Below are 57,671 nucleotides of genomic sequence, written 5' to 3' on the forward strand. Positions count from 1 at the left end.
GGGATGTTCGCCGCGATGCTGGAGCAGGGCAATATCGACGGCGTGTTCGTCGGTCACGACCACGTAAACGACTACTGGGGCGAGCTGCACGGGATGCGTCTATGTTACGGGAGGGCAACGGGCTATAACACCTACGGGCGCGAGGGCTGGCCGCGCGGGGCCAGAGTGATCAAGCTTACGGAGGGGAAGCGAGGCTTCGACTCATGGCTCCGGCTGGAGGATGGGGCGCGGGTAGACTCACAGCCCGCTCATCAGCCGGGGCGGAAGCGGGAGCACTAAGGCCCCATCCGCCGTCTAAAGCGAGACGTCTCCCGGCGAAAGCGAGGCCGCTGAGAAAGTCATCGCTATGAGTACGGAACATGGTTCGGATCGCTGATGTCCCTGTATTTCATTGATTACCTTCCGCTTTTAGCGGCTGAAATCCAGGGACAAAGGCGAACGCTTTCGCTTCTACAGAACGATTCCGTACTCTCCGTAAGTTTTTGAGCGGCCTTGACGAAAGCCGATGGTTATTCTTATTTTATCAGGTCATGCACGAGAGGAACTGCTGAGGCATTTCCCGGCCGCATGGCCTTTTTGTGCTTAATGACTTTAAGGAGCGGATGGAACCGCAATTTCATAACCGGCGCAAGCCATCCGGTTTATATTCAGTTTACAAGGATAAGATATCTTGTTATCGAACGATACTAACCGGAGAGGAAGAAGAACATGGAACAAGCAGGACGCAAGAAAGGCTGGGGCGATTTCGCCAGGCTGATCCGGGGAACGAAGCCGCCGATCCTGTTAATGTCTATAGCATTGGCATTGAGCGTGGGAGCGACGCTCGTCGGCATCAGTATACCGCTGCTGACCAAAGACGTGGTCAATCAATTTTCCCTTGAATCGATAGATAAAATGAAGCTCGCCTGGCTGGGAGCGGCATTTATTTTTCAGGCGGCAGCCGGAGGCATCTCCGTGTTTCTGCTCAGCTGGGCAGGCAACCGGATCGTTGCCTCGCTGCGCGACAAGCTGTGGCAAAAGCTGCTGCATTTGCCGATCCCTTTTTACGACAAGCATGAGACGGGGGATATGATCAGCCGCATGGTGAACGATACCGGCGTCGTAAAAAATCTGGTCACGGAGCATCTCAGCAGCTTCATTACCGGTATTATTTCCATTGTCGGCTCAATTATCGTGCTTCTGTATCTCGATTGGCGCATGACGCTGCTGATGCTGCTTGCCGTGCCGCTGTCGATGCTGGTGCTGATGCCGATGGGCCGTAAAATGTACCGGATCTCGAAGGGAATGCAGGAGGAAACCGCGCGGTTTACCTCCGTATTGAACCGGGTTTTATCCGATATCCGGCTTGTTAAAGCGTCCAATGCCGAAAGCGTCGAGTACGAGCAGGGGAAAGACGGCATTACGAATTTGCTCAAGCTCGGCCTGCGCGAAAGCAAGGTTCAGGCGTTTGTATCGCCTTTGATTTATTTTGTGCTGATGCTGCTGTTCGTCACCATTATAGGGTATGGCGGGATGCGGGTCGCATCCGGCGAGCTGACGTCTGGCGATTTGGTGGCATTCATTTTATACTTATTTCAAATTGTGATGCCGATTACGCAAATTACCCAATTCTTCACCCAAGCCCAAAAAGCGATCGGAGCGACGGAACGGATTATCGACACGTTTGCGGTGGCGGAGGAAAGCCTTGCGGCGGGAGAAGCGGTGCATGAAGCCGGCCAAGCAATTGCGCTGGAGCGGGTCAGCTTCGGTTATAACGAAGGCGAGCCGGTGCTGAAGGAGGTTACCATCCAGGCGAAGCCGGGAAAGGTGACTGCGATTGTAGGCCCGAGCGGAAGCGGCAAGACGACGCTCTTCTCGCTGCTTGAGCGGTTCTATGTCCCTCAGAACGGATCGATCCGTCTGGGAGAAGAAGATGTTACCGCTTATTCGCTGCATTCCTGGCGCAGCAAGATCGGCTACGTTTCGCAGGAAAGCCCGCTCGTGGCAGGCACGATCAAAGATAACATCACCTACGGGATGGACAGAGACGTCACCCAAGAGGAGCTGGAGGCTGCGGCCAGGATGGCTTACGCGGATATCTTCATCCGCGAGCTGCCGCTGCAATATGAGACGGAGGTAGGAGAGCGGGGCATCAAGCTGTCCGGCGGGCAGCGCCAGCGGATCGCCATTGCCAGAGCACTGCTGCGCAATCCGCAAATTTTGATGCTGGATGAGGCGACTTCAAGCCTGGACAGCCGCTCGGAGGCGGTCGTGCAGCAGGCGCTAACGAATCTGATGCGGGGACGGACGACTCTCGTCATCGCCCACCGGCTGTCGACGGTCGTCGATGCCGACCAGATCGTCGTGATCGAGAAAGGCCGGGTAACCGGCACCGGCACGCATGATGAGCTGTACCGGGGACACGCCGTGTACAAGGAATTTGCCGATCAGCAGCTGCGCGTGCAGACCGTTCCTGCGCCGCAGGCGCAGATCCAATTGTGAGGAAAGGGGGCTGACAACCTCATGCCAGTTATATTGATTGTTGATGACGATGCCCATATCCGCGAGCTGATTCGGGTGTTCCTGAATCAAGCCGGCTTTCAGACGCTGGAGGCCTCGGACGGCAGCAAAGCGCTGGAGGTGCTGGAGCGCGAAAAGGTGGAGATGGTCATTCTGGACATTATGATGCCGAACATGGACGGCTGGCAAATGTGCGAGGAGCTGAGGAAGGACTACGAGCTGCCTGTGCTTATGCTGACAGCCAAGGGCGAGACCGTCCACAAAGTAAGAGGCTTTGAGACGGGGGCTGACGATTATTTGGTGAAACCGTTCGAGCCGGCGGAGCTGGTGGCCCGTGTCAAGGCGCTGCTGAAGCGCTATCGGATCGAGATTTCCCAAATGATCCAGATCGCCGAATTGACGATGAACCGCCGCACCTTTGAAGTGACGATGAACGGGCAGGCGGTAACGGTGCCGCTGAAGGAATTCGAGCTGCTGTTCAAGCTGGCCTCCAACCCCGGCCGCACCCTGCCGCGGGAGCAGCTGATCGAGGATATATGGGGCTTCGATTATCAGGGGAACGAGCGTACGCTGGACGTGCATGTGAACCGGATCCGGGATAAGCTGGACGAGTACGGCTGCTCCTGTAAAATAAAGACGATCCGCGGGCTCGGCTACAGGCTGGAGGTCGGTGAAGCATGAAACCCGGCAAGCTGAAGGATATTGTTCACCGTCTCCTTGGGATTACAGTCGCCATGCTTTGTATGCTCGGCAGCAGCGCGGTCGTTTACTATATTTCGTATAGACTGCTTCAGTATTATAAAATCGAGCTTCCGATGCTGGCCGTGCAGCTGATTAATATGGCCGGCGGCCTTATTCTTCTGTTCGGTACGATCAGCATTCTCGTTCTTGTTACCCAAAGGCATCAGCCTCATTTGTTTGAGGAGGTGAGAGAGGTGTTCCGGCAGATCGGGAAGGGAAACTTCAATGTCCGCTTGAATCGGGATCCGCGCCGCAAATTGGGCCATCTGGAGGTGCTGGTCGACAGTGTGAACGAAATGACGGAGAAGCTGAAAGAGATGGAGGCGATGCGGCAGGAGTTTATTTCCAATGTCTCTCACGAAATTCAGTCTCCGTTAACCTCGATCCGGGGCTTCGCGCAGGCGCTTGGCGGCGAGAGTCTGACAGAGGAAGAACGGAGGCATTATCTGCGCATCATCGAGATGGAGAGCACCCGGCTATCCCGTCTGAGCGACAACCTGCTGAAGCTGTCTTCGCTGGAATCCGACTTTCACCGGTTCCAGCCCTCGGATTTCCGGCTGGATAAGCAGCTGCGCAATCTGGTGCTGGCCTGTGAGCCGCAGTGGCTGGAGAAAGGGATCGAAATGGAGCTGGAGCTGACGCCGGCTACCATTCGGGCCGATGAAGAGATGCTGAGCCAGGTTTGGGTGAATCTCATCCATAACAGCATCAAGTTTACGCCTTCCGGGGGCACAATCACTATCTCTTTGCAGCTCAGCCCGGCTGAGGCGTCCGTCCGGATCGCCGATACCGGCATAGGAATCAAGGTGGAGGAGCAAGAGCGCATCTTCGAACGGTTCTACAAGGCGGATAAGTCGCGGAACCGGGAGAGCGGCGGCAGCGGCCTGGGCCTGTCCATTGTGAAGAAGATCGTCGACACGCATAAGGGAACCGTGAAGGTGCAGAGCTCGCCTGGTGCGGGAACGCAGTTTATCGTCACCCTGCCTGTCGGGGAGACATCTGGCCCCGGGTAATGCTCCGCGCACGGCCGCTAGACACCGGGCGTGGCTTTTGAAAAAAATACGGTGCCGGTGAAAGCGTTTATAAAAAGTGTTGACAGAAAGCCGGCCAGCGTCTTATAATTCAAATTAATTCAATACATTTGCTTTAAGGTCAGGTTTGAGTATACCCGAGAAACCCTTACCCTTAGCAATGATTTCCTTTCCTGTGGAGAGGGAATGATTGCTGTGGAATAAGGGTTTTTTTGTTTTTTTCTAATCCTTATTACTTGAGAAGCGAGGCAGATACGATGAGGGGATATGTATTCGATTTGGATGGTACGATTTACTTGGGGGACAAAATGATCGAAGGGGCGGCCGAGGTCATCCGGGTGCTGAGGGAAAGGGGCGATCGTGTCGTATTCTTATCCAATAAGCCTATTGCTACAAGACAATCCTATGCCGAGAAGCTTACCAAGATGGGCATCCCGACCCAAGTGGAGGACGTGCTGAACTCTTCCTTGATTGTGGCAAGGTATTTAAAGAAACGCGTCCAGTCGGGAGACCGCGTCTTTGTGATCGGGGAGGCACCGATTCACGACGAGCTCAGAGAGCACGGCATCTCTTTGACGGATGACTGCGAGAAGCCGGATTACGTGGTACTGTCGTGGGACCGCCAGTTTACTTACGATAAGCTCAACATCGTATACCAAGCCGCTATGAACGGCTCCAAAATCATTGCGTCCAATCCGGACGCCACCTGCCCGCTGGACAGCGGTCAAATTCCCGACACCGGCACATTTATTGCCGCATTGGAGGCGGCGACGGGCAAATCGATCGATCTCGTGGCGGGGAAGCCGTCGCTGATCGCGGCCGAGGCGGCCGTGGAGCATCTGGGTTTAAGCTATGCGGACTGCTTCATGATCGGCGACCGGCTGGAGACGGATATCCGCATGGGCAATGAGGCCGGCATGGCTTCCGTGCTCGTGCTGACGGGCGTCACGACCAAGGAAATGGCGGAGCAGTCGCCGGACCGTCCCAAATATGTGTTAAACACGATTAAAGAAATCGTGGGGCTGTAGACAAGTCGTGCTATAATGGTTTTATTTAGAAAGGGGGGAACCGTATGATATACCCCATCGTCGATCTAGTAGAGAACCAGACTATCGCGACTGTCAAGAAGGAAGAAGATCTGGAGTTGGCGCTTCAAAGCGAAACGAATATTGTCTTTTTGCTAACCGGCTCCCTGTTTAACATTGACGAGCTGGTTCAGAAGGTGAAAGCCGCAGGCAAGCATGTGTTTGTCCATATGGAATTTATTGAAGGCCTGGCGCCCGACAAGACTGGGGTCGCTTACATGGCCAACAACATTAAGCCTACCGGCCTCATTTCAACCAAAAGCAATCTGATTCGCGCGGCCAAGGAGTCGCACTTAATGGCGATCCAGCGCATGTTCCTGATCGATAACAACGCGGTGTACCGGGGAATCAAAGGGGCCGAGCAGAGCCAGCCGGACGCCATTGAAGTGATGCCCGGCATTATGCCGCGGGTCATACGCGAGATGACCAATATGACACCGCTTCCTATCATCGCAGGCGGATTGGTAAGCAATCAAGAGGAGATTGACGAAGCGCTTAGAGCAGGGGCACTGGCCGTATCGGTAGGTACTTCGAAGCTTTGGTAACGGTTTGAACAGTTGGAACAGGCTGAGCATACAATCACATAGCGTTTTCAAAGTGGTATGAGACGAAGAGAAACCTCTTTGAAAAAGGCATGGCGGAAGTCTACCCGTCTGTCCTTTTTCAAAGAGGTTTTTTATATGACAGCATTAGAACGGCATAAGACCTCAAGAGAGGTTGTCACACGGAGGGATTGTTGGCATGAAGATCGCATTTTCAGCAGGAAGCAGACAGCAGATCTTGAACCAAATGGAGGACGAGGAGCTGGATTTGCTCGTGATCGGCGGCGGAATTACCGGGGCGGGCATTGCGCTTGACGCTGCAGCCCGCGGGCTCAAGGTAGGGGTGCTGGAGAAGAACGATTTCGGCTCCGGCACGAGCAGCCGTTCCACGAAGCTCATCCACGGAGGACTGCGGTATTTAAAGCAGGGAGAGGTCAAGCTCGTCCAGGAAGTAGGAAGGGAGCGGGCGATTCTGTATAAGAACGCCCCGCATCTGGTCATTCCGGCGCCGATGCTGATGCCGATTTACAAGGGAGGCACTTACGGGTACTGGGCGTCTTCCGTCGGACTGTACATTTATGATTGGCTTGCCGGCGTCGCCCGTAAAGAACGGCGTAAAATGCTTGGCCGAAAGGCGGTGATGGAACAGGAGCCTCTATTGAAGAAGGAGGGTCTGAGGGGCGGAGGCTTGTACTTCGAGTACCGGACCGACGACGCCCGGTTAACGCTCGATGTGTTCAAAACAGCCTTTCAACGCGGCGCCCTGATCGTCAACTATACGGAGGTAACGCAGTTCCTTTACCGCGACGGAAAGGCGGTAGGAGTCGAGGCCCACGACCGGATTCACGATACCCGGACGCAGATATTTGCCAAGCATATCGTCAATGCCGCCGGTCCTTGGGTGAGCCAGGTGAGGGCGATGGATAAATCGCTGAAAGGCAAACGTTTGTTCCTGACCAAAGGCGTGCATCTGGTAGTGGATTACCATAAACTGCCGATCCATCAGGCCGCTTATTTTGATACGCCGGACGGGCGGATGGTATTCGTCATTCCGCGGGGAGATGTGACCTATATCGGCACGACGGATACGGCCTATACCTCCTCGATTGAGCAGCCCAGAACAACGCGGGAAAGACCGCGATTATTTGATCCGGGCGGTCAACTCGATGTTTCCGGCTGTCAAGCTCAAGGTAGACGATATCCGCTCCCATTGGGCAGGGCTGCGGCCGCTGATTTACGAGGAAGGCAAAGGACCGTCGGAGCTGTCCCGCAAGGATGAAATCTTCATATCGGACAGCAAGCTGATCACGATTGCCGGAGGGAAGCTGACCGGTTTCCGCAAAATGGCCGAGAAGGTGGTGGATCTGGTCGTAAAAGAGCTGCAGCACAACGGGGGCCCCTCGTATCCTTCCTGCACGACGGATCAAATTACGATCAGCGGCGGAGAAACATTAAAGGGGGCGACGTATAGCGATTGGAAGAAGGAAATGCTGAAATCCGGCATCGCCCAAGGGGTAGATGAGCAAACGATGCGCGGCTGGATCGAGATTTACGGGACGAATACGCTTGAGGTTATGAAGCGTCTGCCCGATGCCGCACGGTTAAAGCTGCCTCGGCACGAGCAGTGCCTGTATGCGCAGTTAATGTATTCCGTTGAGGAAGAAATGACAGTAACGGCAGCGGATTTTCTTCGGCTGCGCTCGGGCTGGTTCGTATTTTAACTTGAAAAAAGCGGAGAAGGTTCAAGATACGGTACTGCAGTTGCTCTCCGATCTTCTTCAGTTGAATGCAGGACAGAAGGAGGCTCAGCGTGAGATGCTGCGGCAGCTGTTCCGCAATATTCATGAGCTCCCGGCGAACGAAGAAGGGCAGCAGCAGGCTACGTCGTAAGGAGGCAGCAGGAGATGAACAGTATTTGGCATATCACTCACCTGGAATTGACCCTGCGTATTTTCGAAGCGGCGGTTATGGGCGGGCTGATCGGCTTTGAGCGGGAGTGGAGCAATCATGCGGCGGGCTTACGTACCCATATTCTAGTCTGTATAGGTGCGGCGAGCATTATGCTGCTGTCGATTTACGGCTTCAGCGAATTTATCGTGGAACCTAATGTCCGGACGGACCCCGCGCGTCTGGCGGCACAGGTCATCAGCGGGATCGGTTTCTTAGGCGCCGGCGCCATCATGCGCAACGGGTCGACGGTATCGGGCTTGACGACAGCGGCTTCCATCTGGGTTGTGGCGGCGATTGGCCTTTGCGTGGGGGCAGGCTTCTTTTACTGCGCTTGTCTGGCCACGGTCATCGTGCTGATCAGTCTGTTCGCCCTCAACAAATGGGAGAAGCATATGCTAAGCCACCGCAGGCATCAGGAAGTGATGATCCGCATGTTCGACAGGCCCGGCGTCGTCGGGCGAATTTCCACATTATTCGGCGAACAGGGCGTTCAGATTGTGAATATGAAGATGAAGCTGGAGGAGCTTACCACGATGGAGGATGAGTCCGAGCCTGTGATGGAGCTCAAATTCAGTGTGAAAGCGAACAGCAAAGAGAAGCTGATCCGGGCGATCGAGCAGATTTCCCACAGCAGCGATGTCATTATGATGGAATCCAATTATGGAAAAACTTACAGCTATACGGGCATACAAAGCTCAAGGGCGTTATAGATTCCCAGGAAAAAACAGGCCGCATTGTTATTGACAAGGCTTTCATGTTGTGACATTCTTTTGTTAAGAAGGTTTTAGACTTCTATATCAAATATCACTTGGATGCGGAGATCATGAGATAATCCAGGGGACAACAGCTTGCTTGCAGCCTAATGCAGCAGGTGTCCCTTGACGTTCTCTCGTGATCTTTTTTTGCCTTCATTTTGAGCTTGAGGGCGGCATGCAGACCAAGTGAACGCTTTTCCCACATGTATGATAGCGCTTTAATAAATCGAGAGGGGTAAGAAATATGATGAGAAAAAAATGGTTTACGATTCCGGCGGCGTCGCTCGCCTTGATGATGTCGATAGTCGGGTGCTCGTCCGGCTCGGGTCAAGTGGAGGACGCCAAGACGGCGGCGGAGGACAATACGCCGATCACGATTCAATACTGGCATTCCCACGCCGATACGCAAATTGAAGCCTTGAACTACATGATTGCCGAATTCCATAAGAAGTATCCGAACATTACCGTAGAGCCCGTATTCCAAGGCGCCTACACGGATTTGCATAAAAAGCTGCAGGCGGCTGTAGCGGCCAAAGAAGTGCCGGCTGTCACGAATGTGGAGGTATCCGTGCTTCCGACTTTTGCCGACGGCGGCGTATTTGCCGACATGACCCCGTATATCAAGCGGGATAATGTGGATCTGAACGACTTCTCCAAAGGCATGCTGCAAGCCTACTCCTACAACAACAAGCAATACGGTTTCCCGCTGATCGTCAGCACGAGCGTGATGGTGTACAACAAGACGATGCTGGACCAGCTTGGCGTGAAGCCGCCGCAAACATGGGCTGAAATCGAAGATTTCAACAAAAAGGTGACGCTGAAGGAAAACGGTAAGACGACGCGTTATGCCTTCTCGGTTCCCGGCTGGGATACCTGGTATTACGATCCTTGGGTTTCCAACGGGGGCGGCTCGATTCTAAGCCCTGATCATAAAACGACGCAGCTCGACCAGCCGGACAGCTTAAGATGGATTCAAAACTTCCGCAAGTGGATGCAGGACGGCTCCCTGCAGATGGGCTACGGTAAGGGAGCATCCGATACGATGCGCCAAATGTTCCTTGACGGTAAAGTAGCGATGGTTCAGCACTCGTCCGCGATTATCAAAACGTATCTGGAAAATGCAAAATTCGAGGTTGGCGTTTCGTTCATCCCTGGAGATAAAGAACGCAAGTCGCACATCGGCGGCGCCGGTATCGTCATTATGGACGGTGCGCCGGAGAAGCAGAAGGAAGCGGCATGGAAGTTCGTCAAGTTTATGACCGGCGCCGAGAACAACATCAAATGGGCCGAAGGCACAGGGTATCTGCCGACGCATAAGTCCGTGTTGAACACCGACGAGGGCAAGAAATATTTTGAGAAGCTGCCGCAGTACAAAGCCGTATTCGATAACTTCGACAACGTAGTAGGCCGTCCGCAGCATCCGGCTTATCCTGAGTTCAGCAAGAAGTATATGGAAGTGGTCGGCAAAATGATTCTGGAAAATGCTGATCCCGTACCGCTGATGAAAGACGCCGTCAAAGATATGAACGCGATTATAAAGGATTACCAGTAAAACAATAGCTTGAGAGGGGGGACTCGCTTTATGAAGGTGATGGACAGCCGACCGGTCGGTACACAGCAGGAAGCAATCAGAAAAAGTAAGCGATCCCGGTTCCGGAAGCTTGAGGCTCTCAAAGATTTCTCCTTTGCGCTGCCTGCGTTGATATTATTGCTTGTTTTCATTTATTATCCGATGCTGAATTCCTTTTATTTGAGCTTTACGAACTGGAATATGACGAAGCCGATCAAAAAATTTATCGGATTTGACAACTATGTGTATTTGTTTACGAGCGATACGTTTTATAACGTGCTCAGGATCACCTTTACCTACATGATTCTGGATGTATCGATTACTTTGGTTCTGGGGCTTCTGCTGGCGCTGCTCTTCAATTCGACGTCGCGGTTCTTCAATTTCCTGAGAACGTTCATCTTTATGCCGCACTATATCTCCATGGTTATCGTCTCGATGATCTTCTTGTGGATCTTTAACGGACAATACGGCTTATTGAACGAATTGCTTAAATTGTTCGGGATGGAGCCGGTGCAGTGGCTGACCAATCCGCGTACGGCTTTATGGGTTCTCGTCGTAGTATCCGTGTGGAAAGGGGTCGGCTTTACGATGATTATCTTCATTGCCGGCCTGAGAAGCATTCCGATCGAATATTATGAAGCCTCCGGGCTTGACGGGGCGACCAAATGGACGCAGCTGTGGCATATTACGCTGCCGCTGCTGTCTCCGACGACTTTGTTTCTTGTCATTACGCACTTCATTTCTTCCATGCAGGTGTTCCAGTCCGTTGACATTATGACCAATGGCGGTCCGCTGGAATCGACGAAGGCGATGGTTTACTGGATTTATGAGATGGCCTTTACCGAATTCAAGACAGGAAGAGCCTCTGCGCTGGTCGTTATTTTCTTCATTATCATTATTTTGCTGACGATGCTTCAAATGTTCATCTCCAGGAAAACAGTTCATTATGAAGGGTAGGTTAATAGACAAATGATGCACTCTCTAACGAAAACTACCCGTATAGTTATCGCTTTACTCGTGACGGCGCTGATGTTCTTCCCTGTTTATTGGATGCTGATTACATCCTTCAAGACACCTGCCGAATTAAGGCTGGCTGTGCCGACCTTCTGGCCGGAGAAGCTGATGTGGGAAAACTTCATCGACGCCTTCGACACGGTGCCGTTCTACCGCTTTACGGTCAACACGATCATCCAGACGGTAGGCATTGTCGTCCTGCAGATCAACATCGGCATCATGGCGGCCTATGCCTTTGCCAAGGGCTCGTTCGCCGGGAGAGACAAATGGTTTCTGCTGGTGCTTGCGGCGCTGATCGTACCGGAACAGGTCATTTTCGTACCGGTGTACGTCATGATGTCGAAGCTTCATTGGATCAACACGTACTACGCGCTGATCATTCCTCATGCGGCTTCGGCTTACGGGATCTTCCTGCTGCGGCAAACGTTCCGCTCGATCAATAACGATGTGATCGAAGCGGCAAAGGTGGATGGCGCCAACCGGATGCAGGTGCTGTACCGGATCTTGACGCCGATGGCGCTGCCGACAGTGGCGACGATGGTCGTTATCAGCTTTATTCACAGCTGGAACTCGTACTTCTGGCCGTTGATTATGACGAACTCGAATCAAATGCGGGTGCTGACGGTGGGGATCGCGATGATGCGGGATTCGATAGCCGGTAACGAAGCGTTGAACATGCACCTGCTGATGGCGGCCAGCGTTGTCGTTATCCTGCCGATTGTGATTGTATTTATATTCGCTCAAAAATATATAGTGGCCGCAATGGCAAGCTCAACTTTTAAATAAAGCCGGGCCCGAAGCAGGGAAGTGTTGAAGACAGCGTTAACGTCTCCAATGCTTCTTCCTGCTGGGCCCGCCTGCCATGCGACGCGAAAAGGAGTATGAACCATGTCAACCATTCCTAACGTTTTGAACATTGCCCATCGCGGAGCGAAGGGCGAAGCTCCGGAGAACACGCTGGCGGCCTTCCGTCTCGGCGTGGATCAGGGCTGCGATGCCATTGAGCTGGACATCCATCTGTCCAAGGACGGCGAGCTGATCGTCATCCATGACGCTACGCTGGATAGGACGACAGATATGACAGGCCGCGTGCATGAGCTGACGGTGGAGGAGATCAAGCAGGCCGATGCCGGGCGATGGTTTCACGAGAGCTTTGCAGGAGAGCGCGTGCCTCTGCTGGAGGAAGTGTTCGATGCGGTGCCGCCGCATATCATGATCAATGTCGAGATCAAGGATTCATACGGCCGCAAGCTGGAGCAGGCGCTTGTCGAGCTGATGAAGCGCAAGAACCGGGTGGATCAGGTAGTAGTCTCTTCCTTCGATCATAAGAGCCTGCTGTTCCTTAAGCTGCTGGAGCCTGAAGTGAGACTGGGGCTGCTGTATGATGTGAACCTGGGCCGCCATTCGGGTCTGGTATCGACGATCGGGGCTCTGGTCTACTCGCTTCACCCGAATTTTAAGCGGATCGATAAGGAAGACGTACGCGACGCCGTAGAGCAAGGGCTGCAGGTGTATCCGTATACCATCAACCGTGAAGAGGACATGCTGCAGGCGATCGAGTACGGCGTATCCGGTATTATTACCGATTATCCCGCCCGATTAAAAGCCTTACTGTACCAGTCGGTCGGGCAGTAATCCAAGGGGGAAGCATGAAGCAGGGCATCATAGTATTCGCTTTGATCTGCTCGGCCGCTCTGGCGCTATCGGGCTGCCAGAAGCCGCCGGGAGGCGGGGTTCCCGTACAGGTTGAGAAAGCCGCAGCCGCAGCCGCAGCCGCCGATCCAGCGAAGCCGAGCCAGCAGGCCAAAGGCTTTACGCAAGAGGACACGGGGATTAAGATACGCGTGGACATGCCGGAGATCAAGACTTTCTTGCAGCAGCGAAAAGAAGGGCCCATCGTGCCAGCTCTGCTGCAGGGCGCCGTTCCGCAAGGGCTTGCCATCGTTCAGGAGAAGCAGTGGATCCTCATTTCCTATTACAGGGAAGGAGGCAAGTCCAGTCTGCTGTCTGTCACCGATGCGGCGACAGGGAAGGTAGTCAAGGTCGTAGAGCTGTATAAAAACGCGGCGACCCCGTATAACGGCCATGCCGGCGGGATTGCGGCGAGCCCCAAGCATGTATGGGTTTCTTCCGGGGAAGAAGTGAGCATCCTGAATATGGATGACATCGCGAAGGCCGAGGACGGCGGCAAGCTCGTATTTCAAGACTCGGTGAAGAGCGATACGCGCGCCTCCTTCACCGCTTATTCCGATGGGGTGCTGTGGATCGGGGAGTTTGCCCGGGGCAAAGATTATCCGACCAAAGAAACGCATTACGCAACCAATCGGGACGGCAAGCAGCATAAAGCGTGGGCGGAGGGCTACAAGCTCGATCCGGCAACGGATCTGCCGGCAGCCGTACAATCCGGAGAGCAGGGCGGGCAGCCAGTGCCCGATTATATTTTATCGCTGCCTGACAGCGTTCAAGGGATGTATGTAGGCAAGGACCGCATCCGGCTGAGCCAGTCCTTTGGGCGCAACAATGCCAGCGCGCTGCTTACGTTCAAGAACAGCTTGTCGGAGCAGTCGCATACCGAGGTGACCATAGGCTCGACGAAGGTGCCCGTATGGTTCCTGGACAGCAAGAACCAAACGGATCAGCTGGCGCTTCCTCCGATGTCGGAGGGGATCGTTGAGTCCGGAGACGCCTTGTATATTTTGTTTGAATCGGGCGCAACCCTGTATCGCAGCTCTTCCAGCTATGCGTTGGACCGCATCCAAATCCTCCCTGTAAAATAACGGTTGGTCTAAGGCGCTGCATGGGTTATGATCAGGAGGAGGCAGAACAACATACAGGCAGGAGGAAGAACGATGAAAATTCCTGGATTGGCGCACCGAGGCTATCCCAAAAAACTTCCGGAAAATACGCTGGCTTCGTTCCGGGCGGCAATGGATTTGTCATTCAGTCATTTGGAGCTGGACGTCCAGCTGAGCAAAGACGGCGTTCCCGTTATTATCCATGATACGACGGTCAACCGCACGACGAACGGCAAAGGAAAGGTAGCCGATTTTACCCTGGAGGAGCTGCGCAGGCTGGATGCAGGCGGAGGAGAGGCTATTCCGACGCTGGAAGAAGTGCTGCTTTTGGCCAAAGACCGGGTTTTGGTGGATATCGAGCTGAAGCAGAGCGGAGATCTTTATCCGGGATTAGAGGAAAAGGTGCTTGAGGTGATAGCCGAATGCGGCGTCAGCGATCAAGTCTTCGTTACCTCCTTCGACCATTATTCCATTCAAAGGATGCGGCAGCTGTCCAAGGAGATTGATTTGGGACTGGTCATTTACGGAGCGACCCCTTCGGTCTTTCCTCTTGCGGAACAGCTGGGAGCGCGCTACGTATCGGTCAAATACATTTATTTGACGGATGCTTTTGTTCAGGAGTGCGGGGAGCGGGGCATTCAGTTAATCGCTTGGACGATAGATGACGAGGAAGAGATGCGGAAGCTGCGCAAGCGGTATCCTAACGTATGGATTTGCACGAATGAGCTGGACAAATGGAAGCAGTGCGTCACCGAATCGGTGTAATCACAGGCTGGAGAACAAGAGAAGCCCGGGTTGCATGCAGTCAGGCAGGTTGCGGAAAATATTTCGCGGTCTGCCGGACATGCCTGCGCCGGGCTTTTCGTCTTCTCGGCGAAACTTGAATTGAGGAGGGAAAGCAGTGAGAAACAAACGTTATGGCAATACGGCGGTTACGGCTCTGATCCTGGCCGTCTTATGGTACTCTTTGAACGGGTTGTTCATACCATCACAATTGTATGCGCTTACAAATGATCCCGAACTGCTTATCACGGAGGTCGTTCCCGCATCGAGCGGAAGCAATCAAGCATACGAGTATGTGGAAATTTATAATGATACCTCTCACGAAATCAATCTGGACCATTACAGGCTGAGATATTACAGCGCGAGTCCTTACACGACATTCGCCAACGAGTGGACTTTGCTCAACAAAACGATCCAGCCGAGAAGCGCGATGGTTCTCTGGCTGCAAAAGCTCGATAATCTAAACAGTCCTACCGGTCCGAACGCCTTGGCCGATTTCAACGGGAATTACGGCGTGCAGCTGACGGATAGACCAGGTTTACCCTGTCAAGCTGACGACAAGCGGACAGGGCCTGCATGACAGCGCCAAACGGCGGATCGCTCTGGCCGACGTTTCGGGCAATGTCCTGGTGAGCGCTTATATTAACGATGCCGGTATTACCGACGGGATTAAGGATAAAAGCGTCACTTACAGCTATTCCGGAAGCGGCGTCGAAATGGCGAAGCTGGCTAACGGCCAGACAGCGACTCCCGGCACCTTGGCCAGCGGTCAAATTCCGGGCCAGAAGCCGCCAACCGGGGTAACGGCGCAGCCCGGCAATCAGAGCGTGAATTTGTCGTGGTCGGCAAATGAAGAACCGAACATTGCCGGCTACAAAGTGTATCGTGCGGGGGCGGAGCAGCCGGCTTCGGTAACAAGCACGACGTACAGCGTAACCGGCCTGGACAACGATACGGCATACCGGTTCCGCGTGACCGCCGTGGATAAGAACGGGGACGAATCGCCCGGCTCCGCCGTGGTGGCCTCGATTCCGCAAGCCGTAGTCGATACGACGGCCCCGGCGGCGCCGCAAGGCTTGACGGCATCGGCCGGGCTGGGGAGCGTTGCCTTGAGCTGGGCGCCCAATGCGGAAAGCGATACGGCAGGGTACCGTATTTATATGGACGGCACGATGCTCCAAACCGTCGCTTCAACGGTCTACGAAGCCCAGCTGACTTCCCTGACACCGGGCAGGGCGTATCGGTTCGAGCTGTCCGCCTACGATAGAGCCGGGAACGAATCGGGGAAATCGGATGCGGTGCGGGCCGTCCCCGGCGTCGCGCCGGCGCCGAAGCTGATGATTACCGAGCTGGTTCCCGATACGGATAATCATTATTCGGGCTACGACGCGTTCGAATATGTCGAGCTGTATAACAACAGCGAGAATGCTATCGACCTGCAAGGGTATACGCTGAAGCTGGAGAGTTCGGATCCGACCAAAAGCTGGCAGAAGACCATCGACCGGCCGGCGGTCATCGGCTCCCACGAGACGCTGCTGCTCTGGACAAGAAAGGGAGAATTGGCAGCAATCGGCAAGGATGCCTTCAACCATAATTTCTATTCCTCCTATTCGGAGAAATACGTCCCGGAGAGCTCCATTGTGCCGATTGACGACGTTAGCGGATTAATCAATACCGCGAAGCAAACGGTCGTTCTGCAGGATGCCGATGGGAACGAAACGGTCAGAGCCTCCTACAATGACACCGGAACGGACGTGAAGACGAATACGAGCATCGTGTTCGGCTACCCTGTTGACGGTACGAACCAGATGAGAAAAACGGCAGCGAAGGTAGATCCTACCCCTGGTCAATTAATCGGCGGACAGCTTGCCGCGCTGCCCGGTTCCGACATACAGCCGCCTGCAGTGCCTGCAGGCGTGAAGGCAGCGGCGGGGGACGGTCAAGTGACGTTAAGCTGGAATCCGAATGCCGAAGCCGACCTTGCGGCTTACCGCGTTTATAAGAACGGTCAGCAGGAGCTGCAGCTTCCCGTAACCAAGCATCAGGCTGTCGTGTCGCTGCTCACCGGAAATACCGGCTATGCGTTTACGGTATCGGCCGTGGACGTTTACGGCAACGAGTCCGCTCCTTCGGCAGAAGTGACGGCGGTTCCCGGCCACCAGCTGGTTACGCAGCAGGACCGAAGCGAACCGTCGGATCCTTCCTTGTTCCCTGACTTCTGGAACTTGAGCGTGCCCGGAGCGGTAGTTCCCGGCTTAATGCAGGATGTAGTACCGCAGGGGATGGCCTATTATGAAGACAAGAATTGGATGCTGATCTCGAATTACCGGGACGACGGCAGACCGAGCACCTTGTCCGTCGTTGACGCGAGTACCGGACAGATGGTCAAGTCCTTGAACCTGTACCAGGAAAATAATGCGCCGTATACCGGCCATGCAGGCGGTGTCGCCGTTAGCCGGGAGAACGCATGGATTGCGTCGGGAAGCTATTTATACCGAATTCCGCTGGAGACAATCGTCCAGGCAGCGGATCAAGGGCAGATCCAATTTGCGGATAAGCTGCTGACTCCGACGAGGGCCTCCTTGGCCGCTTACCGGAACGGCGTTTTATGGGTGGGCGAATATTATGAGGAGCCGAATTATCCTACGGACGACAACCATAAGCTGGTAAACCGGGATCAGGAAACGTACGGCGCCTGGCTCGCGGGCTACAAGCTGGATGAGGCGACGGATCTGGCAAGAGCCGATCAGCCGAGTGTCAACGATGCGCTCGTGCCGGATTACGTTTTATCGATTCCCGGCAATATTCAAGGGGTCGACGTGATGGACGATCAAATCATCCTGACCCAATCCTTTACCCGCGCAAAGGGAAGCAATTTGCTGCGCTACAAGCAGCCGATCGGCTTGGGGCTCGCGCCGGATACGACCGTCGCCATGGGGCAGTACAATGTGCCCGTATGGTTTCTCGACTCGCCGAACCGCATCGCGACGAACGGCGCTCTAGGCTTGCCGCCCATGGCTGAGGGCATCTTCGACCGGGACGGACAGCTGTATATCCTGTTCGAATCGGGAGCGAACACGTACCGGACCACGGCGCTGCAGCCGCTCGATAAGGTGCAGCAGCTGAATTTAAACGATTGGGCCGCTTATAACGGCCTTGTGATTCAAGGGGCGGAGGCTCCGTTGATTCAAGGCAGCCAGAAGCAGCTCAGCGTGCTGCAGAGCAAGGGACATGAACCGGCGGCGGATGTGACGGCCGGCACGGTGTTCACAAGCAGCAATGCTGCCGCTGCCACGGTAGACGCGCATGGTCTGCTGAGCGCGTTAGCCCCGGGGAGTACGGTCATTACAGCGGCTTACGGGGATGCGGTTGTGGATGCAGAGCTTACCGTAACGGCAAAGCATCGGTCCGATAATGGTTCTTCCAGCACCGGCGGTTCCGGCGCAGCGACGCCGGCGCCGGATGCGGAAGGAACCGCGGATACGACGGAAGCAAGCGCAGACGAGCAGCTGATCGTGGATCCCGCCAGCTTGGCGGATGATCAGGCAGCGGTCACGCTTCCTGCCGATAAACAGACGGCGGTCCTGCCTGGCGCTGTGCTGGATCGTCAGCAATTGACGATTGCCCGCGACGGCGTGACGCTGACCTTCAGCGGACAAGCGCTTCAATCGATTAAAGCCCAGCTTGGCGGGCTGGCAGCAGCGCTTCAGGACTCGAAGCTGCATATCGGGATCAAGCCGGTGGCTGCGGATTCCCGGGCGGAGCTGCTGAAGCTTGTGTCTTCATCCTCAGGAGCGCAGTTAAGCGCCGCGGGCGAATGGTTTGATTTCTCGATTTCGCTGCATTCCGCCGCAGGAGCGGTTACGCCGGTCTCCGTCTTTGATCAGCCGATTCTCGTATCCTTTCAGGTGAGCGCAGCGGCTGACCCGGCTCTGCTGGGCGTTTACCGAATCGCCGATGACGGCTCTATGGAGTATGCCGGCGGCCGCCTGAAGGACGGTGTAATGCAGGCGGAGCTGAACCATTTCAGCACCTATGCCGTGCTGGAATATAATAAAAGCTACGCGGATGTGCCCGCAGAGCATTGGGCCGCTCCGGCGGTTCAACAGCTGGCAGCCTGGCATATCGTTCAAGGCACCTCGGAGGAGCTGTTCTCGCCGGCCCGGCTTATTACCCGGGCCGAATTTACGGCCCTTCTGGCCAGAGGCCTGGGACTTCAAGCCAAGAGCGAACCGGCCGGATTTTCCGATGTATTGCCGGACGCCTGGTATGCGTCATCTGTCGCAGCGGCAGTGGAAGCAGGAGTGATTGACGGGGAAGAGGAAGGAAGGTTTGCTCCGGACCGCCCCGTGACCAGAGAACAGATGGCTGCGATGCTGGTCAGGGCACATGAGTATCTTGGAATAAAGGGAGAAGCGAATGACGCGGAAGTCTCGCCGTTTGCGGATGAATCGCAAATCAGCGAGTGGGCTAAGCCTTATACCCGTCCCGCCGTTCAGTGGAGGTTAATGGACGGGAAGGAGTCGAACCGTCTGGACCCGCTCAGCTTCGCCACCCGTGCGGAAAGCGCGCAGGTCATCTATAATTTACTGAACAAACATCATTCGTAGTTCGTTGGAACGCCATGACTAATAAGATTCGGTCATGGCGTTCTTTTTTTGTTTCGTTATGGGCCCGAGCGTACAAACACCCATAGGCCTCTTTGCGCATACATGTATATCATTCCAGAAGCGATATAAGTTTTTTTTATGAAAAGCAAAAGGAAACGTTATTATTTAGAGGAGTGGAACGAAGCATATGAAACTACTTGAATCCATTGAGCAAGCGTTTCAGCATGTAAATCACGCGACGCCGCATGAGCTGAGAGGGAAAATCGTTTCCCTGGGATTGACCGCGGAGCTCGCGGCACCTTGGATTGAAGAGCCGGATCTGCTGCCCTACGGCCGCAAGGTCGTGTACCAAACCGAGGATGTCGAGGTCATTGTGGTTCATTTACCGGCTGGGACGGAAACCTTCATCCATGATCATGGAGCGTCGATCGGCTGCGCTTATGTACTGGAAGGCCGGCTGACGAACCGGGTGTACCGCCTCAGCAGAGAAGGCTACGCCTATGAGGCTGGGGCCAGTGTGATTGAGCAGGGTCAATTTCTTTACGCTCCTCAGGGACAAATTCATCAAATGTGCAACACGGGCCCGCACAGAATGGTATCCTTTCACGTTTACGCACCCAAGCTCAGCGGCAGCAAAAGCTTCTATACCTATGAACAGGTATTGGATTATGTCATTTAAGGCGTTGCCCCGGTCTTTTCTCCGCCTGACAGCAGAGCTGTTGTGATATAGTAAAGATATAGTCAGTATAGTCAGGTTGTAAACTACGCGAAGCAAAGGGAGGATGACCGGGGTGAACTATTTAGATAAACGACTGTCCGAATTATATGCCTATCAGGCTGACGCCGCGCCTCCTGCCGATTTGGACCGTTTCTGGGAGCAGACGCTGCAAGAAACCGCGGCAAAGCCGCTGGACGGACAGCGTGAGGCCGTGGAGACGCTGTCTCCTTACATACAAGCTTACCGGGTGACCTATCATGGCTTCGATACGACGCCGATCCGGGCTTGGCTGCTTCTCCCGTCATTTGCTATGGAAGGGCAGGAGAAGCTGCCCTGTATAATTACGTACCACGGCTACAGCGGCAGTAAAGGGATTCCGGAGCAGCACGCGCCATGGCTTGTGAACGGCTATGCGGTTTTGGCCGTGGACGTGCGGGGGCAGGGCGGAGAGACGGGCAATCATCTGGCCCAGCAGTACGGCATGACCCGGGGATGGATCACGCAGGGGATTCTCGACCCGTACCAGAGCTATTACCGGGCGATAGCGGTCGATGCTCTGCAGGCGGTGGAATGGGCGGCGCAGCAGCCCGAGATCGACCCGGAGCGGCTGGTCGTATCCGGCCAAAGCCAAGGCGGCGGCCTGGCTCTGCTCGTCGGCGCGCTAAGCCGGAAGCCGGTGAAGGTCATTGCCGATATTCCGAATATGTGCCATATGGATTACGGCATTGTTCACTCCACGGGCTCGCTGAAGGAAGCGGCCGAATTCGTCGCCGCCCATCCCGACAAGCTGGAGCAGGTGCTTCGCACGCTCAGCTACTTCGACATGCTTCATCTGCAGGAGCGGATTCAGGCTCCCGTGCTGATGTCTGTCGGACTGAAGGATACCGTGTGCATACCCGAGACGATATTCAGTGTCTATAACCGGCTAAGCGCTTCCAAACAGCTGATTGTGTTTCCGTTCAACGGGCATTATACGAGCAAGGATCATATTCATACCCAAATCGAATTTATTCGCGGAAAAAAGGAAGCGGAGGGGAGATCAAGCTGAAGTTCCAGCAGCCTGAGCTTTCAAACTGCCGAAAAAAGAGTATAATAAAAAGAGTCAGAGCTTTAACCAGACTCGTTGAATGTTTAAGCAGATGAGGTGATACAATGCAGATTGCACATGTTCCCGTTCCTCAATTAACCCTGACCTTAGGCGCTATGATGACCGCCGTGATGGCGATTGTTGTCCGGATGCGCGCCACCGATAAGCCGGTCAATGCCAAGAAGCTTCTGCTTCCGCCCGTAGGGATGAGCACCGGATTTCTGATGTTCGTCGTGCCTGCCATGCGGATTCCGCTGCTGTGGGGCATCGTTGCTTTTGCTGCGGGGGCGCTCTTGTTCGCCTATCCGTTGATTCGTTTTTCGAAGCTGGAGCGGCGCGGGGCTGAGGTATTCCTGGTGCGCTCCAAAGCCTTTATTTTCATATTGGTCGGCCTGCTTGCCGTCCGGCTGCTGCTGCGCGGCGTCATTGAACAATACGTAACGCTCCCGCAAACCGGAGCCGTCTTTTTTGTTGTTGCCTTCGGCATGCTGCTTCCATGGCGTTTAGCTATGTACCGGAAGTTCCGCAGACTGCTTGCGGCGTCGCCGCAAATGTAAACTATGTTCTCCCGGGCCTCTTTGCCGTTAGTATCGGCGAAGGGGCCTTTTTGCATGCAGGGGCCGGAGGAGAAATTATACGCCGCGGCCCGTCTTTTTGGCATGCGGCCTTCCATTTTTACATACCTTGGTAATAGGAGCAATCCGGTTGGGGAAGGGGGAGGCCCAATGTCGTTTTTTGATAAAATGAAGCAAGGCGCATCCGATGCAGCCAAAAAAGCGCAGCAAACGGTTGAAATCACGAAGCTGAAAACCCAAATCTCCTTGAAGGAAAGGGAGATTGAGAAGTCGTATGCGTATATCGGAGAAGCTGTGTTCCATTCTTACCGCAATGGGGACTGGAAGATGGCCGGGAAGGACATCGAAGGCTACTGCTTGCATATTACCGGGCTGCGGCGGGATATCAGCGTGCTCGAAGCCAAAATCAAGGCGGTCAAAAACGAAAAGGAATGCAGCTGCGGCAAAATCGTCCCGCTTGAGGTGAAATATTGCCCCGCCTGCGGCTTGCCGTTTGACGATGACAGGTCGTTTGATGAAGTGTAGCCGAAGACAGCCGAATGACCGCGAAATCCGATTCTAACCGTGAAGCTTCATGCCCTTAAGAGGGTGAGGCCGCACGGTTTTTTTGCGTCGTTTTCCCCTTTCGGAACAGAATGCATATAGCAATAATTTCTGTTGTCAGCCCGACCCTTCCATGGTAATATATAACAATTATTCACATGTCAGGTGAAGAGGGGGAGGCGCAATGAGCGCGATTGAAGTGCGGGGACTGACCAAAAGCTTTGAAGTGAAACGCAAGAAGGATGGGCTCTTCGGCAGCCTGCAATCGTTAGTCAAGCCTGTGTTCGAGCAGAAAACGGCGGTGCACGGAATTGATCTGACCGTCGAGCAGGGAGAGATGCTGGCATTTCTCGGGCCGAATGGAGCGGGCAAATCGACCACGATCAAAATGCTGACCGGCATTCTTCACCCTACCGGCGGCGAGGCGCGGGTGCTCGGCTTCTGTCCCTGGAAGGAGCGGAGCCGGCTGGCCTACTTCGTAGGCTCGGTGTTCGGCCAAAAATCGCAGCTCTGGTACCATCTCCCCCCGATCGATTCCTTCGAGCTGATGAGCAGAATCTACGAGCTGAAGCGGCACGATTATTTCAGCCGCCGCGACGAGCTGGTCCGTCGCTTCGAGCTTGAGCCTTACCTGAACGTGCCTGTGCGCAAGCTGTCGCTCGGGGAGCGGATGCGCTGCGAGATTGCCGCGGCTATGCTGCACCGGCCGCGGATTCTGTTCCTTGACGAGCCGACCATCGGACTGGACGTGATCGTCAAGCAGAAGATCCGCGAGCTGATTGTCCAAATGAACCGGGAAGAGGGCACGACGGTCTTTTTAACCTCCCATGATGCGGGAGATATCGAACAGTTGTGCAGAAGGGCGGTTGTCATCAACCACGGACAGGTTATTCTGGACGATCAGGTAGAGCGGATGAAACGAGAGCTGCTGACGGAGAAGACGGTTCACCTTAGACTGCAGCAGCCGGGCGAGCCGTTTCGCTTCCCGGGAGTAGAGCTGCTGCGGCAGACGGAGGCGGAGCTTGAGCTGTCGGTCGAGACATCCGCCGCAAGCATGGAGCAGGTGCTCTCCCATCTGGTCAGTGAGTATCGAGTCGTAGATATAACGATTCAAAGCCCGCCGATGGAGGACATCATTACCCATATTTATGCCCGGGAAGCGAAGAAGCCGGAGGGGAGCGTGGCGGTACCATGAGCCGGATCGAAGAGGCCCGCACGTCGGCAGCAGCATCACCCTCTCCAGCTCCGTTCGTGGATAGTGCCTGGAGGCATACAGACCGTCCGCTCCATACGACGAAACCTACCGTGACCGGCAAGATCGTCAAATATGCCGCGATAGGCAGAGTGACGCTGCGGAATCATTTCGCCTATGTGTACGATTTTATCGTCAGATCGATTTTTCTTATCCTTATTATGTACATTTTCACCCAGCTGTGGCGGGTCACCTATCAAGGAGAGGGAAGCGCTCTGATTGAAGGCTACAGCTACGAGCAGATTATTTGGTATATCCTGTTCGCCGAAGCGCTGGCGACGGCTTTTCCCAGCTTGTCGACCCGAATCGAAGAAGAGGTAAAGAACGGTGACGTCGGCTACAAGCTGACGCGTCCGTTCAGTTATATCGGCTACCATTATGTCGGTTACCTGAGTGAGGTGTCTGTCCGGCTGCTGGTCAACTTAGGCGTCGGGGGGCTGCTGGGATTATGCCTGTTCGGCTGGCCTGCATTCGGCTGGGGCTGGGCAGGATTTCTGCTGATGTCGGCAGGGGCGGTAACGGTCAATTTCCTGCTTAATATGATTCTTGCCCTGTGCGCTTTCTGGGTCGAGGAAACGAGAGGGCTGGAGTTCGTCTACCACAAGCTGCTGTTCACGATAGGCGGCATGCTGATGCCGCTGGAGCTGTTTCCGGAAAAGCTGCAGGCCGTGTGCCGCTGGCTCCCGTTCCAAACGGTGCTATATTTTCCGTCCCGAACGGCCGTAAGGTGGGCGGATGCTTCGCTTTTACCTATGCTGGCTGTTCAGGCGGGCTGGATCTTGCTGTTGTCTATTGGAGTAGGAATCATGTATTGGCGGGGCGTCCGCAAGCTGAATGTGAACGGCGGATAGACTTTGGAGCACGGGGGGAGAGCGGATATGAAGCGCAGATTCGACAAGGCAGCGGGACTGGCCGCTTTCGTCTGGTGCTGCTGGAAGCTGAATTTGGCGGGAGCGATGGAATTCCGCTTCAGCTTCCTGCTCACCGCCGGAATGATGGTGCTTAATAATATCGTTTGGATTTTGTTCTGGGGACTTTACTTCAACCGGTTCCAGGTTGTGAACGGCTGGTTGCTTTCAGGATGTTATGATGATGTGGGCGGTAAGCGCAGGCGGATTCGGTTTGAACGCGGTACTGTTCGGCAATGCGCCGCGTCTGGCGGGGCTGATTGCCAACGGGCAGCTGGACATCGTGATGTCCCAGCCGAAGCCGGTGCTGCTCCATCTGCTGATCGGGCGCATGTCGGTTTCGGCGATCGGCGACGTTGCGTTCGCCCTTATGCTGTACGCGCTGTTCGGCGATCTCTCGCCTGCCGGCCTGGGCAAGTTTGCGCTTGCGCTGTTGATCGCGGTGCTTGTTTTTCTATTCTTCACCGTGACGGTGCAGTCGCTGGCCTTCTATATCGGCAATGCGGAGGGGCTCGGCCAGCAGCTGTTTAACGGCCTGCTTGCTTTCTCCACGTATCCGACCGGCATCTTTTCGGGATGGGGCAAGCTGATTTTGTTTACCGTGCTTCCTGCCGGATTTATCAGTTATTTGCCGATCGGCCTGCTGCGCTCCATAGAGCCGCTGTTTCTGGGAGAAGCGCTCGGCATGGCGGCGCTGCTGACGGCAGGAGGAACGCTGTTTTTTTACAAAGGCTTGAAAAAATACAGCTCGGGCAACCAGATGGGCTTAAGGATGTAAGGTAAGGCTAAGATATTAAGGTAAGGCTGAAATACGGCAGTACGGGGACGGTAAACTAGCATTATGGGCCCGCGCCAGGATCGTTTCCACAGGCAGACAGAGAAGTAAGCATGGAGGAAAAACGGTACTTCCGTTAATAGCTAGGCCCCGGTTCCCGCGAAAAGACCGTAGTCCTAGTTTTATCGCCATTTTATACGGAAAGTGTCAAAAGTTGTATACTTATTCGACAATTTTAGGTATAATGATGGAGGATAGAGACCTATGGACACGGAAGATTTTGTCGCAAAGGAGACCTGTACTCATGAAGGCGGAATATATTAATCCTTTTTTGGAATCTGCTAGAATTGTCATCGAGCAAGTCGCTAATATTCGGCCTTCAACGGGGCAGCTTGGGATAAAAGACGTCAAGTTCGTAGAAAAGTACATTTGGATTCAGATCGGAATGACCGGACAAATGCAGGGCGATGTCGTATTTGGTCTACATGAAGAGGTCGCACTGAAAATGGTTTCCGCCATGATGGGCGGATTCGTCATTACCGAGCTGGACGAGATGAGCAAGAGCGCTATTTCCGAGCTGGGGAACATGATTAGCGGCAATGCCAGCACGCTGCTGTTTAACCAGGGCGTGAAGGTGGACATTACTCCGCCGAAGCTGCTCCATTCCGCGAATTCAGCAGGATTCCTGCCGAAGAAGGCGCTGACCATCCCTCTTATTATGGAAGGCATCGGAGAGCTGGATATTCAAGTACTAATGATGTAAATTTAAAGCGGGGCATTATCCGGGAGACCGGAAATGAACCCGCTTTTTTTCATGATAGAATGTATATGTTTTCGGGGTCCCCGCAAAGTACCTGAGTCTGCCTCGAAGCATAAGCCCCACTTTGTGGGGTTGTTTTTCAACCTTAAAGCTGGCTTGGAGGTTACGTAAAGTGGAGTTAAACGGGAAAATAGCGGTCATTACGGGAGCTTCCAGCGGCATCGGAGCGATCATGGCGCAGCAGCTTGCCGCCCAAGGCGCCATACCCGTGCTTATGGCCAGGTCGGTAGAGAAGCTGAGCGCCGCAGCGGCTGTGCTGAATGGCAGGGAGCATGCGGTGTATTCGCTGGATGTAACCTCTGCGGCTCAGGTGACGGCAGTGATGGAGCAGGTGCTCGAGAGGTTTGGACGCATAGATATTTTAATTAATAATGCGGGCTACGGGGTATTCGAGACGTTCCTATCCGCTTCGCTGGACGAAATCGAGCAGATGATGGATGTCAACTACATGGGAACGGTGCGCTGTACGAAAGCGGTCCTGCCTCATATGGTGAAGAGGGGAAGCGGTCATATCGTCAATATCGCTTCGATGGCCGGAAAGATCGGCTCGGCCAAGTCAACGGGCTATTCGGCTACGAAGCACGCCGTCCTTGGCTTCACCAATTGTCTGCGGCAGGAGCTGAACGGGACGGGGGTTTATGTGACGGCGATCAATCCGGGACCGATTGACACGCCTTTTTTTGACAAAGCGGATCCGTCCGGCACGTATGTGAAAAATGTCAAATGGTTTATGCTCAAGCCTGAACGGGTAGCGGCCAAGGTGCTCCAAGCTATAGAGAAGCGGATACCTGAGGTGGATATGCCCTTCGTTGCAGGCTTCGGCGTGAAGCTGTTTCAGCTGTTCCCGCGTGTGTTTGATAAATTGGCTTCAGGGATGCTGAACAAAAAATAACTATAACAAGCCGCATCAACGCCAATAAGCCCGCACCCGTCCGTAAAGATTGCTTAGGACCATGCAGGCTTATTGGCGTGTCTTATTTCAAAGTGCATGATAAACCGGCTTGCTGAAACTGAAACGGAATGGCGGCCCGCTCCAAGCCGCATCAGGATTTACTCGGGCTCGGATCTTCGCTTTTATGGCGTTCCTTCAGCTCCAAATTCAGCTTGCGGACCTCTTCGTACAAGGCGCGGATCTCCGCTTTGCTCTCCGGATGGGATTGATTCCAATGACTCGCCAGGGCGGGCATCGTTTTGTGAATATGATTGTAGATCGACCATATTTTTATTTTCTCGACCATCTCGGGAGAAGCGTCTCCGGTCAACAGCTCGGCGAATTTTTCCACCAGGGAATCGAATTCGGCAGTAAATTGAGATTTCATTGAGAAAAGCTCCACCTTTCCGAACATAATAAGAATAGCGTTATCTTCCCTCAGTCTAGCCTACGTACGGATTGATGTCAAAAAAAGGGTCGGACAGCTCCAGGTTCCGTTCTTTCTAAATACTATATGCAGGAGGCGGCCGCTGTGGAAATGCAATTTGAAGAAGAGGCGAAAAGGGGACATGACATGGATAAGGAATGTTTAGTCATGAATCGGTCCGCCGCCGCATTAATGGAAGTAGAGGCTTCCGAGCCGAACGGCATCCTGCTGGAGCGTGAGGTGCTGAACAGCCTGCGCAAAGGCATGCGGCTGTACCGGCTGACCTATGCCAGCGAGGGCTTGAAGGTCAAGGGCTACTTGGCCGTGCCGGAAGGAGACGGACCTTTTCCCGGCTTGATCTATTGCCGCGGCGGGATCCGCAAGGTCGGTATGGTGCGCAAGCGCCGCATTATGTCGATGGCCAAACGGGGATATGCCGTCTTCGCCCCCTTTTACCGGGGCAATGAGGGAGGAGAAGGCCGCGAGGATTTCGGCGGCGAGGACCGCTACGACGTCTATCACGCGATTACGCTGATGCAGTCGCTTCCGGAGGTCAAGCCGGGCCCGTTCCGCTGATCGGATTCTCCAGAGGCGCGCTGATGGCCATGCAGGCGTCAAGGGACTGCGAGCTGGCGGGACCGGTCGTCGTATGGGGCGGGGTCAGCGATTTGTTCGACACTTATGAGGAGCGTGTGGATTTGCGCCGGATGCTGAAGCGGGTGGTCGGACACCCGCGCAAGCAGGAGGAGGCTTACCGCGCACGGTCGCCGATGTATTGGCTGGAGCAAATCCGTTCACCTGTCCTGATCATTCACGGGACAGACGATGGACAGGTTGGCATAGGACAAGCCCGCAAGCTGGCCGAGGGGCTTGAGCGTATCGGTAAAGACTATGCGATGGAGCTGTACATGGGGCTCGGTCACCGGTTTCCGAAGGAGGAGGACGAGCGGGCGCTCGATGCCGTATTTGCATGGATAACAAGGAAGACGGCGGCAGGGAACGAGGCTTGATGTTCTGACGCCGCATTGGTATGATGCTTTTATGAAAGGAGGCGTTTTTAATTTATGAACAGCCATTTTGCATCATTAAATATTGATGATTTTTACGTGCGCCGACTTCGTGATTTGAACATCGAAACGCCCTCGGCCGTTCAAGCCGCGGCAATTCCCGTTGCGCTCGAAGGCAAGGACGTGGTAGCGCAGTCGCAGACAGGATCAGGCAAAACGTTAGCCTACTTACTGCCTTTACTACATAAAATAGACAAGACAGCCAAGGAGATTCAGGCCGTTATTCTGGTGCCGACCCGGGAGCTGGGGATGCAAATTTTGCTGACTCTCGAGCAGCTGACCGAAGGAACAGGCATCCGCTCGCAGTCTTTGATCGGGGGAGCGGCGATCAGCAGACAGATCGATAGGCTGAAGCTGCGTCCGCAGATTGTTGTAGGAACGCCCGGGCGGATCATGGAGCTGCTCAAGGTACGCAAGCTGAGCTTTCACCACGTGCGCAGCGTAGTTGTAGATGAGGTTGACCAGGTGTTTGAGCTGGGATCGATGCAGGAGGTCGAAGCTATCCTGAAAAGCATGATGCGCGACCGTCAGGTGCTGTTCTTCTCAGCCACGATGCCGCAGCCGATCCGGGCGGTAATTGACCGTTGGATGAACGAGCCGGTCTATGTTCAGGTACATCCGGAGCAGCGGACCTCTCAGACGCTGGAGCATCTGTATTTTGTCTGCGAGGATCGGGACAAGATCGATACGCTGCGCAGAATCGTGCGGCTTTACAATCCGCCCGCAGCCATCGTGTTTGTCAATGAGACGGACGATGTAGCCGAGGTAGTGGGCAAGCTGCAGTATGCGGGTTTGTCCATTGAGGCGCTCTATGGCGAGGCGGGCAAGCAGGAGCGGGCCAAGGTCATGCAGCAGTTCCGTGCAGGCAAGTTCCAGCTGCTGCTCGCAACGGATATTGCCGCACGCGGCCTGGATATTCCGCATGTGACGCAGGTCATCAATCTGGATCCGCCGATCGATGCGGATCATTACGTTCACCGTGTCGGCCGGACCGGAAGAATGGGCAAGAAAGGAACCGCCATATCGATCATTACGCCGAAGGAACGGTTCATCATTAACAAGTTTTCCAAAGCCTTGGGCATTGAAATTCACGAAAAAGAGCTGTCCTACGGCAAAGTCGTCGAGCCCGCCCAGCGCCGCCGCTTCGAGGAGCAGCGGCAGGTGCGTGTCGAGCCGGGCCGCCGTGGAGACGGAGGCGCAGAGGAGGCCGCACCGAGAGGCGGCGGGCTGCCGGCCTACAAGCCGGCGCCGCCCAAGGCTGCGGCCGCCAAGGCGCGTATCTCGGCTGAGCCTGCCCCGGCGTTCGGCGCTGCCGCAGCGCCGAACGATTCCGGCAGAGAGGCTGCCGTGAGGCCGGCGACGGCTGCTGCCCCGGCGAACAAGCGCAAGAACGACCGCGCGCGGGAGAAGGATCGCAAGAACAAAGGCGCTCCCCGCTGGCTGAAGGATAAGCAGAACAAGCCTGGCACCTAGACAAGCGGCTTGAGTGAAAGGGACTTTATTTAGTACTTGACCCGGGAGGGGATGGGACATGGGGAAGCTTTTTCGAGCGGTGCTGTCGCTTGCCGTCATCGCCGCATTGGCGTTAGCCGGACTGTATATGTATGTCCGGCCGACCCAGCAGCTGGACCTCGCCTACTCCGAGCTTCCGGTGCGCGGTAAAATCGCGGACATGCTGACGAACCGGAAGCTGGAGGTTGCGCTGACGGAGCCTGAGGTGAACAGTCTGCTGAAGAAAGCGTTGGCAGAGCACGCACAGGTGCAGCCGGACGTTCGAGTCACCGGCGCGCAGTTTACGCTTGAAGGGGACCGGTGGATCGCCGATGTCAATCTGCTTTATAAAGACCGCTGGGAGGTTGGCGCGAGACTGTACTTCAGCATGCGCTGGCAGGAGCCCAATCTGATTGCGTCCCATACGGAGACGCAGATCAAGCAGGCGGAAATTCCGCTGGATTGGTTCCAGCTGGAGCCGTTGACCCTTCCGCTGAACGACTACCTGCCGAAACCGGCCGGCGTCCGCGGTGTCACCTTCGATAACCATGAGGTGAAGATAGCTTTGAAGCTGCGCTGAGCCGGCGGGCACGGGGACGAAGGAGAAGGATTCGGAGCCTGAAGAAGCCTGTGCCGCCGGATGAGACGGCTAATTATGAGAATAAAAAAGTCTTCCGGAACAAAAATTCCGGAAGACTTTTTTATTTAGGTTCAATTCATCAGGCTTATATAGGCAGAAGGCTTCCAAGGCTGCCGTGGTCGGGGCAATCATGAAATCCGCGACGATGATATATGGCCGCCTTACCGGCTGCCCCGCTCGCGCATCTGCTTGTGAATCTTTTTCCAGCGCTCCTTCTCGACGCGCGCGGCGGCCGCGTCGTTCCGGCGCTCCGCGTAGGCAAGCTCGCGCTGCAGCTTGACGAAGCTCGCGTAGCGCTCCTGCTGCAGCGTACCGTCGGCGAGCGCCGCGCGAATCGCGCAGCCGGGCTCGCTGCCGTGGCTGCAGTCGGCGAACCGGCAGCGGGCGGTGAGCTCGCCGATGTCCGCGAAGGCGGCGCTCATCGCGTCGCCGCCCTCCCACAGCTGCAGCTCGCGCATGCCCGGCGTGTCGATGATCATCGCGCCGCCGGGCAGGACGACGAGCTCGCGGTGCGTCGTCGTATGCTTGCCGCGGTCGTCGCCCTCGCGGACGCCGCCGGTTTTTTGCCGCGCTTCGCCGTATAGACGGTTCAGCAGCGTCGATTTGCCGGCGCCGGAGCTGCCGAGCAGCGCGATCGTTTCGCCGGCTCGAAGCGAGCCTTCCAGGGCCTCGATGCCATCGTCGGCCAGGCTGTTGACGGCATAGACCGGCACGCCGAATGCAATCGCTTCGACCTCGGCAAGATGGCGGTCGAGGTCGGGGCACAAGTCTTTTTTTGTCAGCACAATCTCAGGCTGTGCTCCGCTCTCGTAGGCGATAAGCAGGTATCTCTCCAGCCTGCGGAGATTGAAATCCTGATTCAGCGCCATGACGAGGAAGACCCGGTCGATATTGGCGGCAACGATCTGCTCCTCCATCGTGCTTCCGGCGGCTTTGCGGGAGAACTTGCTGATTCTCGGGTAGACGCCGTGAATAATAGCCCGTCCTTCCCCCGGCAGCTTGCTCAGCCATACCCAGTCGCCGACGGCGGGGTAATCGTCGCGCATCGCCGCATCATGCCTGAATTTACCCGACAGCTCGCCTAGCCATTCGCCGTCTTCCGTATAGATGCGGTACATATGTTTATGCTCCAGGACAATGCGTCCGGCGGCGAAGCCTTCCTTTCGATGCTCCGCCCATAAGGGCTTAAAGCCCAGAGATTGCAATGTGAAGCCCGCTTGATTCGAGGGATCGCTCATAAATTCTCCTGTCATAGTTGGAATTGGGTGGCATAACGGCTTGGCTGCTTGTAGAAAACGCACTTGCACTCATAGGTTCCATCACTCCGTTCTTTTTACAATACGCACAGTATACGCAAGCGGCCGCCTTTTCAACAGGTACAAAACCGTTATGAACTAAAGTTTCCCCGGCTTTTGGGAGAGGAACAGGGGACAGAGTAAAGACCCTGCCCGCCAAGCGCCGTAAGGCTGCAAGAAGGGAGGGTCTCGAGGGAGGAGGCCACTGAAAAAGTCATTGCTACGAGTACGGAACATTCTTCCGATCGCTGTTGTCCCTGGATTTCTCTGATTATATTCCGCTTGTAGCGGTTGAAATCCAGGGACAAAGGCGAACGCTTACGCTTCTACAGAACATTTCCGTACCCTCCGTAAGTTTTTCAGTGACCTCTCGAAGGAAAGGGTTATTTTTTTCTCGTCTTCACATAGGAAGCATACGTGATTTCGCCGGTATCCAGCTTGGCGATTTCGTCCGGCGTCCATCCGGCGATCTTATTGTTGCCGGTAACGCCGGTCAGCTTGATATTGTATTTGCTCTGCAGATAGCTGTCGAGCTTCGGCATATCGGCTTCCTGCAGCTCTCTCAGCTTTTTCTTGCCCTGCAGCTGTCCCATCAGAATGCCGATTGTTTCCGCGGCCAGACTCGTATTCGGCTGAATGCGCGCACTGCCAAAGGCGATGGCGGAGGCGCCGACATTTTTGCCTGCCATAATGACATTGTCATAGTTTTTGAGCAGGAAGCTGCGCAGCGGCATCCCGTATTTGTCGGGCCGTCCCATCTCGATGCCCCATTTGTTGGCGCTGGTGCCTTGCAAATCAAGCGGGTAGCCCGCGATGCTGACGTTATCCCAGAACATTTTGGCGCCCAGCATATCGGAAGGCTTCAGCACATAATCGGTCTCGTAGTGATTGTACTCCCGAATGTACAAATAATTCGGAAAGCCGTTCAGCTCCGCGTGCTCCCAGCCGACGATGTTTTTGCGGAAATGGTCCAGGATGAGCGGAATTTCCTTTTTCCCAAGCTCCATCGCCTCTGCGACCGATTTGTCATCGGAAGGGTCGACCGTATAAATCAGGAAGGCGTTGATGATGACTTCGCCGTCCCTTTGATTCACCGCGTTCAGCCCGCGCAGAAATACCCGGTCGTTGCTCGGCTTATAAGCCGAGGTCATCCCGCTTAGGCCGATGGCAAAGCTTTCGTTGACCGAGCCCCCGCCGTATTTGGCGCTGCGCTGCTGCGGAGTCAGGCTGTTAAACGATGAATTGAACTTGGCCCAGTCTACGTTTTTGAATTTCATCATCATGCCGGAGCTCATATATTCGATATTGCTTTGGCCGTAAAACTGCTCCAGGCCGGGCATACGGGTTGCTTCCAGCTTGCTGACCAAGGCGGCATAATCCGTATTCTCAACCCAATAATCGGCTTTGATATTTTTCTTGGCTCCGCTCTTGTCTATGTAGGTGACGGATTCGATGGCATGCGGACCGAATTGGCCCGGAATTTGTTTAATATCTTCAATTTTGATGCCGGACTCGACCGGTATGTCTTTTTTCAGCTTGTCAAAATATTGCGTAAACTCCGAGAGCTTACGGATTTTTCCGTTGCGGAAGCCGTCGAACAGCTCTTTGGCGCGTCCTTGCACGAGCGATTGATATTTATCGTCACGTGTTTCGTCCAGAAACAGCATCTCGCCCTGCAGCACCTGTCCTCCGAACGCTTCTCTAGGGTCGAGCACCTTGACCTTCAGTCCCTCGTCGGCTGCGGCTCTGGCCAGATACAGCCCTTCGAGCTCGCTGCCGAGCACCACGACATCCACCTTCTCGCTTGGAATGACAGGCTCGGGCTTCTTCACAGGCTCCGGCGTCTGCGCCTTGGTTTCGGCCGGTGCCGAACCGGCGGCCTGCCGCTCTCCCGGGCTTGTCCCTTTTCCGTAAAAGAACACACTGTATACGGCGGCCAACGCGACTAAGGCAAATACGGCGATGCCGACGGACATCGGTTTTCCTCTCCACTTCATGCTTTCGTAAGCTCCTTTCCGGCTGGTGTTTCATGCGCGCCGTTTCGCTAATCCCCACGTGCGCACCATTGTAGAATAACATTTTTGACGCTTGATCAAAAGACCCCCACAAACGATTTGGGGATGGCGAAAGGTTTAGTAAATCCTAGGAGCTGCTTCACCAATATCGTTTTATACAAAGGAGAATGACGATGAACAAGAATTTTAAAAAGGTTATGGTTACAGGTTTGACTATGGCTATGGTGCTTGGCGGAGGAACAGCCGCGTTTGCCGATGGCAAGGGTAAGGGCAGCAATAACTTTAATAATAATAAGGGGAATAACAAATCTTGGGATAGCAACAAAGTATGGGACAGCAAGAAAAATGTATGGAACATTAAAAGCGACAACGCTAAAGATGTAAACATAAATATTAAGCTGACATTTGACGATGTGAAAGGCTCCGATGTAGAGTGGGCCATGAGATACATTGCCAGCCTGGCTTCCAAAGGCGTATTCGAAGGCTATGAGGACGGTACGTTCCAGCCGCGTAAAACAATTACAAGAATTGAAGCGATTACAGCCGCCGTGCGTTTGATGGGACTGAAGGATGAGGCGGAATCGGCCGAAGCCAAACAGACGAATTTGAATTTTAAAGATGCGGACAAGATCAAATCCAAGTATCCATGGGCCGTCGGCTACGTAGCGGTAGCACTTCAGAACGACCTGTTCGAGGAGTCGGACGATACGGTGCAGCCGGAGAAGGAAGCGGACCGTTTGTGGGCGACGACGCTGCTGATCAAAGCTCTGAAGCTGCAGGATGAAGCCAAAACGAAAATGAATACGAAGCTGAACTTTAAAGATGCGAATAAAATTCCGGCAGGCTCTGTCGGCTATGTAGAGGAAGCCATTGAGAAGAACCTGATCGACGGCTATGAGGATAATACTTTCCGTCCGGAGCGCCCGGTTACCCGCGCTGAGCTGGCAGCCCTGCTGGACCGTACGGGCGAGCAGCTGCCTGACAATACTTCCATTACCGGCGCCTCACTGACTTCCAGCGTAAGCAATAATACATTGACATTGAGCAAAGACAGCCAAACGTATACCATTGAACTGGCTTCCAACGCATTCATCTTCCGTAACGGCGCCAAAGTCAATGCATCGGACCTGCAAAGCGGGGATGTGGTCACGGTTCGCACATATGACGGCAAAGCCTATTATGTAGAAGTAACGACATTGGCCAACGGCGGAAGCCAACAGCAGGACTTCACCGGCGCTTCGCTGAGCTCTGCAGTCAATAACAATACGCTTACTTTTACGAAGGACGGTCAATCCTACAGCTACCCGCTTGCTTCCAACGTGACGATTGTCCGTAACGGCGTATCCAATATCAGCGCATCCGAGCTGAAAAGCGGAGATGTCGTGACGGTCCGCGTCTCCGGCGGCAAAGCGTACTTCGTTGAAGTGACGACAGCGGCTGTAGATCAGCAAAGAGATTTTACGGGCGCAGCGTTGACGGCCGCGGTCAGCAACAACACGCTTACTTTTACAAAGGACGGTCAATCCTACAGCTATCCGCTTGCTTCCAACGTAACGATTGTCCGTAACGGCGCATCGAACGTCAGCGCGTCGGAATTGAAAAATGGAGACATTGTGACCGTTCGTATCTCCGGCGGCAAAGCGTACTTCATTGAAGTGACGACAGCGGCTGTAGACCAGCAAAGAGATTTTACGGGTGCAGCATTGACTGCTTCGGTCAGTAACAACACGCTTACTTTTACGAAAGACGGCCAAACGTACAGCTACCCGCTTGCTTCCAACGTAACGATTGTTCGTAACGGCGCGTCGAATGTCAATGCTTCGGAGCTGAGAAGCGGCGATATCGTGACAGCCCGTGTTTCCGGCGGTAAAGTATACTTCGTTGAAGTGACAACGCTGGCTGAACAGCAAACGAACTTCACTGTATTGGGGACTTTTAACTCCTATACACTGAATTCCAATGGGAAAATTGCAACGATTTCGATTAACCAAACGCTGGATAACGGCAATGTGCAGACGGCGGTTTATAATACGACTACAGATTTGACCATTCAAGGCAATATGTCCGATTTGACTCCTAACCGCTCCATCGAGCTGAGAGGCTGGGACCAAGTCGTTCACACGGTTGTTATCCGTTAAGAGAGACATAGATAGAATAGAAAAAGGTTAGTTTCACACGGAGCAGTCCTTCCGATTAGGCTTAAAGCCTGACGGGAGGGCTGTTCTTTTTTGTTGCTGTTTATTGATTTCTTCTATAAAATCGACAAATTGTTTATTACAGTGACAAAATTATACAATTATATTAAAATAAATTTGGATCAATAGGTCAAAATAATCAATTTTCCCGGTTTCATTCGACAAGTATGCCAATTTGAGCTAGCAGGAAAAGCTATTTTCCTAGATTAAGAACAAGAACGAGAGGGGTGTTGGATAAAGTGAAAGACGCAGTGCATCCAATATTGGATAGGTTGATGGACAAGGATAAGGAGACCTATGAGCATATGATGCGCGTAGGTACGCTTGCCCACTACTGGACCTCCGAGGTACCGCTGCTCGAGCAAGAGGAGAGGGAAGCTTTTGTCGCAGGATGCTTCATCCACGATATCGGAAAAATTATGATAGATACGAACATTTTGCAGAAAACGACCAAGCTGAACCGGGAGGAATGGAGCCTGATGCGAATGCATCCGGAGCTCGGGGCAACGCTGCTGACGATAGAGGGAATCGTAGAACCTGATCTACTGGATGTCGTTATGTTTCATCATGAGCGTTGGGATGGATTAGGATATCCGAAGGGACTCCGGGGCTCGCAAATCCCCAAGCTGGCGCGGATGTGTTCGATCATCGATGCGTTCGACGCCATGCTCTCGGACCGTCCTTACAAAAAAGGGATGGCTCCCGAGGAAGCGAAGCAGGAGCTGCTTGCTCAGTCGGGCATTCAATTCGACGAATATTATGTTCTGCAATTTTTGAGCCTGCCGGACCGTATATTACATACACCGCCTCAAGCAGATTTGGAACTGATCGAATTTCGAGGGCGTATTTTTATGAATTTCATTCCCAAAATGGGAAGTTGTTAATTGACTATTTTTCAAGGACTGATTCCTTTGAATGGAGTGAGCTTATGTCCAATCGGCCAGCCAAGATCGACCTGCAGTTTGAGATATTTCGCAGAGCTTTTACCAAAAGGCAGCGGACCATCATTCATTTCATCTGTCTGCTTTCCTTTGAATTGGATAAGCCGTCGGCTATTATTCCGAAGCTTCAGGATTTTGAGCTGTGCGGGATTGCCGCGACGAAAATTAAAGAGGAGCTGGTCGCACTGACCGAAGCCCGAGTCATCCGGTGGGACAAAACGCTTCATGAATTCCAAATGAATCTGGACTATGGTCAATGGGAAATTCCTTTAAACAACAAATGGAAGGAATCCCGGTTTGAAGATTTGATGCATATCAATAAGCGCCACACGGATTGGTAACGAAATGGAAGTAAAGGAGTAGTTTTTATATGAATTCCAAGAATGTATTTTCCAGAAAAGCGACGCTTTCGCTTAAAATGTCGGAGTTCGAGGTGCCGCCGATGCAGGATCTGCTTGTTATCGGACGCAAGGCGCCGATCGGTCCCGAGGCGGTCAGACGCATGGCGGAGGCTCTTTCTCCCGAGCAATTTACCATTATTAAAATTGAGCATCCGAAGGTAGAGGCGGTCCTTATCCGCAACTCTCTTCTCCAGATGCTGGATAAGGAGGTTTTGATCAGCATCGTGTTGGAGGAAGCGGAGCGGTTGATTAACGATACCATGGTTATTCGGTCCGAGCTGAAAATCGAAGTGTCCGTGAAACGGGAGGTGGAATTGCTGTGAAGGTGAAGGAGATGATGTCGTCTCCGGTTATAACGGTCTCTTCCGACAAAAGTGTACTGCATGCCGCCGAGCTGATGGACGAGCTGAGAATCGGCTCTCTGGCCGTTACGGAGCATAAGGAAATTATGGGCATCATTACGTCGCGGGATGCAAGAAAGGCCCACCCTAACCGGATCGTTGCCGATGCGATGACACCCGACCCGATAACCGTGGCGGCGGACAGCTTTGGCTGGGACGCCCTGCAGGTGATGGAAGAGAAGGGCATCGAACGGCTGCTGATTACGGAGAACGATCAGGTGGTGGGGCTGGTGACGAGGGATACGGTCCGCGTCCGGCTAAGCGAGCTGCTGGATCCTCTGTCCGGCTTGTTTCGGCCCGGATATATTCAGACGATTGTAGAAGAGCTGATGAGCAACAGGCAAAATTTTTATTTGTTATTTATCGACCTGAACAATTTTGGGAAAATTAACAAGCAGTACGGTCATCCGATCGGAGACGATGTCATCAAAGGCTTTTCGGAGCGGATCCGTTCATTAACGATGCCGGACGAATTTATATGCAGGTATGCGGGAGATGAATTTGTCATTGTTTCGCTGCGGGAAGAGGATGAAATCAAGAAGCTGGTTCAGGCGCTGAGCGATCCGTTCGTTATATCCGGAGTACAGGTAACCTCCTCCGTAGGCGTCGTTAAGGGCTCCGGGGACCCGGCGTTTTTGTCCCTCTCGTTCCGCGAAATCGTCAGCCGGGCCAGTCTGGCCTCCTCCACCTTGAAGAAGATTCAACCGATTGCCGCAAAATTCGCGAATTTTTCAGAAAATTAACTGGACTCCCGTTTCCAAAGGTGTATAATAATTTAAATTACGGAACAACCGGAGGAAGCCTAATGACTCATTCATCGGTAAAGCTGGAAGATATTATAGTAGCAAGCCACGTGCTCAAGGACGTGGTGCATCATACTCCCCTGCAGAAAAATTTCATATTGTCCGAGAAATACAACTGCAACGTATTCCTGAAACGTGAGCGACCTGCAGGTCGTCCGTTCGTTTAAAATCCGCGGCGCGTATAATTTGATGCGAAGCCTGCCGGAAGAGCGCCTGCACAAAGGCGTCGTATGCGCCAGCGCGGGCAACCATGCTCAAGGCATGGCTTATTCCTGCAAAGCGCTTGGCGTTCCCGGCAAAATATTTATGCCGACGACGACTCCGCGGCAAAAAATTTCCCAGGTAAAGCTGTTCGGAGGGACCTTCGTGGAGGTCATTCTGGTCGGAGATACCTTTGATGATTCCTTGAACGAAGCGCTGCGCTACAGCGAGCGGGAAGGGCTGCAGTTCATTCATCCGTTTGACCATTTGAAGGTCATTGCCGGGCAGGGCACGGTGGGCCTTGAGCTGATGAACGACATGCGCGACCCGGTCGATTTTGTTTTTGCAGGGATCGGCGGAGGCGGACTGGCGGCCGGCGTCGGCACCTATATCAAAAGCATCAGCCCGGCGACCCGGTTCATCGGGGTGGAATCGACCGGTGCGCCTTCGATGAGACAAGCTATCGATCAGGGCGAGATCGTCACCCTGACGGAGATTGACAAGTTCGTCGACGGCACGGCAGTCAAGCGCGTCGGGGAGCTGACCTACGAGATATGCCGCAGCGTCGTTGACGATATCGTCGTCGTGCCGGAGGGCAAAGTATGTACGACGATACTGGAGCTGTACAACGAGAACGCCATCGTAGCCGAGCCGGCAGGCGCCCTGACGATTACGGCGCTTGATTTTTACCGCGAGCAGATCGCCGGGAAAAATGTCGTCTGCGTCATCAGCGGAGGCAATAACGATATTGACCGGATGCAGGAGATCAAGGAGCGGTCGCTGATCTATGAAGGGCTGAAGCATTACTTCACGGTCGAGTTTCCGCAGCGCGCCGGAGCTCTGCGCGAGTTTCTCGACGAGGTGCTGGGGCCGAACGACGATATCGTCCGCTTTGAGTATACGAAGAAGACGAGCAAGGAGAACGGTCCTGCGCTGGTCGGCATCGAGTTGAAGAATAAAGAGGATTATGGCCCGCTGATCGAGCGGATGACGGCCAAAGGGATTAAATATGTAGAAATTAACAAAAATCCGCATTTGTTTAATTTGCTGATTTGAGTCCAAGGGCGGCCCCGTTAAAGTGAGGCCACTGAAAAAGGCATCGCTACGAATACGGAACCATTCCTCCGATCGCTGTTGTCCCTGTATTTCTTTGATTATCTCCTGCTTGTAGCGGTTGAAATCCAGGGACAAAGGCGAACGCTTTCGCTTCTACAGAACGCTTCCGTACTCTCCGCAAGTTTTCAGGGGCCCCGCTAAAGGGGCCGCTTTTTTTAGGTTGAAGAAGGTATGAGCTCGCTTGCTCTCCAGGGAACTGCCGTTCTTCCGGCATGCTTTATCCTTCGTTCGGATGGGCAGCGATAACGCTGTTCAGCTTATACCGCGTCAGCCGGTTCTGCTTGGACGCCACGCCGGTAAAGACTCCCTCAGCTTGAAACCGCTTGAGCCAATTGCCCGCTGCCCGGCTGGTCATTTGAAACGCCTCCGCCACGTCGCGCGGCTTCAGCACGCCGCTGCGTTCCTGAGCCATTCGGATCAGCAGCCGCTTGCGGAACGTCCAAATATCCGTGTCCTCCGTCTGCACCGGCTCCTTCGTCATCGCCCACCAATGGCCGATAGCCTGCTTGATATGCGCCTGGCACTGCTGCGGGCGCTTCTCCAGCTGCTGTGCGGTGAAGCGCAGCACCAGCCAGCCGGAGAGCACCAGCTCATTGTGGCGGGTCAAATAAGCGGCGTAATCGTCCTCGGAGGCGCCGCGCCAAGCGTCTTTGTTCGCTGCCGTCAGCTCGATCAGCTCGATCCGCAGCTTGAGCTGGCCGCGGATATAAACGAGCTCGACGCAGCCGTTATCGAGCGTCCGCCGCTGCCCGGCATCTTTAGCAGACTCTGTCTGACGGCCGCGGGGACTCGGCTCCTCCGGCGACGCGCCGGATACCGGTTCCACCGTTAATCCGCAGTAATCATAATGAAAGGCAGGTTCCCAGACCTGCTTCAGAAAAAGAAGAACAGCAGGGTGCAGAAGCTCTTCGCTTCGAGGGAGGGGGCTAAGGAAGTCTTCCATCCCGATTCTCCGTCGGCCGTCTGCTTGCATCGTGTTCATGGGCATCGTCTCCTTAACGGAGAAAGAAAACACCCCGCAGCAGATTGAATCCGCTACGGGGTGTGCTTCACTCCGAATATGATTTATGAAAAAAAGCTTGGCTTAACTGCTTCTCTAGGTGCTGCTTACTGGGCAGCAACCTTCTCGAGATCCTGCACGCCTTGGAAGATGGTGTTGAACAGCTCTTCCAAATTCGATTCCTCGATGCACGAGAAGGCGACGCGCAGGTCGGTTTCGCCCAAAGCAATCGTGCCGATTCCATATTGGTTCAACAGATGGACGCGCAGCGTTTCCGCATCGACGGTTTTCAGCTTCAGGCACATGAAATAACCGGAGTTGAACGGATAATATTCCCAAGCCGCATCGAAATTGCCTTGGTCGAGCAGGTCTTTGACCTTGTTGGCGCGGCCCTTCATGATCTCGAACTTCTCCTGCTTCTGCGCATGGAACTCAGGAGCGTTCAGCGCGTGAAGCACGAAGGTTTGAGAAGGATGCGGTCCGCTCGAGATCGTTGCGCGGATGATGCCGAGCGTTTTTTGCTCCAGCGCCGATAAGGCCGCTTCGCTTTGTCCGGCATAAGTAATGAAGCCGACGCGGAAGCCCCAAACGAATTCTTCTTTGGTCGCACCGTCAATTTTGATGGACAGCACGCGCGGATGCAGGTCGGTTAATTGGCCGGCCAGCGACTCGTGCAGCGAATTCTCGAAGAATAAGCCGAAGTAAGCATCGTCCGTTACCGCAACGACGTTAATGCCGGCTTCGGCCGCTTCCTTGATGGCGGCGACGATTTGCTTGCCTTCTTCAAGGCCCGGCGTATAGCCTGTCGGGTTGTTCGGGAAGTTAAGGACGACAATGGCTTTTCCTTTGCTTTTCTGCGCCAGCAGCGTATCCCGCAGGCCGGCCGCATTGAATTTGCGGTCACTATTATACAAAGGATAGTTTACGATTTCAGCGCCGCGGCGGATGCCGAACGTGAGTTCGTAATTTTCCCAGTTTTTATCAGGAATGATCACAGCGTCGCCGGCATCCGCAAACAGATCCGCTACGATACTGAGACCATGAGTCAGTGCGTTGGTTGCAATAGGAAGGCCCAGACTTTTGCCTTGAAGCGAAGGATTCTCTTCAAGCATCTTCGTGCGCCATGCTGTCCGCAGCTCAGGCTTGCCGGCGGGAGGCGCATACTCATAAAGGTCTTTCGGATCATAAGCCGAGAGTGTGTCTTGAATCACTTTAAGGTGCATCGGCTTGCCGTTTTCCAGCGCAGTTCCGATCGTTGCATTGAATTTCTTCGCTTTTTGCTTCGCTTCCGCCGATTGACTGAGAATACCTACCTTTGGAAAGTAGATTTGCTTTCCGAGAGCGGACAACATGTCATAAACATGCTGATTTTCTTTGGCAATCGTATCGTTTAGCTGTTGTGCAAGAGGGTTCATTCTAGTCCATCCTTCCATTGATCTAGCCTAACATTAGGCTATATTATATCATTTCCGTGCGAGTGAGTCACTGCCGAATTGGAAAAAGTGAGAACAATTTTCAATCGGGCAAAGATCCGCGCCGATTGTAGCGGGATGCTGTAATTTGTGTTACGATAAAAGACGTGTGCAGGGGACGATATTTGGTTATGGAATGAATTGAAACGTTTTATTTTACCGTATAGGCATGTGAAACGCGGTCGAGCATCCATCCATGGACATGGATAGACGTTTTTTCATCCCGCAGACCTGTTAGAGATCCCCAGACTATTTTTGAGGAGGCCATATTAGCATGGAAATCAGATACGCTACTAATCCTACAGAAACGAAATCGTATGATACGGACCGTTTAAGAAATGAATTTTTGATTCAGAATTTATTTGTTACCGGCCAATTGAACATGGTCTACAGTCACGTGGACCGTTTTATTACAGGCGGTGTTATTCCTGCTTCCGAGCCGATTAAGCTTGAAGCGGACAAGCATGAGATGGGTGCCGACTTTTTCCTGGAGCGCCGCGAAATCGGCATTATCAATGTAGGTCCTAAAGGCTCCGTTACCGTAGAAGGCACGGAATATGAATTGGATACGAAAGAATGTCTATATATCGGTCTTGGCAACAAAGACGTTGTGTTTAACAGCGCAGACGCCAAAAATCCCGCACGGTTCTACTTTAACTCTACACCGGCGCATATGAACTACCCGACCGTTAAAGTGACGCTGGCTGAAGCGGAAACCGAGCACCTGGGCTCGATCAATTCCTCCAACGAGCGCGTCATCCACAGATTCATCCACCTGAACGGCGTACAAAGCTGTCAGCTGGTCATGGGTATGACCCTGCTGAAGCCGGGCAACATGTGGAATACAATGCCTTGCCACACGCACAACCGCCGTTCCGAAGTGTATTTCTACTTTGATATGCCGGAAGACGGCCTGGTGTTCCACTTCATGGGCGAGCCTAGCGAAACGCGCCACCTGGTTGTTCGCAACGAGGAAGCGATCATTTCTCCGAGCTGGTCGATTCACTCCGGCGTAGGTACGAACAATTACACGTTCATCTGGGCTATGGCCGGTGAGAACCAAGTATTCCATGATATGGATAAAGTAGCTCCGCAGGATTTGAGATAGGATTCATTTGGTGCGGATTTGAGCCACAATTGAATAATAAAGGAAAGAGCGCTGAAAAGCGCTCTTTTTTTCATATTTCTGGCAGGAAATTATAAAATTTGTGTAAAAACGATAAATTATTTGGTTATAAAAAAGGATTTTGTGTCGACTCGTAGAATATTTAATTTCACATAAGTAAAAATTTACCATAAAAGGTATCGTGTAGGAGAGTGTCGGGTCCGATTCAAAAAAATGATGCGCGAGGGGGAAATGGATTGTATGAAGGCTGTGAAAGCGGTAATTGATTATTTGGCAGCAGGCGGCGTCCGGTATATATTCGGTATTCCGGCTGGCTCGGTCAATGCCTTTTTCGACGAATTGTACGATACGCCGCAAGTGACGCCGATTATTGCGAAGCATGAGGGCGCTGCGGCTTATATGGCCGGAGCCTACGCCAAGTATGCCGATAGTCTGAGCGTGTGCATCGGCTGCAGCGGGCCCGGGAGCACCAACCTGATTACCGGAGCGGCGAATGCGATGCGCGAGCATTTGCCCGTGCTTTTTCTGACCGGCGCGGTGCCGGTTAGAACGTTCGGTATGAACGCGTCTCAAGAGCTTGATTCGGTTCCGCTCTTTCGAGCGGTGACGAAGTACAGCGGATCTGTGGACCGGGCGGAGGATTTGCTTCCGGAGGTAGCTAAAGCGGTGGGGATTGCACTATCGGGAGTACCCGGTCCCGTTCATGTGCAGATGCCTATCGACATCCAGCTTCAGCAGCTGCCTTCGTTGGAGTTGCCTCCATTTCCCAAGTTGCAGCGGCCGGTACCCGCCTTCTCGCAAATCGCCCTTGCTGCCGAGAAGCTGGCCGGCGGAGCGAAAGGGATTCTATTCGTCGGCCAAGGAGCCCGCCGGGCCGCGGATGAAGTGGTGGCATTGGCCGAATTGCTCGATTGGCCTATCGTGACGACGCCGCAGGCCAAAGGCTTGATTCCGGATTCGCATCCGCTGCATTACGGGGTGTTCGGTTTTGCCGGGCAGGAGCGGGCTTCCCGCGTTATAGGGGATGCCGGCCGGACGGTGCTGTTCGTCATCGGATCGAGCCTGGGGGAGACGGCTACAAGCAACTGGAAGCCGGAACTGGCCGGCGGAAGGTTTATGATCCAGCTGGATATCGATGAAGCGGTATTTCACCGCGCCTATCCTGCGAATATGGTTTTGGCCGGCGATGCCGGGCCGACCCTTCATGCGCTGATTCGTGAGCTGGAGCGGCTGGGGCTGCAGCGTACGGGCTATCCGGGCGCAGCGCTGCCTGCTGTGCCTTTGCCGTCGAGCGGGTATAACACGCAGAATGTTTTGTTGTCTCTGCAAAAGTACTTGGCAGCCTCAAGCCGCTATACCGTAGATATCGGGGAATTTATGTCCTATGTCATTCACTATATGAAGGTGCGCGAAGCGGACTCGTTCGATATTAACGTTCATTTTGGGGCGATGGGCACGGCCATCGGATCGGCTATCGGCATGAAGCTCGCGGATGCGTCCCGTCCGGTCGTATGCATCACTGGCGACGGCTGCTTTTTCATGCACGGCATGGAGGTGCTGACGGCCAAGGAATATCAGCTGCCCATCCTGTTCATTGTGATCAACAACTCGCGTCTCGGCATGGTATACCATGGACATGAGCTGCAGTATAAGCGAAGCCATCCCCGGTTCCGCCAGCAGCCCGTTTCGATTTCGGATATGGCTTATTCGATGGGAGTGCCCAGCTGGAGAGTGGAAACGCTGGAAGATATTTCGCAGGGGATGCTGAATGATCTATGCATCGACGGTCCGGCCGTATTGGAAATCGCCATTGTCGACAACAATACGCCGCCGATGGGAGACCGGGTCAAATTCCTGTCTTCCTTCAATAAATAACCGGCTTGACGGCCGGGAGCATTGCCGGACCGGAGAGAGGCCGCTGAAAAGAAAAGCCGGCGGAGCGTACGGAACCGATCAGGAGAAGCGCAGGCGTCTGCCTTCATGCCTGAATGCCAAGCGGGATCGGGCCGAAGCGATTCGGTCAGCAGCGCCCGCAAGAAGGATTCGTACGCTTAGCGATAATTTTTTCAGCGGCTTTGACCGGTAACGGTGGCTGTCATACACTTTTTACGGAAAAGGGTGTTTCGCGCATGCATGCTCAAGCAGATCAAACCAGGTATGCCCGCCTAGCCAAGATCAGCCAGGCTATTAATTCGAAATTGGATCTTACGGCTGTTCTTGACGCGGTGGCGACCGCTATTTCCGAAGAAATCGTCTTATGCGATTCCGTCGGCATCTATCTTCCCCAGCCGGACGGCACCTTCAGAGGATATGTCGGCAAGCCGGAGCGCATTAACGGGATCACGCTGGATCAGCTGATCGTCGATCCGAAGGTGGATTCTTTGGCGAAGGATATTATCGAAACGAGAAAAAGCATCTACATTCCGGATACGGCGCTTGACCGCCGACCGGATCCCCGACCTATCGAGCTGTTCAAAATTCATTCGCTGCTCGGGCTGCCGATCTCTTACGGCGAAGAGCTGTTCGGTCTTGTCTTCCTGTTTAATTACGGCACTTCGATGAATTTGTCGTCCTCGGCGATCCAAACCGTCGAGGCTTATGCGAATATGGCGGGCGTAGCCATTCACAATATGCATCAGTTCAAAGCGATCCAGTCCCTGCTGAGGGAAAAGCAGCTGCTGCTGGATGTAACCCGCGAGCTGTCGCTGTGCTCCACGACCGAGAAAATTTTGGATACGTGCTTCCGCTATGTAGGTCAGGTTCTCGATAATACGAACATCGGCGTCCATTTATGCGATTCGATCGGAAGCACCTTCAGACCGGCGCGGCTTAGTATGAGCTCCGACTGGACCGAGGAGAATTGGCGCAAGACGCACAGCAGTATCAAACTGAATTATAACGAGGATCTGTTGTTCCAGGAAGTAATCCGCACGAAGCAATATGTTCTGATTCCGGACATTGATGCGGACCTCAGACCGAACCACGAGGCTTGCCGCCGTTTCGGAATTAAAGGCGTCTTCATGCTGCCGCTGGTTGCGTCAGCCGAGGTGCTGGTGACCATTGCCGTAGTCAGTCTGGGAGAGGTTCGTACCTACTCGGAGGTAGACATGCAGCTGGCGCAGTCGATCATCGATGTGACGGCAGCGGCATTATCCAATGCGATCCGGATGGAGCAGCTGGAGCTGATCATCGCGAACCGTACCGAGGAGCTGAGGGAAAATCACCGGATATTGGAGCTGATTCTCAATTCCGCCGGGGAGGGAATTTACGGACTCAATCTGGAAGGGAAGATTACGTTCTGCAATCCGGCTGCGGCGCGCATGCTCGGATTAACCGTCGAGGAGCTGATCGGACAAAGACATAAGGATCTCATCCGCCAGGCGGAGCCGGACGAAGCGGCGGACGCCTCTATTTTCGACGTCTTCGACGATCACAGCTTCATCTATGTACAGGAGGATCTGTTCCTCACATCGGACGGCCTGATGTTTCCGGTGGAATACGTGCTGGCGCCAATTGTGGAGGATCATAAAATCCGCGGCGGTGTCGTCACGTTTCGCGATATTTCCGAGAGGAAGAGCACCGAAGAGATTATCCGCAAAACGGACAAGCTGTCCGTGATCGGGGAATTGGCGGCAGGCGTGGCCCATGAAATCCGCAACCCTCTGACGACCTTGAGAGGATTCATTCAGCTGCTGAATTCGAGTCCGCATACCAAAAGGGAAAACCTGGACATTATGCTGTCGGAGCTGGACCGGATCAATTTTATCGTCAGCGAGCTGCTGTTTATCGCGAAGCCGCAGTGCATCAGCTTCGGTCAGAAGGCACCTTAAGCTGATTCTCGATAGCGTAGTCAAGCTGCTTCATGCGCAGGCGAATATGAGCAATGTGGAAATCGAGGTGGATATAGAAGGCGATATCCCGTTCATTACATGCGCCGAAAACCAGCTGAAGCAGGCGTTTATTAATATCGTTAAAAATTCGATCGAATCGATGGAAGACGGAGGACGGCTGCAGATTCAGGTCAGCTTAAGGGGAGAACAGGTTGCGGTCCGGTTCAAGGATTCGGGCTGCGGCGTTGCCAAGGACCGGATTCCGAAGCTCGGTGAGCCGTTTTATACGACCAAGGAGAAAGGGATCGGCCTCGGCTTGATGGTGACATTTCAAATTATTAAACACCACCATGGCCATATTCATATCGAGAGCGCGGAAGGAATCGGCACGATTGTCCTGGTAGAGCTGCCGATCACCTTGAACGAAGATCGGATGGAGCATATCCCGTATACGTACAGCACACTGTAAGGGCTGCTGCTTCTCTTCTATATATAAAAGGCGGTTCACCGCTGCTTGTCACAGCAGCCGGATGAAGCGCCTTATTTGGCATTTACTCCCGATGATGCGGACAGTAGGCCTTCATCAGCGCGATTGTTTCTTCGTCGAGCTCGCCCTGGCGCTCCTGCAAGCCGGAAGTAATCCGTTCGAACGCGGAGCTTTTCATATTTTGACCAAACTTGTATTTGGCCGAAATTTCGTGAGGGGTGATGCGGACAACCACAGTTGCTTTCAGCTGTCCCGCGTACTCGGCATCGGCGGGATCAATCGGAGCATAGCCGCCCTCAGGCTGAAGCTTCTGCATGAAAGCAGCCAGCGCGGCAGCTTTTTCTTCCAGCTCGGTGACCGGCTCGGCATAGCCCTTGATCAAAACCGATTTGAAAAAGGCGGTCGCCGGACAGGCCAATTTCGGGTCGGTAAAATAAGAAGGAATGATCGAGTATTCCTTCGCCACGGCGAAAGTTACTTTCGGATGGGCTTTCAGCTGAGTCATTTTCTCACCGATTTTACTGCCGTGAAAATAAAGGCATTCGCCGGTATAAACAAAATTAAGCGGAGTCAGGCGGGGCCAGCCGTCCTCTCCGGTTGTACCGAGAAAGCCGAAGCTCATTTCCCGGAGAAACGCCTCCAGCTCCTGCGGGTCCATCACTTCGAATTCTTTTCTTCTCATCTCGAGCTTCCTCCTCTGCCGTTAAGCGGGTGATTTGAAATCAAGCTTACCTTATCTATTGACATAGAAAAAGAACCAATTTAGATTAATTTTATTGGACCAATTTATAATGGAGATAAGGAGAGGGAAGGCAAGGAGGAGGAGCCATGCATTTTCAGCTGCAATACCACAGCTACACGGAAATTTATCCGACGAAGCTTCTTGCGCTTTACCATGCGCTGCGGAATGCGGTTGTCGATCAGATCGTCCCGGCCGGAACCCGGCTGCCTTCCAGCCGCGCATTGGCGGAGATGTACGGCATTTCGAGAGGAACCGTCAACCAGGTGTATGACATGCTGGCCTCCGAGGGATATTTGGAATGCCAGACCGGACGAGGCACGTTCGTCTCTTATCAGGCCCCGCAGAACAAGGCGGCAGAGCTGAAGCGGGAGGCTTCCTACACCTTATCGGATTGGGGAGAAGGCTTGCTTGGGCTGCCGAATCCGCTGCTGGAAACGGCCGAGGAAGCGAAGCGGTGGACGGTGGATTTTCGTGTCCTTGCCTCGTCGAACCTTGAGTGGTTTCCGGCGGAGGAATGGCACCGCTGTCTGCATGCGCAGGCGAGAATATTGTGCGGCAGCGACCGCTCAAAGCACGTGCCTGTATCTCCTCTGGGGGACGAAGGACTGCGTTCCTGCATTGCGCAGTATTTGCGCCGCATGAGAGGCATTGCCGTACCGCCGGAGCAGGTGGCTATTTTTAACGGCTCTATGCAGGCTATCGCCTTATCCGTACAGCTGCTGATTAACAGCGGGAACCGGGTGATTGTCGAGAACCCCGGTTATAGGGGAATCCGCAAAGCGGTGCAATCCGTCGGGGGCCATTGTATTCCTGGCGACGTGGATGCCCAGGGCATTATTCCTGCGGAATGGAACGCAAGGCTGTTATTCGTGACGCCGAACCGCCAGTTTCCGACGGGGGCGGTCCTGCCGATGGACAGGAGGCAGCAGCTGCTGCGCTGGGCTTACGAGAACGATGCGGTTCTTATTGAAGATGACTATGACAGCGAATTCCGTCATCGGGGCAAATCGCTTGAACCGTTGAAGGTGCTGAACCGGGAAGAGCGGGTAATTTATATAGGCAGCTTCTCCAAAACGCTGCCGCCCCACGTCCGCATCGGATATGCGGTTCTTCCATCCGCTCTTGCCGGGCCGTTTGCGGCGGCGAAGGCTTTATATGAGCCGCAGCCTGCGAATCTGCTGGAGCAGCGAACGATGGCGGCATGGATGCAAAGCGGCCGGTATGAACGGCATTTGCGAAGAATGAAGCGGATTTACGGCCGCAAATTTTATATGCTGCAGGAGCTGCTGAAGACGTATTTGGGCGGGCTGTTCGATTGGGTCGAAGGAGATGCCGGCCTGCATATTTTCGGATGGTGGCGGGGAGAAGCCGAAATGTACCGAAGCTGGTGCAGGGCATGTGCCGACAGAGGGGTTCGCTGGTCAGAGGTTTCCGTCCCTGGCCATGCGCTCCAAGCTGCCGTGCGTCATGGCGCTTATTTTCATTTTCCTTATTTGGCGGAGGAAGAAATGCAGCTGGGTGTCGTCTGGATGAAGGATGAGGCGGAGCGGCTTGGTTTATTGACGGTCCGGGAAAATTAGGGAATCGATACGGAAAATCCTTAATTTAGGAAGGAAACGGGCCTGGTGCGTCGAAATGGGAACAAGAAGCTGTAGAGGAGGGATGTGTTTGAGCAAATGGACAGGCTTCCTGCTGTTGATTCTATGTTCCGGTATGCTGTCCCAGAACGTTACGGCTGCTGAGGAAGGGCTGACGGTTACCGTTGACGGCATTCCGCAAGGGATGACCCCATCCCCGGTCTTCATGAACGATACGGTTCTCGTACCGATGAAAGGCTTATTCCAGGCGCTTGGAGCCGAAGCGGAGTGGGATGAAAGCACGGGTACTCTGGTCGGGCGCAGGAAAGACCGGTCTATTACCTTGCAGCTGAATGCACAGCAAGCATCGATTGCCGGTCTGCAGACAGGGCCGAAAGCATCCGCTCTCCGGCTTATGAACAACACGCCGATGGTGCCCGCACGGTTTGTCAGCGAATCGCTTGGCATGTTCGTATCGTGGGACGCATCCTCCCAAACGGTCGAAATTCAGCATGACGAGCCGCTGTATGGCAGGACGAAGACTCAAATCAGCAAGCGGATGAGGGAGGCCCGACCAAGCTATACCGGCGATGCGTTCGTCGAACGGCCTGCGATTAACAGCCCGCAAAAGCAGGGGAAGCTGAGCGAAGGCTTCATCGAGGACGGCGTCAAGATGGCGAATTTCATGCGGTATTTGTCCGGCTTGCCGGATGATTTGATCCAGAGCGGCCGTCTGAACGAGCAAGCGCAGTATGGCGCGGTTCTGCTGGCGGATTGGGGGCGGCTGTCCCATACGCCTGGCAAGCCGGCGGATATGCCGGATGATTTCTATAAGCAGGGCTACGCTTCTACAAGTACGAGCAACATATACAAAATGTTCGGTACGGCAAAGGGCGTCAAAACCGACGGCTTTCTGGCCCGAACGGTTCATGCCTATATGCGGGATGAGGATGATGACAACATTGCCGTAGTCGGTCACCGGCGCTGGATTCTTAATCCACCGTTAAAAGAAATCGGGTTCGGCCTGGCCGCAGGCCGGGAAGCCGGCGGGTATAAAACATTGTACTCTCCGATGCAGGTTCTGGATAAAAGCCGGGATACGAAGGTAGCGTATGAGACGGTAACCTGGCCGGGGAAAGGATATTTCCCGACCGACTATTTCCTAGGCAATGATCCTTGGTTCGATCTCCTTGAACCCGGAGCAATTCAACAAGCCGGATACGGAGCAAGTGACCGTTAAGCTGGTCCGTATCAACGATCAGACCGAATGGACGCTGAACCGGCAGGATCTTGAGCTCCGGCAGGGCGAAGATTACTTCAATGTGGATACCAGCAGCTACGGGATTCCTTACTGCATTGTGTTTCGCCCGGGACACCTTCCCTATTATGCCGATGGGGACCGGTTTGAGGTTTCGGTATCGGGATTGCAGGACAGGCAGGGCAATCCGGCGCAGCTCTCCTATCCTGTCGTGTTTTTTGATGCGGAGTAACCGCAGGGCAAAGGACTCTCAACGCCTACGGGTTTCGCTGCCGTCTGCTGCAAACCGATAAAACAACAAAACAACAAAACGACAAACCCTCCAAACCGTTTGCTCGGCTTGGAGGGTTTATGTTTTGTTTCGATAATATTGGACTTCCTAAACGGCTGCGGGTCAGACAAGCGCCGCAACCTGCGTAGAAGGGAGCGCTCGGCCGCTTTTCATTTTCAGAGCTTAGGATGCGGCATGTTTACCTGAAAAGGCTGTGGCTGTCCGATGCTATACTCCTGGCCTTCCGCTTCAGCTGTCCATTCCTTCAAGGTGCGGTCGGAAGGCAGCAGGAATGTCAACAGGCCGAGCAGCGGCAGGAAGCTGACCATCTGCATGACGATCGGCAGGTGGAAGCGGTCGATCAGGCCGCCCAGAGCCACGGCTCCGAGGGCGCCGAGCCCGAAGGCCATGCCGGTGATGAGACCCGAGACGGTACCGACTTTACCGGGAATCAGCTCCTGTGCATAGACGACCGTGACCGAGAAGCTGGATAAAATGATCAGTCCGTTGATCAGCAGGATCACATAAGCCCAAAAGGCGTTGGCGTAGGGCAGCACCAGCGCCAACGGCGCGGAGCCCAGCATGGAGAAAAAGATCACGTTCCGCCGTCCGAACTTGTCCGCGAGCGGTCCGCCGAGAAAAGTGCCGATCGCACCGGCGGCAGCGAACAAAAAGATATACAGCTGGGCGTGCTCCAGCGTAATACCGAATTTCTCCATCAGATAGAACGGATAGTAGATGGAAACGCCCGAATGGTACCACGATCTGGCGAATACGAGAAAAATAAGCAGAATGATGGCAAAGGCGACGTGCTTCTTCCGGTGCGGGCTCATCCGGCGTACTGCCGCAGATTTCGCAGGACGGGGATGGGCTGTCATATAGCCGCCGTACCAGCGCGCGATGAACATCTGGACGCCGATGCCCAATACGGCGACGACGGTAAACCAGACGGCGCCTTTTTGCCCGAGCGGCACAAAGATCAAGGCCGTCATGATCGAAGCCAGCGATTGGCCGGCATTGCCGCCAACCTGAAAAATCGACTGGGCCAGTCCGCGGCGCGAGCCGCCGGCCATGTAGGCCACGCGCGAGCCTTCCGGATGGAAGATCGCGGAGCCGAAGCCGATGAACAGGACGGACAGCAGAATGAACCAATAATTAGGCGAGAAGGCCAGACCGAATACCCCCAGGCAGGTCAGCGCCATACCTAGAGGCAGCATATAAGGTGAAGGCTTGCGGTCCGAATACAAGCCGACGGCCGGCTGCATGACCGAAGCCGTCATATTTAAAGCAAACACGATCATTCCCGATTGCATATAGCTCAAGCTCATCGTGTCTTTCAAAATCGGAAGGATGGCCGGGATAATGGCCTGGATGGAATCGTTGAACAGATGAACAATACTGATGGCCAGCAAAATACGAAACACAGTCGGCCGCGCATCGGGCACGGAATTGTACTTCGCTGACTTCAAGGCTGCCGTTCCGGCTTGAGCTTGCATGATGTACTTTCTCCTCTTCTGTAGGCCGTACGGTTTTACGACTCTTTAATAATGCCCAGGGCTTCTCCCATCTTTACTTTGCTGCCGACCTGAAGATCGCTGCGGCTTTCAAAGGTATCGGTTTCCATTAATAGAACGACGGTCGAACCGAACTCGAAATAAGCCAGCTCATCACCGCGCGAGGGCTTCTTCGGCAAAGGCGATACATACTGGATGCTGCTGACATTCATCGCACCGACTTTCACGACGGCAAGCTCGCCGCCCTCGTGCTGCATGTAGGTAATAAGCCGTTCATTGCGGCTCAGCACCCTGCGCATATGGCGAAGGCCGAATTCGTTGACAGGATAAACTCTGCCGGGGACATGCTCCTTCTCAATAATCGTCCCCTCGACAGGCGTATGAATCCGGTGATAATCGGTAGGGCTCAGGTAGAGCACAAAATAAAATCCGTTCTTATAATTGACGGTGCGCGGGGAGTGATTCAACAGCTCCTCGACCGTATAATCCTGACCTTTAACGTTCAAAATGAGCCCTTCGCTGATCGGCCCCATTCCTGTAATGGCCGCATCCACGGGACTTACGATAAGCTTGGGGGCTAGATCGATGGGGCGCAGCCCCTTCTTCAGACGCCGTGTGAAGAAATCGTTTAACGAGGCGTACTCTGTCCAGCTTTTCTCGGCATCCTCCATCCGGATACCGTATATTTTGGCAAAGCGCGGGATGAGGCTGCGGCTTGCTCGGGATTTTGCAAAAGCGCCGGTCAAACGGGAGATCGACTTGCGGGAAGAGAGCTCCGTTAACAAGCGAAAAAACGATTTGGTCATAACGGTCGATTCACCTATTCTTTCATAATGTGGGTCTACCGATTATCTTGACATAGAACCCGGTTTAACGCAAGAAAAAAGAGCTCTCCTCTGCCGGCTGCGGCGAAGAGAGCTGGGGGGCGAGAGGAAGCGGAAAGGCGTTTATGCGGTTTTCGTTTCCTTCGTTTCTTCCGTCTTTTCTTGAGATTCGGATTTGTACTCTCCGCAGGATAAACAGGTCGATACATTAACCAGAATAGGATTGCACGAGCCGGAAAACTTGGTACAATGAATAGGGGTTTTGCTTTGCGGGTCAGTGGAGACCATGGTGCAATAGGAACAACTGGAAATCAGCTCTGTGGTCACGAGGAGGAGAACTTTCTTTGTCTGGATGAGTTCTTCCATCAATACACGCCCCTTTGAAGATAAAATCTTGTTATTTATTTCCAAAAAAAACCATGACAACGCATACATGTACATAGTAACACATCACACTTCACAGATAAACCATAATATTCCATTTTGGATTGACAAAAAAATGAATTCAGAGGAGAGACAAGACGATGCCAAACGTTGATTATCCGCTATCCCAGCTTGAGCAGTATGTGCCGGAACTCACGGCAGAGCCGGATTTTGATGCCTTCTGGGAGCGTGCCAAAGCCGCTGTGAATAAAGTCCCCCTTCATGCGACGGTCAAGCTGGTCGAAGACCACCCGTTGAAAAGCATCCTTATTTACGATGTGGTGTACCACGGCAGCGACGGAACGCCGATTCACGGCTGGTATGTCACGCCGCAAGGCGAGCACGCTCCAGGCTCCCTGCCGGTGATCGTGAAATACCACGGGTATAGCGGTGACCGGGGGAGGCCGCACGATCTGCTGCACTGGGCATCCATGGGACTGGCTGCGTTCGCCGTCGATGTGAGGGGACAGGGCGGCGTATCGCCCGACTTTGCGCAGTATCCGCAGGGGGGATCGCCGGGATGGATGACGCTCGGCCTGCTGGACCCGGAGACTTACTACTATAAACAAGTCTATCTCGACTGTATCCGCGCAGTGGATTTTGTATGCTCACGGGAAGAAACGGACACCAGCCGTATTGCCGTATATGGCGGGAGCCAAGGCGGAGGGCTGGCGCTGGCAGTGGCCGGACTGGACTCCCGTCCGAAGCTGTCCATGCCGGTCTATCCATATTTGTGCCACTTCCGCCGGGCGGTGGAGCAGCACAGTACAGGGCCGTACGTCGAAATTAAGAACTGGTTCCGCAGGTTTGATCCCGCACACCGGCAAGAGGAGCAGGCCTACCGGACGCTCAGCTATTTCGACGGGATGAATATGGCGGCAAGGGTCAAGGCGAGAACCTTGATGGCCATCACCCTTCAGGATACGACCTGCCCGCCTTCGACCTGCTTCGCGGCATACCATCATCTGGCGGGGGAGAAGGAGCTGAAGCTTTATCCGGATTACGGACATGAAGCGCTGCCTTTTCATGAAGAAGCGATGATGCGGTTTGTCGAGCAATATTTGTAAGACGCAGCCTGCCGTTTGTGCATTGACATTTATTGCAAACGTGTTAATATGAGTATGTCACTAGGGGAGCCTGAATAGGGCTGAGATTGGATCAATAGATCCTAGACCCTCTGAACCTGATCTGGTTTGCACCAGCGTAGGGAAGTGGAGAACGTTAGAAGCGTGTGTTCCTACATACATGCAGACCACTTCCTAATTATGGAAGTGGTCTTTTCGCGTTAATCCCGGGTAAGAGGTTCAGTACCGCATCCCCATACAACACAAAGGAGTGGGAAACATGTCCAAAGGTTTGAAGCTGTCCGATATTCTGGTTACCGTCGTAATCGCGATCGTGTTCGGTATTATTTACCGTCTGTGGGGCGATGTCTCCAATCTGGTGAAGCTGGCCGGCCTGCAGCTGAACCAGCTCGTCTACGGCGTATGGTTCATTGCGGCCACCGTGGCGGCGCTATTGATCCGCAAGCCGGGCGTAGCGCTGCTCGCCGAGGTGGCAGCCGCATCCGGTGAGCTCATTGCTGGCTCGCAGTACGGCGTTGAATCATTGACGTACGGTATCGTTCAAGGCTTGTGCGCAGAGCTCGTCTTCGCGCTGTTCCGCTACCGCAGCTTCTCCGCTTCCACCGCATGCCTGGCGGGCTTGGCATCGGCAGCCGGTTCGCTTGTCTTCGACGGCTTTAAAGGGTATTTGCTGGATTTGCAATCATGGAACCTGATTCTATACTTCGTCTTCCGCTTGGCCGGTTCGATCTTCTTCACCGGTTTGTGCGCTTACTGGCTCGTGAAGGCGCTGGAAGCGACAGGCGTGACGCAGCTGGTTCGTCCCGCGAGCCGCGCCGACTTTGACGCGCTGGAGCGCAAACGCTGATGGGAGCCCGGACATCGGTCGACGGGCTGCGTTTGAAGTTTGCCGGCAGCCCGTCGCTCTTATTCGACGAGCTGGCGCTGGCCGTCGAGCCCGGACAGAAGGTGCTGCTGCTCGGCCCCAGCGGCTGCGGGAAATCAACGCTGCTGCAGGTGCTGTCGGGACTCATTCCGCGGGCCATCGATGTGCCGGTCCGGTACGACAGCATTGAAATTCCGGATTCCTGGGGCTATGTATTCCAGGACCCGGATACGCAGTTCTGCATGCCTTACGCCGATGAGGAGATGGCCTTCGTGCTGGAAAATCTCGGGGTTCCCCGGGAGGCGATGCCGCCCCGGATTCAGGCGGGCTTGACGCAGGTGGGCCTGCACCTGGAAGATCCGCATGTTCCGATTCAATCGATGTCTCAAGGGATGAAGCAGCGCCTGGCGATTGCTTCGGTGCTCGCGCTGGAGCCGGAGGTGCTGTTTCTGGATGAGCCGACGGCCTTGCTCGACCCTGAAGGCACGAGCCAGGTGTGGGAGACGATCAAAGCGGTCAGCGGCGATAAAACGACGCTGATTGTGGAGCACAAAATCGATGAAGTCATCGATTGGGTGGACCGGGTCGTGCTGTTCCAGCATGACGGGACGATTCTGGCGGACGGCGATCCGCAGCAGGTGTTCGCGAGCTACAAGGAGCAGCTGCAGGCTTTCGGCATCTGGTATCCCGGCGTATGGCAGGATTATGTGGCAAGCGCGGCTTACCAAGGGCTGCGCGGGGATGCGGCGCAAGCTGAACCTGTGAGCGGCATCGCCGGAAGCGGCGAACCTTTGCTGGCGCTTCAGGAGCTGACCGGCTATCACGGACGAGAGCCCAAAATAAAAGCAGGTTCGCTGCAGGCAAATGCAGGCGAATGGATCGCCGTAACAGGGGAGAACGGGGCAGGCAAAAGCACGCTGCTCCAATCGCTGATGCAGCTGATCCCTGCTTCCGTTGAGGGCTATGAGCTGTCAGGCAAAAAAGTCCGCGGCTTCAAGGACGTGATTCACGAGGTTGCTTATGTGTTTCAGAATCCCGAGATGCAGTTCGTTACGAACTCCGTATTCGACGAAATCGCGTTCGGCTTCCGCAAGGAGCGGCGCCCCGAGCAGGAGACGGAGCAGAAGGTTCAAGAGATATTGGCCGAGTTTGGCCTGAAGGAGCAGCAGCGGCAGCACCCGTACCAGCTTTCGCTCGGCCAGAAAAGAAGGCTTAGCGTA

The 57,671-nt window shown here is 54.2% G+C and carries 52 protein-coding genes, 2 pseudogenes and 1 riboswitch (2 of these 55 only partly in view); of the genes and pseudogenes, 46 read left to right on the plus strand and 8 right to left on the minus strand.

The window, feature by feature from the left end:
• From ACHHV8_RS05000 to ACHHV8_RS05130, 27 genes are all read left to right on the plus strand, one after another.
• On the plus strand, positions 1-279 hold the final stretch of the coding sequence (locus tag ACHHV8_RS05000) for a metallophosphoesterase family protein (protein ID WP_395157291.1). It extends 675 nt beyond the left edge of the window; the window shows 279 of its 954 coding nt (coding positions 676-954); the start codon falls outside the window, past its left edge; the stop codon is at positions 277-279.
• 429 nt (positions 280-708) lie between these two features.
• Positions 709-2,481 carry an ABC transporter ATP-binding protein gene (locus ACHHV8_RS05005; protein WP_395157292.1) on the plus strand — a complete coding sequence of 591 codons (1,773 nt, stop codon included), beginning with the start codon at positions 709-711 and terminating at the stop codon, positions 2,479-2,481.
• A 21-nt stretch (positions 2,482-2,502) separates the two neighbouring features.
• Entirely contained in the window at positions 2,503-3,180 is a 678-nt protein-coding gene (locus ACHHV8_RS05010) for a response regulator transcription factor (RefSeq protein WP_395157293.1), read from the plus strand.
• Entirely contained in the window at positions 3,177-4,253 is a 1,077-nt protein-coding gene (locus ACHHV8_RS05015) for a sensor histidine kinase (RefSeq protein ID WP_395157294.1), read from the plus strand. Before ACHHV8_RS05010 ends, ACHHV8_RS05015 begins: the two co-directional genes overlap by 4 nt.
• Positions 4,254-4,528: 275 nt before the next feature.
• On the plus strand, positions 4,529-5,299 hold the full coding sequence (locus ACHHV8_RS05020; protein ID WP_395157295.1) for an HAD-IIA family hydrolase: 771 nt from the start codon (positions 4,529-4,531) through the stop codon (positions 5,297-5,299).
• A 47-nt stretch (positions 5,300-5,346) separates the two neighbouring features.
• Positions 5,347-5,901, plus strand: coding sequence for a glycerol-3-phosphate responsive antiterminator (locus ACHHV8_RS05025; RefSeq protein WP_395163424.1), 555 nt, complete (start codon positions 5,347-5,349; stop codon positions 5,899-5,901).
• Positions 5,902-6,097: 196 nt separating this feature from the next.
• Complete coding sequence (locus ACHHV8_RS05030; protein ID WP_395157296.1) at positions 6,098-7,177, plus strand: glycerol-3-phosphate dehydrogenase/oxidase; 1,080 nt, start codon at positions 6,098-6,100, stop codon at positions 7,175-7,177.
• Positions 7,065-7,619, plus strand: a complete 555-nt coding sequence (locus tag ACHHV8_RS05035) for a glycerol-3-phosphate dehydrogenase C-terminal domain-containing protein (RefSeq protein ID WP_395157297.1) — start codon at positions 7,065-7,067, stop codon at positions 7,617-7,619. Before ACHHV8_RS05030 ends, ACHHV8_RS05035 begins: the two co-directional genes overlap by 113 nt.
• Before the next feature lies 1 nt (position 7,620).
• Positions 7,621-7,788, plus strand: coding sequence for a hypothetical protein (locus tag ACHHV8_RS05040; RefSeq protein WP_395157298.1), 168 nt, complete (start codon positions 7,621-7,623; stop codon positions 7,786-7,788).
• Between the two features lie 14 nt (positions 7,789-7,802).
• Positions 7,803-8,558 carry an MgtC/SapB family protein gene (locus ACHHV8_RS05045; RefSeq protein WP_395157299.1) on the plus strand — a complete coding sequence of 252 codons (756 nt, stop codon included), beginning with the start codon at positions 7,803-7,805 and terminating at the stop codon, positions 8,556-8,558.
• Between the two features lie 289 nt (positions 8,559-8,847).
• Positions 8,848-10,155: an ABC transporter substrate-binding protein gene (locus ACHHV8_RS05050; RefSeq protein ID WP_395157300.1), complete on the plus strand. Its 1,308-nt coding sequence runs from the start codon at positions 8,848-8,850 to the stop codon at positions 10,153-10,155.
• A 39-nt stretch (positions 10,156-10,194) separates the two neighbouring features.
• Positions 10,195-11,130 carry a carbohydrate ABC transporter permease gene (locus ACHHV8_RS05055; protein ID WP_395163425.1) on the plus strand — a complete coding sequence of 312 codons (936 nt, stop codon included), beginning with the start codon at positions 10,195-10,197 and terminating at the stop codon, positions 11,128-11,130.
• Positions 11,131-11,142: 12 nt separating this feature from the next.
• Positions 11,143-11,973 carry a carbohydrate ABC transporter permease gene (locus tag ACHHV8_RS05060; protein ID WP_395157301.1) on the plus strand — a complete coding sequence of 277 codons (831 nt, stop codon included), beginning with the start codon at positions 11,143-11,145 and terminating at the stop codon, positions 11,971-11,973.
• Positions 11,974-12,075: 102 nt separating this feature from the next.
• Positions 12,076-12,822 carry a glycerophosphodiester phosphodiesterase gene (locus ACHHV8_RS05065; RefSeq protein WP_395157302.1) on the plus strand — a complete coding sequence of 249 codons (747 nt, stop codon included), beginning with the start codon at positions 12,076-12,078 and terminating at the stop codon, positions 12,820-12,822.
• A gap of 14 nt (positions 12,823-12,836) precedes the next feature.
• Entirely contained in the window at positions 12,837-13,964 is a 1,128-nt protein-coding gene (locus ACHHV8_RS05070) for a YncE family protein (RefSeq protein ID WP_395157303.1), read from the plus strand.
• Positions 13,965-14,036: 72 nt separating this feature from the next.
• Positions 14,037-14,747 carry a glycerophosphodiester phosphodiesterase gene (locus ACHHV8_RS05075; protein WP_395157304.1) on the plus strand — a complete coding sequence of 237 codons (711 nt, stop codon included), beginning with the start codon at positions 14,037-14,039 and terminating at the stop codon, positions 14,745-14,747.
• A 136-nt stretch (positions 14,748-14,883) separates the two neighbouring features.
• A complete protein-coding gene (locus ACHHV8_RS05080; RefSeq protein ID WP_395157305.1) occupies positions 14,884-15,345 on the plus strand; it encodes a lamin tail domain-containing protein in 462 nt (153 codons plus the stop codon).
• 49 nt (positions 15,346-15,394) lie between these two features.
• Positions 15,395-19,375 (plus strand): fibronectin type III domain-containing protein, encoded by a 3,981-nt coding sequence (locus ACHHV8_RS05085; protein WP_395157306.1) that lies wholly within the window; start codon positions 15,395-15,397, stop codon positions 19,373-19,375.
• A 187-nt stretch (positions 19,376-19,562) separates the two neighbouring features.
• On the plus strand, positions 19,563-20,054 hold the full coding sequence (locus ACHHV8_RS05090) for a cysteine dioxygenase (RefSeq protein WP_395157307.1): 492 nt from the start codon (positions 19,563-19,565) through the stop codon (positions 20,052-20,054).
• Between the two features lie 112 nt (positions 20,055-20,166).
• The gene (locus ACHHV8_RS05095; protein ID WP_395157308.1) at positions 20,167-21,141 is read left to right on the plus strand and encodes an acetylxylan esterase; all 975 of its coding nucleotides are present in this window, start codon (positions 20,167-20,169) and stop codon (positions 21,139-21,141) included.
• 104 nt (positions 21,142-21,245) lie between these two features.
• Complete coding sequence (locus ACHHV8_RS05100; RefSeq protein ID WP_395157309.1) at positions 21,246-21,737, plus strand: CcdC family protein; 492 nt, start codon at positions 21,246-21,248, stop codon at positions 21,735-21,737.
• A gap of 168 nt (positions 21,738-21,905) precedes the next feature.
• The gene (locus ACHHV8_RS05105; protein WP_395157310.1) at positions 21,906-22,280 is read left to right on the plus strand and encodes a zinc ribbon domain-containing protein; all 375 of its coding nucleotides are present in this window, start codon (positions 21,906-21,908) and stop codon (positions 22,278-22,280) included.
• 202 nt (positions 22,281-22,482) lie between these two features.
• On the plus strand, positions 22,483-23,493 hold the full coding sequence (locus ACHHV8_RS05110; protein ID WP_395157311.1) for an ABC transporter ATP-binding protein: 1,011 nt from the start codon (positions 22,483-22,485) through the stop codon (positions 23,491-23,493).
• Positions 23,490-24,401 (plus strand): ABC transporter permease, encoded by a 912-nt coding sequence (locus ACHHV8_RS05115; RefSeq protein ID WP_395157312.1) that lies wholly within the window; start codon positions 23,490-23,492, stop codon positions 24,399-24,401. Before ACHHV8_RS05110 ends, ACHHV8_RS05115 begins: the two co-directional genes overlap by 4 nt.
• A 235-nt stretch (positions 24,402-24,636) precedes the next feature.
• A complete protein-coding gene (locus tag ACHHV8_RS05120) occupies positions 24,637-25,236 on the plus strand; it encodes an ABC-2 family transporter protein (protein WP_395157313.1) in 600 nt (199 codons plus the stop codon).
• Positions 25,237-25,537: 301 nt separating this feature from the next.
• On the plus strand, positions 25,538-25,996 hold the full coding sequence (locus ACHHV8_RS05125) for a chemotaxis protein CheX (RefSeq protein WP_395157314.1): 459 nt from the start codon (positions 25,538-25,540) through the stop codon (positions 25,994-25,996).
• A gap of 169 nt (positions 25,997-26,165) precedes the next feature.
• Positions 26,166-26,945: an SDR family NAD(P)-dependent oxidoreductase gene (locus ACHHV8_RS05130; protein WP_395157315.1), complete on the plus strand. Its 780-nt coding sequence runs from the start codon at positions 26,166-26,168 to the stop codon at positions 26,943-26,945.
• A 151-nt stretch (positions 26,946-27,096) separates the two neighbouring features.
• On the opposite strand, the gene ACHHV8_RS05135 is transcribed toward ACHHV8_RS05130, so the two are convergent.
• Positions 27,097-27,372, minus strand: coding sequence for a DUF2573 family protein (locus tag ACHHV8_RS05135; protein WP_395157316.1), 276 nt, complete (start codon positions 27,370-27,372; stop codon positions 27,097-27,099).
• A gap of 231 nt (positions 27,373-27,603) precedes the next feature.
• On the opposite strand from ACHHV8_RS05135, the pseudogene ACHHV8_RS05140 reads away from it, so the two are divergent.
• The 3 genes and pseudogenes from ACHHV8_RS05140 (at position 27,604) to ACHHV8_RS05150 (ending at position 30,549) form a co-directional block, all read left to right on the plus strand.
• A pseudogene (locus ACHHV8_RS05140) lies at positions 27,604-28,421 on the plus strand (alpha/beta hydrolase family protein).
• 54 nt (positions 28,422-28,475) lie between these two features.
• Entirely contained in the window at positions 28,476-29,951 is a 1,476-nt protein-coding gene (locus tag ACHHV8_RS05145) for a DEAD/DEAH box helicase (RefSeq protein ID WP_395157317.1), read from the plus strand.
• Between the two features lie 58 nt (positions 29,952-30,009).
• A complete protein-coding gene (locus ACHHV8_RS05150; protein WP_395157318.1) occupies positions 30,010-30,549 on the plus strand; it encodes a hypothetical protein in 540 nt (179 codons plus the stop codon).
• A 221-nt stretch (positions 30,550-30,770) separates the two neighbouring features.
• Here the strand turns inward: ACHHV8_RS05150 and rsgA are convergent, their stop codons facing one another.
• On the minus strand, positions 30,771-31,847 hold the full coding sequence (gene rsgA, locus ACHHV8_RS05155; protein WP_395157319.1) for a ribosome small subunit-dependent GTPase A: 1,077 nt from the start codon (positions 31,845-31,847) through the stop codon (positions 30,771-30,773).
• Positions 31,848-32,287: 440 nt separating this feature from the next.
• A complete protein-coding gene (locus tag ACHHV8_RS05160; RefSeq protein ID WP_395157320.1) occupies positions 32,288-33,901 on the minus strand; it encodes an FAD-dependent oxidoreductase in 1,614 nt (537 codons plus the stop codon).
• Positions 33,902-34,092: 191 nt separating this feature from the next.
• Here ACHHV8_RS05160 and ACHHV8_RS05165 point away from each other — a divergent pair, with 191 nt between their 5' ends.
• The 6 genes and pseudogenes from ACHHV8_RS05165 to ilvA all read left to right on the plus strand — a co-directional run bounded on the left by ACHHV8_RS05165 (position 34,093) and on the right by ilvA (position 39,917).
• A complete protein-coding gene (locus ACHHV8_RS05165) occupies positions 34,093-36,057 on the plus strand; it encodes an S-layer homology domain-containing protein (protein WP_395157321.1) in 1,965 nt (654 codons plus the stop codon).
• Between the two features lie 332 nt (positions 36,058-36,389).
• Positions 36,390-36,998: an HD-GYP domain-containing protein gene (locus tag ACHHV8_RS05170; RefSeq protein WP_395157322.1), complete on the plus strand. Its 609-nt coding sequence runs from the start codon at positions 36,390-36,392 to the stop codon at positions 36,996-36,998.
• A 44-nt stretch (positions 36,999-37,042) separates the two neighbouring features.
• Positions 37,043-37,396 carry a replication protein gene (locus ACHHV8_RS05175; protein ID WP_395157323.1) on the plus strand — a complete coding sequence of 118 codons (354 nt, stop codon included), beginning with the start codon at positions 37,043-37,045 and terminating at the stop codon, positions 37,394-37,396.
• A 29-nt stretch (positions 37,397-37,425) separates the two neighbouring features.
• Positions 37,426-37,779 carry a hypothetical protein gene (locus ACHHV8_RS05180; RefSeq protein WP_395157324.1) on the plus strand — a complete coding sequence of 118 codons (354 nt, stop codon included), beginning with the start codon at positions 37,426-37,428 and terminating at the stop codon, positions 37,777-37,779.
• Positions 37,776-38,600, plus strand: a complete 825-nt coding sequence (locus tag ACHHV8_RS05185; RefSeq protein ID WP_395157325.1) for a GGDEF domain-containing protein — start codon at positions 37,776-37,778, stop codon at positions 38,598-38,600. Before ACHHV8_RS05180 ends, ACHHV8_RS05185 begins: the two co-directional genes overlap by 4 nt.
• Before the next feature lie 62 nt (positions 38,601-38,662).
• Positions 38,663-39,917, plus strand: a pseudogene (gene ilvA, locus ACHHV8_RS05190) (threonine ammonia-lyase IlvA).
• 277 nt (positions 39,918-40,194) lie between these two features.
• Here ilvA and ACHHV8_RS05195 read toward each other — a convergent pair.
• Both ACHHV8_RS05195 and ACHHV8_RS05200 read right to left on the minus strand, forming a co-directional pair.
• Positions 40,195-40,959, minus strand: a complete 765-nt coding sequence (locus tag ACHHV8_RS05195; RefSeq protein WP_395157326.1) for a hypothetical protein — start codon at positions 40,957-40,959, stop codon at positions 40,195-40,197.
• 125 nt (positions 40,960-41,084) lie between these two features.
• Positions 41,085-42,392: an aminotransferase class I/II-fold pyridoxal phosphate-dependent enzyme gene (locus ACHHV8_RS05200; RefSeq protein ID WP_395157327.1), complete on the minus strand. Its 1,308-nt coding sequence runs from the start codon at positions 42,390-42,392 to the stop codon at positions 41,085-41,087.
• Positions 42,393-42,723: 331 nt separating this feature from the next.
• Between ACHHV8_RS05200 and kduI the strand changes: the two genes are divergently transcribed.
• The 4 genes from kduI to ACHHV8_RS05220 all read left to right on the plus strand — a co-directional run bounded on the left by kduI (position 42,724) and on the right by ACHHV8_RS05220 (position 47,874).
• Positions 42,724-43,557 carry a 5-dehydro-4-deoxy-D-glucuronate isomerase gene (gene kduI / locus ACHHV8_RS05205; RefSeq protein ID WP_395157328.1) on the plus strand — a complete coding sequence of 278 codons (834 nt, stop codon included), beginning with the start codon at positions 42,724-42,726 and terminating at the stop codon, positions 43,555-43,557.
• 258 nt (positions 43,558-43,815) lie between these two features.
• Positions 43,816-45,450, plus strand: a complete 1,635-nt coding sequence (locus tag ACHHV8_RS05210; protein ID WP_395157329.1) for a thiamine pyrophosphate-binding protein — start codon at positions 43,816-43,818, stop codon at positions 45,448-45,450.
• 254 nt (positions 45,451-45,704) lie between these two features.
• Positions 45,705-47,405 carry a GAF domain-containing protein gene (locus ACHHV8_RS05215; RefSeq protein WP_395157330.1) on the plus strand — a complete coding sequence of 567 codons (1,701 nt, stop codon included), beginning with the start codon at positions 45,705-45,707 and terminating at the stop codon, positions 47,403-47,405.
• 46 nt (positions 47,406-47,451) lie between these two features.
• On the plus strand, positions 47,452-47,874 hold the full coding sequence (locus ACHHV8_RS05220; RefSeq protein WP_395157331.1) for an ATP-binding protein: 423 nt from the start codon (positions 47,452-47,454) through the stop codon (positions 47,872-47,874).
• Positions 47,875-47,956: 82 nt separating this feature from the next.
• On the opposite strand, the gene ACHHV8_RS05225 is transcribed toward ACHHV8_RS05220, so the two are convergent.
• On the minus strand, positions 47,957-48,574 hold the full coding sequence (locus ACHHV8_RS05225; protein WP_395157332.1) for a pyridoxamine 5'-phosphate oxidase family protein: 618 nt from the start codon (positions 48,572-48,574) through the stop codon (positions 47,957-47,959).
• 146 nt (positions 48,575-48,720) lie between these two features.
• Between ACHHV8_RS05225 and pdxR the strand changes: the two genes are divergently transcribed.
• From pdxR to ACHHV8_RS05240, 3 genes are all read left to right on the plus strand, one after another.
• Positions 48,721-50,214 (plus strand): MocR-like pyridoxine biosynthesis transcription factor PdxR, encoded by a 1,494-nt coding sequence (gene pdxR, locus ACHHV8_RS05230; RefSeq protein WP_395157333.1) that lies wholly within the window; start codon positions 48,721-48,723, stop codon positions 50,212-50,214.
• A gap of 88 nt (positions 50,215-50,302) precedes the next feature.
• Positions 50,303-51,451: a stalk domain-containing protein gene (locus tag ACHHV8_RS05235; RefSeq protein WP_395157334.1), complete on the plus strand. Its 1,149-nt coding sequence runs from the start codon at positions 50,303-50,305 to the stop codon at positions 51,449-51,451.
• Entirely contained in the window at positions 51,441-51,701 is a 261-nt protein-coding gene (locus ACHHV8_RS05240; RefSeq protein ID WP_395157335.1) for a hypothetical protein, read from the plus strand. Before ACHHV8_RS05235 ends, ACHHV8_RS05240 begins: the two co-directional genes overlap by 11 nt.
• A 215-nt stretch (positions 51,702-51,916) precedes the next feature.
• Here ACHHV8_RS05240 and ACHHV8_RS05245 read toward each other — a convergent pair whose 3' ends face one another.
• Complete coding sequence (locus ACHHV8_RS05245) at positions 51,917-53,236, minus strand: MFS transporter (protein ID WP_395157336.1); 1,320 nt, start codon at positions 53,234-53,236, stop codon at positions 51,917-51,919.
• 35 nt (positions 53,237-53,271) lie between these two features.
• Positions 53,272-54,060, minus strand: coding sequence for an archaetidylserine decarboxylase (gene asd, locus ACHHV8_RS05250; protein WP_395157337.1), 789 nt, complete (start codon positions 54,058-54,060; stop codon positions 53,272-53,274).
• A gap of 542 nt (positions 54,061-54,602) precedes the next feature.
• Between asd and ACHHV8_RS05255 the strand changes: the two genes are divergently transcribed.
• From ACHHV8_RS05255 to ACHHV8_RS05265, 3 genes are all read left to right on the plus strand, one after another.
• Positions 54,603-55,568 (plus strand): acetylxylan esterase, encoded by a 966-nt coding sequence (locus ACHHV8_RS05255; RefSeq protein ID WP_395157338.1) that lies wholly within the window; start codon positions 54,603-54,605, stop codon positions 55,566-55,568.
• Between the two features lie 52 nt (positions 55,569-55,620).
• A riboswitch (TPP riboswitch) is annotated at positions 55,621-55,728 on the plus strand.
• 117 nt (positions 55,729-55,845) lie between these two features.
• Positions 55,846-56,433 (plus strand): ECF transporter S component, encoded by a 588-nt coding sequence (locus ACHHV8_RS05260; protein WP_395157339.1) that lies wholly within the window; start codon positions 55,846-55,848, stop codon positions 56,431-56,433.
• Positions 56,433-57,671: the 5' portion of an ABC transporter ATP-binding protein gene (locus ACHHV8_RS05265; RefSeq protein ID WP_395157340.1), read on the plus strand. Its footprint extends 297 nt past the window's final position; 1,239 of the gene's 1,536 nt are visible here — the first part of the coding sequence; the start codon lies at positions 56,433-56,435; its stop codon lies off the right edge, out of view. The genes ACHHV8_RS05260 and ACHHV8_RS05265 overlap by 1 nt, the downstream gene beginning before the upstream one ends.

The sequence above is a fragment of the Paenibacillus sp. TAB_01 genome (assembly GCF_043945595.1).
Classification (GTDB): domain Bacteria; phylum Bacillota; class Bacilli; order Paenibacillales; family NBRC-103111; genus Paenibacillus_S.

Coding starts and splice junctions, on each gene's coding strand:
- ACHHV8_RS05005 (WP_395157292.1), top strand. CDS start 709: ATGGAACAAGCAGGACGCAAGAAAGGCTGGGGCGATTTCGCCAGGCTG.
- ACHHV8_RS05010 (WP_395157293.1), top strand. CDS start 2,503: ATGCCAGTTATATTGATTGTTGATGACGATGCCCATATCCGCGAGCTG.
- ACHHV8_RS05015 (WP_395157294.1), top strand. CDS start 3,177: ATGAAACCCGGCAAGCTGAAGGATATTGTTCACCGTCTCCTTGGGATT.
- ACHHV8_RS05020 (WP_395157295.1), top strand. CDS start 4,529: ATGAGGGGATATGTATTCGATTTGGATGGTACGATTTACTTGGGGGAC.
- ACHHV8_RS05030 (WP_395157296.1), top strand. CDS start 6,098: ATGAAGATCGCATTTTCAGCAGGAAGCAGACAGCAGATCTTGAACCAA.
- ACHHV8_RS05035 (WP_395157297.1), top strand. CDS start 7,065: ATGTTTCCGGCTGTCAAGCTCAAGGTAGACGATATCCGCTCCCATTGG.
- ACHHV8_RS05045 (WP_395157299.1), top strand. CDS start 7,803: ATGAACAGTATTTGGCATATCACTCACCTGGAATTGACCCTGCGTATT.
- ACHHV8_RS05050 (WP_395157300.1), top strand. CDS start 8,848: ATGATGAGAAAAAAATGGTTTACGATTCCGGCGGCGTCGCTCGCCTTG.
- ACHHV8_RS05055 (WP_395163425.1), top strand. CDS start 10,195: ATGGACAGCCGACCGGTCGGTACACAGCAGGAAGCAATCAGAAAAAGT.
- ACHHV8_RS05060 (WP_395157301.1), top strand. CDS start 11,143: ATGATGCACTCTCTAACGAAAACTACCCGTATAGTTATCGCTTTACTC.
- ACHHV8_RS05065 (WP_395157302.1), top strand. CDS start 12,076: ATGTCAACCATTCCTAACGTTTTGAACATTGCCCATCGCGGAGCGAAG.
- ACHHV8_RS05070 (WP_395157303.1), top strand. CDS start 12,837: ATGAAGCAGGGCATCATAGTATTCGCTTTGATCTGCTCGGCCGCTCTG.
- ACHHV8_RS05075 (WP_395157304.1), top strand. CDS start 14,037: ATGAAAATTCCTGGATTGGCGCACCGAGGCTATCCCAAAAAACTTCCG.
- ACHHV8_RS05090 (WP_395157307.1), top strand. CDS start 19,563: ATGAAACTACTTGAATCCATTGAGCAAGCGTTTCAGCATGTAAATCAC.
- ACHHV8_RS05100 (WP_395157309.1), top strand. CDS start 21,246: ATGCAGATTGCACATGTTCCCGTTCCTCAATTAACCCTGACCTTAGGC.
- ACHHV8_RS05105 (WP_395157310.1), top strand. CDS start 21,906: ATGTCGTTTTTTGATAAAATGAAGCAAGGCGCATCCGATGCAGCCAAA.
- ACHHV8_RS05110 (WP_395157311.1), top strand. CDS start 22,483: ATGAGCGCGATTGAAGTGCGGGGACTGACCAAAAGCTTTGAAGTGAAA.
- ACHHV8_RS05115 (WP_395157312.1), top strand. CDS start 23,490: ATGAGCCGGATCGAAGAGGCCCGCACGTCGGCAGCAGCATCACCCTCT.
- ACHHV8_RS05120 (WP_395157313.1), top strand. CDS start 24,637: ATGATGATGTGGGCGGTAAGCGCAGGCGGATTCGGTTTGAACGCGGTA.
- ACHHV8_RS05125 (WP_395157314.1), top strand. CDS start 25,538: ATGAAGGCGGAATATATTAATCCTTTTTTGGAATCTGCTAGAATTGTC.
- ACHHV8_RS05135 (WP_395157316.1), bottom strand. CDS start 27,372: ATGAAATCTCAATTTACTGCCGAATTCGATTCCCTGGTGGAAAAATTC.
- ACHHV8_RS05145 (WP_395157317.1), top strand. CDS start 28,476: ATGAACAGCCATTTTGCATCATTAAATATTGATGATTTTTACGTGCGC.
- ACHHV8_RS05150 (WP_395157318.1), top strand. CDS start 30,010: ATGGGGAAGCTTTTTCGAGCGGTGCTGTCGCTTGCCGTCATCGCCGCA.
- rsgA (WP_395157319.1), bottom strand. CDS start 31,847: ATGAGCGATCCCTCGAATCAAGCGGGCTTCACATTGCAATCTCTGGGC.
- ACHHV8_RS05160 (WP_395157320.1), bottom strand. CDS start 33,901: ATGAAGTGGAGAGGAAAACCGATGTCCGTCGGCATCGCCGTATTTGCC.
- ACHHV8_RS05165 (WP_395157321.1), top strand. CDS start 34,093: ATGAACAAGAATTTTAAAAAGGTTATGGTTACAGGTTTGACTATGGCT.
- ACHHV8_RS05170 (WP_395157322.1), top strand. CDS start 36,390: ATGGACAAGGATAAGGAGACCTATGAGCATATGATGCGCGTAGGTACG.
- ACHHV8_RS05175 (WP_395157323.1), top strand. CDS start 37,043: ATGTCCAATCGGCCAGCCAAGATCGACCTGCAGTTTGAGATATTTCGC.
- ACHHV8_RS05180 (WP_395157324.1), top strand. CDS start 37,426: ATGAATTCCAAGAATGTATTTTCCAGAAAAGCGACGCTTTCGCTTAAA.
- ACHHV8_RS05195 (WP_395157326.1), bottom strand. CDS start 40,959: ATGAACACGATGCAAGCAGACGGCCGACGGAGAATCGGGATGGAAGAC.
- ACHHV8_RS05200 (WP_395157327.1), bottom strand. CDS start 42,392: ATGAACCCTCTTGCACAACAGCTAAACGATACGATTGCCAAAGAAAAT.
- kduI (WP_395157328.1), top strand. CDS start 42,724: ATGGAAATCAGATACGCTACTAATCCTACAGAAACGAAATCGTATGAT.
- ACHHV8_RS05210 (WP_395157329.1), top strand. CDS start 43,816: ATGAAGGCTGTGAAAGCGGTAATTGATTATTTGGCAGCAGGCGGCGTC.
- ACHHV8_RS05215 (WP_395157330.1), top strand. CDS start 45,705: ATGCATGCTCAAGCAGATCAAACCAGGTATGCCCGCCTAGCCAAGATC.
- ACHHV8_RS05220 (WP_395157331.1), top strand. CDS start 47,452: ATGAGCAATGTGGAAATCGAGGTGGATATAGAAGGCGATATCCCGTTC.
- ACHHV8_RS05225 (WP_395157332.1), bottom strand. CDS start 48,574: ATGAGAAGAAAAGAATTCGAAGTGATGGACCCGCAGGAGCTGGAGGCG.
- pdxR (WP_395157333.1), top strand. CDS start 48,721: ATGCATTTTCAGCTGCAATACCACAGCTACACGGAAATTTATCCGACG.
- ACHHV8_RS05245 (WP_395157336.1), bottom strand. CDS start 53,236: ATGCAAGCTCAAGCCGGAACGGCAGCCTTGAAGTCAGCGAAGTACAAT.
- asd (WP_395157337.1), bottom strand. CDS start 54,060: ATGACCAAATCGTTTTTTCGCTTGTTAACGGAGCTCTCTTCCCGCAAG.
- ACHHV8_RS05255 (WP_395157338.1), top strand. CDS start 54,603: ATGCCAAACGTTGATTATCCGCTATCCCAGCTTGAGCAGTATGTGCCG.
- ACHHV8_RS05260 (WP_395157339.1), top strand. CDS start 55,846: ATGTCCAAAGGTTTGAAGCTGTCCGATATTCTGGTTACCGTCGTAATC.